We start from the raw sequence: 57,671 nt of genomic DNA, 5'->3' as shown, positions 1-57,671 counted from the left end.
GTTCGATCGACTTTTTGATCGGGACAGCAGGTTTTTTTACAGGCACAGGCTCTTCTGCCGGTATGAGTCCAGCCGTGCCGTTTAGAGCCCCGTGCACTTGGGCGATCAGGGCAGGAAGCTCCCCCGCCGGGACGGGGTTGTTGGAGACGTAGGCTGATACAACATCGGCAGTGAGCTCGATGAGGATGTCGGTCTTGTGGGGTTCTTCTGTCATAAACTTCTCCGGGCAGCTTGAAACACAGTTGGGCGAAGTGTCGCTTCATAGTGGCGGTTGCCGCTGAAAGCAAATGGATCGACGGGTGCGCTGCTCCTCCACCATTGAAGTCTCGGCGACGCATCCCGTCATCGTCCATCGCTAAAGGCAGCGTATTGAATTATGGGAGCGGTCGCGCCCGCCCCACCATAGCGATACAGCAAGACAATCAAAAAAGCCGGTCTTTGCTTGGCCCCAAATCTTTTCTCCTTTCGTGAACGCTGAGCTGCCAAGCTGCTACAGTTCACCTCGCGGGGCAACCGTGCACAACACAGGAGTCGCCCGAGCGATACATTCTTCACTTGCCGCTTATCAGCGCTGGTGATTGCACTTTGCAGCCTGCCTCCGGACCCGCAGCGCTCACGCTGTTGGTTTTGCGCCTGCAGGCGTCGGAAGTCGGATCGCCGCAGCTAATTTCCTCAGGCGGACGAATTCAACAAATCGATTGTTTGGATCGAAGGCATCCACACCATCGATGCCTCTAGAATAGGATCCAGCTACAATCACCGTGCTGTAATGGCAGGGACGGCCAGCACAAGCGCGACACGATCCGGCGGGTCCATCGCTGCGTTACGTATTCATGGCTACTGCATCGGGCGCTCGGTCGACCGCCTTAAGCCAGGTCGCCGCATTGCGAGACGGTGACCGGCGAGGGAGAGGGCGCTCTGGCAACGAAGCGAGGCGGGTGGCCTTGCGGGTGGCCGCGTGATGTCATCCGGCTCTCCTGCCGATCTCTGCCGGCCAGATCTGGAGCAACTGTTTTGCATAGATATGGCTCTCTTCAGGGGGCCATCTATGATGGGAGCCGAGCGCGTGTTCGAGCCGGGGAACAGGCTGCGCATGCACTGTGCCCACCTATTGCGATCGTGCTAACCTTGGTTGTTTGGACTTGCCGTTAAAGGCAAGCGACAGATTGAAGTTATGCTGCACCATCTGATTGCCTGGCTCGTTTTCGAGAGCTCGCCGATACAGGGCCTGTGCCGCGTCATGCCGCCCCTCAATGTCCAAAATCACGCCCTTCGCATTCAATGCACGTACGTTTCCTGGGGCTGCAACCAAGACGCTGTCGAGCACCTCAACCGCTTCGTGCGGGCGCTTCTGGCCCACCAAGGCATTTGTAAGTCGTATCGCCGCATCAACATTGTCCGGGTGCTGCTTCACCTCATCCCGCAAAGCCCGCTCTTGAACATCCTGACCAACTTCGCGCAAAATGCGTTCGCGCATAGCCGGATCGATTTGATCGGCGCTGAGCAACTCGGGGGAAGATGTCTCCTGCACGGAAAGAGCCGGCTTTTGCCAGCTGGCGCAACCGCCCAAAGGCAGAATGGCGAGTACGGCAAAAAGAAGTGAGTTCCGGCGCAGAAACATAGGCGATGGAGAAACTGTATTACTATTCATGTTATCTCTCAGTTATCGGGGAGGCGCGTGGCGTTCAGTTAGGAAAGGTGGGACTACTCTAACAATCCGCTGTTCGATCCGTGCGGGAGTGTGACGGATCCTGCGGGGCGAATTGTAAAGTCGGAGGCGAGGTCTTGATAAGACAGCACGGCGAGATCAACCCCGTTTCGCGTCAGAAAGCCGCGGACGAAACGTCGGACATCCATCGACGTCAACAGAATAGGGCGGGTTTGACCCGGTTCTGCGTTCGAAAGGACCTGACGTATCTGTGATAGCATCGCTTCGCTTTGCCGATCCTCCAGTGCGAGATAGGGGCCTGCATCCGAATCTCGAACCGCGCCACGCATCACATCCTCGCTCTCGCGCTCGACGACCAGGGCGGACACGATGCCCTCCGTGTTGGCATGGCGGTGGCAGATCTGTCGCTTCAAACCAGAACGGACATATTCCGTCAGCAGGGCAACGTTCTGCTCACGCTCGCTCCATTCGGCCAATGCCTCCAACACGAGACGGGTGTGGCGGATTGGGATACCTTCCTCCAGGAGGCGGCGCAGAACATCGGCAATCCGAGGAATCGGCGTCGTGCGTAGCACCTCTTTCACAAGCTCAGAATATTCCTGCTCCATTCGGCCCAGGAAATGTCGGGTCTCTTGGATGCCCACCAATCGCGGTGCGTAGCGGGTCAACGCTGCATGGACGCGCAAGGCGAGGAGTTCGCCGGGAGCCCTATGCTCCGTGCCGGCGCCCGTAAGGGCCTTTGCAGGGGTATGTTCAACCGGGAGTGTGTCCGTTTTCGGCTCACGTCTAAGGGGGACACCGCTCGAGTCGACGTGCGCTACATCGGCTCGGAGCGCCATCTGGTTTGGATCTAAGGCGTCCTGTTCGACTGGCACGCCCTCGACATCAATTCGGAATTGCGATTCAGGCAGCTGCTCGTCAACCAAGACAGGGATGCGAGGAACGATAATGCCCAGATCGGCTGTGACCAGGAGCGAAACGCGCCCAATATGTTTTTGCAATTCGGCTTGATCGACCGCCTGCATAAGATCTGGCGCTAGAAAAAATGCGATCGGGAATTCCTTCGCAGGCGCGGCTTGCTTAGGCTCCGCTGCAGTTCCACCTTTCGCATCGGCAGTGCCGGCGCCCAGCACATCAGCCTTGACAATGCTTACCGCAGCGAACACTGCGGCCAGCATCAGAAAGACGGGGAGGGGAAACCCAGGAACGAACCCCATTACAACCAGGACGCCGGCCGCCAGTCGCAAGGCTCGAGTGCTGGCCGTGAGCTGACTGACCATTTCTGTACCGAGGTTGATCCTCGCCGTCCCAGTCACACGGGTGACGATGGTCGCCGCAGTAATGGAGAGCAGAAGGGCCGGAATCTGCGATATCAATGCATCGCCTATCGTCAGCAGAGTGTAGTGATGCAGTACCTCGCCGAAGGACATGCCCTTGGAGAGCAGGCCGATCGAAATTCCACCCAGCATGTTGATGCAGATAACCACCAGCCCGGCGATGGAATCGCCCTTCACAAATTTCATCGCGCCGTCCATCGCGCCATAGAGTTGGCTTTCCTTCTCCAATTCGGCGCGCCGCCGGCGGGATTCGTTGGCATCGATGTGGCCGTTGCGTAGCTCTGCGTCGACCGCCATTTGCTTGCCCGGCAGAGCATCCAGCGTGAAACGCGCCGCCACTTCTGCCACCCGTTCGGCACCCTTCGCGAGGACCATGAATTGCACCATGGTGACGACCAGAAATATGACGAAACCCACCACGATATTGCCTGAAATGACGAAATCGCCAAAAGTATGAATAATGCTGCCGGCCTCCCCCTCGGCCAGGATCAGTCGCGTCGTTGCGACCGTGAGCGCGAGACGGAATACAGTGGAAATCAAAATAACGCCGGGCAAAGAGGAAAAATCAAGTGGAGTACTGACATACAGGGCAACCATCATCAGCAGTATGGCCAACCCCATATTGAATCCTATCAGGGCGTCGACCACCACGACCGGGATAGGCATGACCATCATCGCGACAGCCAGAAGCAGCGTCAACGCAACCATTAAATCCGGGCTGGCCGGCGCACGCTTGATGAAGTCACGCAGGACGTTGGCCATCGAGACACCTTTGCAATCGGTTGAGACTTACTCTGCTGTTACGCCATGAAACGTGGCTTTCGAACTCCGAAGGCGCCTCAGCCTTGGCCAGCGCGTGACCCTGCATGAGAGCCACAAGCAGGCGCGAAATGGCTGGGCAGCAAATGTTTCCAACGCAGCCAGCTTGTCAGCACCGAGCGCGACAGGATGTTTGGCTGGCCATAGAGTGCTGCTTGATGGGGCCTGCGAGCTTTCAATATTGGAGAGCAGCAATGCGGCCATTCCTGCTCAGCAGCACACGGCTGTCCTCAATACGTTCGACCACCCATCCATCAGCCAAAATGGCGCCGACAAAATACTTCTCGCTGTCGATGACAATATATGGTTGGACCCCATGCCACACAGCTTCGACCGCGATTGCGGATGGCGCCTTCTCCTCTTTGATGAGCACTCCGTTCACCAGTGTTAGAGTACCCTTGGTGCGACGATCGAACGATTGCTGAAGCTTCTGCCAGCTGATGACCGATTCAGACGTGACGGTGCCTTCGGCGGTCACAACACCCTTTGCCGACCCAATCTTGACGTCGAGAAGACCCGCTCGATCGACTTCCTCCTGCAGCTCTTGGGCCGCTGCCTCCGTAAGTTCATTGTCAGCGCGGTGACTGATCGTTCTGGACGCGACTTCAGCCCGAAGTGAATTGGGGCTCGATCCACTTGCATTGCCAAGATAGGAGATCGTGCCTGAAAGCGCGCCGATCCCGAGTGAGCTGATTATGACCATGGCGAGCACACCGATCGGTAGGCGCGGTATGCCGGTCGAACCAGGCGGCTCTGCATCCTGCACGGACAAAGCAATGGACATCTCGCCTACGAGCAGGACGACAGGAAGGGGCACAACAACGGACTGGCCTGCGGCGATATTCCGGTTGCCCTCGATACTGAGTCCGGGTGCAAGCGCCTCCAGTTCGATCGACTTGCCAAGAAGAGTTACACGAAGGTGATGCGGTGCCAGTCCCTGCTCGACAAAGACCAAATCGGCATCGAAGCCGCTGCCGATTAAACACTTTTGAAGATCCGTCTTGCCGGTCAGACCGCAATAGTGCCCCGAACGCACTTCGAAACGGAGGGAAACGGCGTCATCCACAGAGCATCTCTCAAACAGGATAGAAGCCGCATGGCAATTGCCATGCGGCTCATTTCGGGACTACGTCGCGTCAATAAGGAGACGCGCTAGGGGGCAGTCTAAAACCCGCTTCCGACATTACGAAACGCGTTCGTCGGCGGCCTTCTTGATGGTCTGGAGATTGGTCGTTAGAGTGCGCAACTGGACACTCCTTTTCGTCGCCTCCAAGCTAACATTGGTTAGTTCCTGCACTTGCGCCTGAAAAGCAGTAGCATCAGCTCCGCTTGTATTGCCGGGAGTGCCACTGTTAGTTTTATCGGTATTGCCGGCGCTACTGGTATTGGTATTGCCTGATTTTTTATTATTATCAACTGCAGCCATGATCATTCCTTTTTCTGTTGGAGTTGTGCCGTCAATAACGGCCTGTATGACCTCACGCCGGATTTCCCGCGTCAGGCATCTTCTGTGTCATCCAAAGCTTCATCGGCCTCAGCCATCGCATCGTTCGCGAATTGGAACGCGAACGATCGCAGGATACTTTGGAAGGCTTCACTTTGTGCTGCAGACTGTGAGTTGTCTTGAAGTTGATCATTTGAAACGGTCCGGTTATCCGCCCGATCGTTCCCGCCAGCTGCCTTGCCATCATTCCCACCAGCTGGCTTGCCATCATTGCCATCAGCCGGCTTGCCATCACCAGAATGCTCGGATTTCGAATCCCCATGGCCCTTTCGGATCAAGGAAGTCCCGAGGTTGCCAACTCCACTCCCAATTGCTGCTATCATCAGGTACTCCGGCATTTGCCATTGGCGGCGACGTGTTAAAGGTTAGCCTCGATCAAGCTAAGGGCGGGAGCTTTCGAGAACCTGACGGCTTTTGACAAAAACCGGCCAGCGCAAAAACGTATGCTCTGCAGGATGTTGCTCTCGCATCGAACAGTCGACCACGATCTCGGCTGTTCGGCCAATCCCGCCGTCCACGCATGCCGCGACCGAATGGCAGCCGCAGCAGCTCGTTTGCATCCTCGATGCTGTGGTGTCGAACAGGAGACACGGTCCACGTGCTGCATGACCGCAATGACCGTATTCTTGCTGGCTCCACGGGCGCACGCAACGAGCAGGAACTCGGTCTTTGCATCACCATTCTCTCGCCTGCACATCACGGCCCGGCGCGGTGAGCTCATTGGCTTCGAGAAGGTCGGCGACCGTACGGACATGGGATGGTCTGCCGGCTTTGGGAGGCCGGTGCGGATCCTCTTCTCACCATATCGAAAGCTTGAAGCGGTCGGATTTTCTTGCCCTGTTCGTGAGAACTCCCATCGTCAGCTAATCGTCAGCCAAGCGGTCTATCTAGGCCGGCCGTGCCTGACCTTCGGATCCAAAGGTCCCGTCTCGACACTTTTTGTAACTATAGATCGAAATGGTCCGCGTGATACGCAACGCACACGCTTCTCTGAAGCAAATGTGTGACTTTGTCGGTGGCGAACGAGAGGAGTGACGCATCAATAAAATCGTCAGGCACGTGTCTAGGAAGGGGAGCTAGCCGAGTTGGTCTGATTTCATTCGCTGTTCCTGGAAATCGGCGGACTGAAGCGCTGATAATCTCAGGACATCGATGGCAACGTTGCGAAAGTCCTGTGAGCTCGGGCCAATCTTGGCCTGCTACTGAGAAGCACTTTGGCGGGAACATTACGCCGTCGCGGGTCTGGCTGACCGTGACGTTAACCGAAAGATGCCGCTGGTCTCGTCAGCCGCCAGCACAATAGCAGCACATTCTCGCCTACTACGGAGACGCAATATGAAGGGCATTGGCCGACCACGGAAATCGCAGGCTGAAACTGGAGCCAGCCGCGCGGGGCGGGCGAGCAGTTCCCTTTCGCAATCAAGTCTTGCTGCGGGAGAAGGTGGACAGTCATTCGATTCCGTTGTGGAGCAGATGCGCTCTGGGGACGCCGATAGGAGGCCCTCCTCCCTTCCAGTTGCGCGCGGTCCAGGCGATGCCCGCGAAAGTCTGCCAGGCGCCTCGATTGGCGAAGATCAAATCCTGAACACACCGCGACGTGGAGCCGCTGCGCCACCACGCGGAACCGTAGCGCCACGTGGCGCAGCCGCAAGGCGGCGCGGTTCTCCCTCCATGTCTGAGGGCGAAGCCATGGCGCCGGTCGGTAGCCAACTATCAACCGCGCAGGTGGAAGGCACCAGCTCATCGTCAAATGAAGATATCAGTCCGACACAGCTCAGAATGAACAGTCTTGTTCAACAACTGACTGATTGCGAGGCTGCGGCCAGGAAAACCGACGTCCCCGAGGAGGCGGTGGAGCTGATCAGTCGGGTCGTCGATGCAGCCTCAGCAATTCTGGAGTACCGCGCTAGCCTGCCTGCGGCTGAGGCGCAGACAATTATGCCAGACGACAAGGTGCGTAGATGTTGCCAGATCGTGTGCGACGCCGCGAATGAAGTAGACAAACTTGGCCTGTCGACGATCACGAAATTGGACAAAAAGACCAAGAAAGCGGCAGGTATGGTCGATAAACTCTACTCCTACTCCCAGGCGGACCGGCAGGAGCTGTTGATTTTAAATGTGGAGAACCACCATACGGCGGCAATTAAGTGGTGGGAAAAAAAGGCATGGCGCTCCGAACGGCAGCGATCCGCCTGCGCTGCCACCGCTAGCCTATCCAGTGGAACGCCCGTGATGCGGGAAGCCGAGCGGTGCGCACTGCGGCTGCGTGCCGGCTCGGTACTGAGTGTCAGGATCTGGCTGGTCCGTGAGCGGATCGGTCTTGCGCGGGCCAAGATTGAACTGCGGGCGAGCAGGTTCGAGCCAGATTTGAAGGAACTCCTCGTCGGTCGAAATGGAGTGGTGCAGCTGATGGCAAGCGCCGCTCAAGAAGCTCTTCGCGCCCTCTCTTTGGCGAAGGGCATAATGGATGATGGCAAAACACTCAACGCTCATGATTGCGCGGTTGTAGAAAAAATCATGGAGCGGCTTTCGGATTTTGGATTGGCGTTGCACGAGGTGCATACCAAGCTAAGCCATACCTACCCAGATGCCGGCCTCCCATTGAAACTGTTCGAACGGATCGTGGACGATGCATGGATCACTGCGCACGATGCCATGCACTTGTTGAACCTGCAGTCTCCGCCGTCAGCCATCATGGCGCCACAGGCCCAGGCGGGCGCTGCGATGCCGGCCAGGGCAGGCGCTGCGATACCGGCTGGCACTGCTGGTACGGCTGCAGTGTCAGAAGGCACTACAGCGCGAAGGAAAGGGAAGTCAAAGCATAAGTCGGCAGCTCGCGCCGGGACTTCTGCCGCCGGGCAGCCATCAACACCAGTCGCTGCGAACGCCGGCACAGTGCCAGCAGCCAAGGTTCTCGCGCGCTCGGATCAAGTTGCGAGTACACAGGTGAGAGCGCAAGAGGTGGCTGCGAGTTCGTCGGGGGCAGGCTCGACAATCGGGGGCGCCGCGTTGTCAATGGAGGTATTGACGGAGCGGCTCAAACGATTGGACGAACTTTTGCAGTTCGATCTGGCCGGTCAGCAAAGCGTCGTCTCCCAAGTGCGCCAGATGAAGCCTGAGGAGGCCGGTAAGGTCGTGGACGATGTGGCCCAGTACCTGCGAGCCCAGGCCATTGAGATGCAAACCTGTCTCGCCGGGTTGCAGGGGCGTAATGTACGCCTGCTACTCACCTCCACCCAGCTACCCAAAGTGCACGAACGCACAGACCAGCTCAAAGGGTTGCTGAACATGGTGCTGGGACAGGCCAACGCATTGAATGAAGGAAAAGCCGGCATTACGACTGATTGCATGAAGACCTACGCATTTCCGGCGCAAAAATACCTGGAACATTTGTGCAATGCCGACGAATTGATGCCGCCGGAGGCACCGGTCGCGCTGCGTGGCGAGCCAGGAAAGCTGTTTGAGATGAAGCTGCAGCCCAAGATGCTGGTCAATGGTGCGATGCCGAGCCCGATGTGGGTGCACATCCACACGAGTCGCCCCGTCATGGCCAGAAACTTGGAAGGGCTGGCTGATTCCGAATTCACCGCTTGCCACGTTAAATCCAACGAACAGCGCGGCTACAATCGAGAGCGAGAGGAAGCCGATGCTAGGTCCGGTCGCGAGAAGGTCATAATTCATCGCGGCAAACTCACCCCCGCTTTCTGTAAGTCCTTGTTGACCTCAGGGCTTGGCCGCCAACCACGCCATTCGCGTGCCGAGCTCCCGTCGGCGCAGGCTGCATGACAGGGCACTCAGAATGCGGCCGGCCACGCTGTGAGTCAGCGAGCATTTCTCCTGGCCAAACCGCGAATGCCGCTGCGCGAGTTGCGGTCCGGCGATTGGAGTCGATCGGCTACCGTCAGGGCCGATTTGCGATGTCGCGTTACCGGCTGTTGACGTGGCGGCGTATCTTGCCTCCCATCCAACTTATCGCCGAGATCGCGCCGCCAAGATCGAGGCGGAAGGTCTTCCTGCGAGCGCGGAGCAGGCATAGCCGATCCGATCGGGATCGGCGCATCGCAACGACCCAACGGTGTGGTGGAGAAAATTGGATTCGGGAGAGCTCGGTTCCAAGAGGCGGAGTTCCGGCCCGAATACAAACCGCTCGCAAGCACCCACGATGCGCATCCGCAGTTTATTGTCTGGGAGATGGGCTGGATTGCTCGGCGGCGCTGGCGCTAAGGCGGGGCTGTCGCCGGACAATTAGCATTCACTGCCAACAGCCTTGCAACCGTCACCAGTTGCAAGGCTCGGCGGCGGGTCGACAAATCACATGAAATCGTCGTCGGACCCGCTATCGCTGCTGTCGCTATCCTCGGTTTTGTGGAGATAGAGTGGAGGTTTGCCTGCACGCTGCCACTCACCGGCACTGTTCTTCGTCCATTTGTCGGGATGCTGCGTAGGGTCAAGCACCAGGTCGCCATGATCCACTTCAACAAACCCCATCGTCTGCGCGCGCGCTTGTGCTTCCGGATTAGCCGCACGCCAATTCAGCAACGGTCGGTCGCCGTCTATCCGAAGTTGATGCTCCAGCAGAATATCGCCCGCATTTTCGACGAGCGGATGGGCGACTTGAAGATCCACTATGGAAGTGACCTCAGTTCGACCAGGAAATTGTTCCCGCCAACTTTCCGATTCGAACTCGTTCATGCTGAATCCGCCTTCCATTCTCAGCAGTCCGGCACTCCGGTCTCCCAATTGGTAACTGAAATATCGCGCGTGCTCCGTATCTCGACGGATGCCATATTGCTGAGCAACGTCCGCGGTGCGCCTGGCTCGTGACGATACGAACTCCGAATACTCTTGAGGATTGTCGGCGATGTGCGTGATTTCATCACCATGAAATTGCCTCACCTGTCTCCTGAAGGAAGTCCTGTTGATCTCCACCACAGGAGGTCGGGAATTGAGGGAGTATGCTTGGGGAGCCGCCGATGATGAGGCGCCGCTACCTTCCGATCCGGATAAGTGCATTCGGGCAAATGTGTCCGCGAACCCTTCGCTTCCTGCATCCGATTGCTCGCCGGCATTATGCGCGCGGTAACTATCGGATGAGCCACCAATTCGACCATACATGACGATTCGTACTCCTATGTTTCGCAACCGAGCTCAAGTTAGCACGGCTGTTCAACATAGGGCGCTTAGTTGACGACTAGCTGACGAGGGCATTCCAACGGCTGCACCAATCAAATCCGCACTGCCGGCCTCAAAACCTCGGACTGCGCCACGCACCGGCCAGCAGAGGCTGCAAGGTCATGCCCGGAGGACTTGCCGTAGTTGCTGGGTGGCAGATCCGAGGGGAGTGATTGCCCCAGGCCCGCGGTTGCGCGGTTGGCCTGACAGAGACACTGGGGCACGGATGGCCAGCCGACATTTGCCACTAGCATGGAGCCAGGTCAGTTTTGAACTGGGCAGTCGTGGACTTCCAATGACTAGGCCAAGCCTGCGGCAAAGAATGCTTTCGCGACAGGCTGGAAATATTGCATAGGAACCGCGTGGCCGAGTTTTGTAGTGCCTATCAGCTGACGCGCTAAGACATGGTCATGGACGATCGTCAGGCGTAGTGCCCGCGCCTCGCTCAACACATGTGAAACGCGCTCACCTTCGGCACGGCAAACTAAGAACGGCACCCCGGTTTCACCGCGAACGTAACGCAGACCGATCAGGACCGCCCTTCCTGTTAAGACCAGCGTGGCGCGATGCACGCCAAGCGCAGGCTCGTCGGCCGCCTCCTCGCGGATGCGACGCTGTTCACCTTTCAACTCTGGCGCTCCTTGCTGATCCTTCGACTCGCGCGTCACTTCGGTATTGGTCATGCGCATTTCGCGCAGATACAACGCGCGCTGGAGCAGAAGATCGATCAGTCCGCCGACCAGCAGTGCGCCGGCGCCAATTCCCATCAGCAATTTTGTCTCCATAAAGATGAGGCCAACACAGCCCATGCCGCAGATCGGCAGAGGGACCATTGTCTTCCACATCCCGAGAAGGACAATGGAAAAGGTTGCGCTGAGAACCAATACCTTGAACATGGTCTTGCAGACTTCGACCATGGAACGAGCAGACCCCAAGCGCTTCAGCCCTTCAAAGGGGTCAATTTTCTTAAAGCTGAGCTTCATCGGCTCCAGAGAGAAGACAAATCCACCATTGGCTAGCAGGCTGGCCAAAATCACCGCGGCGACAAGGGTTCCAAGCAGCGGGCCAACAGCCGCGACTGTGAGTTGGACGAGCACAACCAATGCCTGCGGCACCGCGGTATCGAAAGGTAGGCTCTGCAACTTGGTGGCTAATAGGAGCGCTTCCCGGCATTTGTCCTCGATCACGCTGCCTCTTAGCCAAAGGTAGCCGAGCCCAGCGCAAGTCCCGACCGCGCGGACGAAATCGGAGCTACGTGGCAGCTGTCCTTTTTTGCGCGCTTCACTTAACTTCTTCGGGCTGGCGGCGTGTGTCTTCTCTTCACTTGTGTCGCTCATGGCAGCAATTTGTCGAACCACTCCAGCACGCCGTTGGCACGTGTGACCTCCAGTTTCATGCTCTCCACCAGATAGGCAGCGTAGGTGACCATGAGAACTGGAAAGACAATGTTCTTGATTGCCGGAGACAGTTGGCTCGCCTTAAATTGCGGGGCAAAGCGACGCAGCAGCATCATCGATATATCAATCAGTATCAGGAAGAACACGACAGGCCCCGATACCAATAATGCCGTGCGCATTATGCTGTCGAGAAGCCCCAACAACTCCATTGCTCCTGGCCCACTCAGTGTCGGGTGAAACTGATACACCGGCCAGATCAAGTAGCTGCGGTACAGGACACTGATCAAAGTTTCCAGGCCTCCTGATCCGACGAATATGGCAATCGCAGTGATCCCCAGAAAAACGCCCATCGCGGAAGCCTGACTGTTCGTCGCGGGATCGGCCGAAGCGGTCGGGCTGCTGATGCCGCGTTGGTTGTCGATAAGCTCCCCGGCAGCCTGAAGGCCCCAAAGCGGAATGCCAAGAAAAGTGCCAAGGAGTACACCGACAAAAACTTCCTTGAATCCGAGCAGGGTTAGCTGGATCAGGCGCGTATCAGGATCCAGCGCCGGCAATCCGCCGCTGACGTGTGCCAGGCATGGTAGTGCGAAGCCAACAGCCAAACAGCCCCGGATCAGCCCACTGATCTGCGAGCGTGTGAATACGGGAAAGATCAGCATGATGCCCATCGCGCGGGCTGCCCCAAGACCTGCCGCAACGACGAGTTCGAGAGCCGTCTGGATCAGAATTTGAATATCGGCCGATGGCGCGTCCATGGGGCGGACTAGTAGCTAAGTGTCATTGCGGGAAACTCGGTGAAGATCTGATCGGCTAGCTCTATGAGCGGGGCGCTTAGCACAGGAGCAAACAGCCCAATCACCGCGACAACGACCAGAAGCTTCACGGTGAGCGGCAAGCTTTCATCCTGGATCTGCGTCGCCGCCTGGAGGATGCCGATGACGAGGCCGACAACCACTGATGCAATGAGCGGCGGTAGAATCCAGATCATGAAAACCACCAGTGATTGGCTCATAAGAGTAATGATGCTGGATTCAGTGATGATCAGCCTCCCGGTAACGTATAACTCAGCACAAGCCCATGCATCAATTTTGACCAACCATCAATGGCAACAAACAAGAAGATCTTGAACGGGACAGATATAACAGTTGGTGAGACCATCGACATACCCATTGCCATCAAGATAGTTGTCACTATCAGATCTATAACAATAAAAGGCAGATAAAGTAGAAATCCTATCTCAAATCCGCGCTTCAATTCTGATAGCAAGAAAGATGGTACAAGTATTGCAAAGTCATCAGGCGTGGCTGCAGCGTGCATTTCCTCTGGCCAGACCTTTTCTGTCGAAGATAGGAAAAATCGCCGCTGCTCTTCATTTGTGAATTTCTTGAGATGCTCGCGCAAGGGCTCACTTCCGGCTTTAGCGGCGCTTACCCAGTCGTCGAATGTCTGATAGTGGAGCTTGGGATCCGACATGCGGTCATAGGTCTGCTCAGCAACGGGCGCACTAACGAACATAGTGAGGATCATCGCCGCGGCGTACAGCACCACATTGGGTGGTATGGTCTGGGTCCCGAGCGCATTGCGGACGAGGAAAAGAACAATTGATACCTTTACAAAGGCCGTTGTCGTGGCAACTGCTAAAACCAGCAGACCGAGTCCGGCGGTAACCGCAAGAAGCGCCAGGATTGTCGGCTGAGCTTCACTCATTGCATGCAAACCCGCCACGGAGCCTGATGCCCAGCTCTTCTCCGATGCGGACAATGTCGCCACGCCCGATACGCTGACCATTGGCCACTATGTCGACCGGGCCGTCGATCGGCCATCCAAGTTCAAAAATATGCCCTTCGCCGGCACTTCTTAATTCCCCAAGAGAAATAGGCCAGCGGCCGCATTCAAAGACAAGCACGATCTCGACATCGTCGAGATCCTTAGTAAGCTCCAGTTGCGATCCGGGTTGTGTCATATGCGCACTCTCCAAAGGACACGGTCGCGGGCGGAAAGGCCCCCGCAAGATTAATTCATCGCCGTCAAGATCCGCCTCGGCGCACAACTGGCCGACAGCTAGGGTGATCTGGCCGCGGCCGAACGGCGCAATATCGGGCAACAATGCATCACCGACACATGCGCTTCGAAGAAGCGCCGCAGGAAGGCGAAGCGTGCCGACCTCTCCTGCAACAATGAGCGGGAGCTCTGGAGGCAGCCCGCCCAGCTGCCGCGGCAACTGGGCAAGCAGTTCGCCTAGCGCGCGAAACGCAGGCGGTACTAAGCCGTCAAGTGGCGTGAACAGGAATAGACGGCCCTTGCCCTTGACCGCGCCGAAAATGATGTCGAGTTCAAGATGAGGAGCCAGCATCGTGGCTTCGCATACCCGCACGAGTTGCACGTTCAGACGCGTCGTCTCCTCCAGTCGAGTGACAAGCGGCTCCAGAGCGAGTTCGAGAATTAGCGAAGCAGTTGGCTCGGAAGGGAAGGCCAAGCCGTTCTGCACTGTCGTGATGAACTCCTCTACGAGCGGGCGCGACAGTGACAAGATGACCGTTTCGGCTCCCACTCTCCAGACGCAGTCAAGCATCGGAATGGCAGCAGGTTCCTGCTGCCAGACAAGCCCTGCCGTTCGCACCGATAGCGGCACCTCGTTGATCCGGCTTTGAAACGGCGTGCGCGGCGCTGCTGTATCATTGAGCCACGAGACAACCGTGTGGGACAGTTTCAGAACTGGTTCGAACATGGCGGGTGTGACCGCAGCGCCTATCAAAGACTGCACGGTCGTGTCATTCGGACGACCTCTTGCGACCGTCGGATCCGGTTGCGCGGCATTTAGGCAAGCGACCCCCTCGCATATTTCAGCAGTATCTCATCGTCGGCCTCGATCTCGGCTGCGGCCTCCGAATGAGTCTCGACGGCGCGCCGCACGTCGTCCTCGATTTGTTGCCATTTGTCCCTTGCCGCCGAACATATGACCCATAGCTCCCTCGTCCTGGACGCCGCCATCTCAGCCTCCTCTTGAGCGATTTGGGTATCATCAAGCATCTGCCGTCTGGAATTGATCTCAGCGGCAAGTTGTTCAGTGTGAAGGCGGTGACGGTCGAGCGCTGCGCTAGACAAGTTGTCGAGTGACATCAGATGCTGATAGAGCGCTGCTTCTTTTCTTGAACAATGTTGCTGTATCATTGCAAGCTCCCTAGAGGCATTTTGTACGGCTGAGGCGGCCACATCGCGCTGGGCTTCCTTCTTGGACAGCTCGCCAAGGGCACGACGCTCTTGCATTTCCTTCAGAAGCCGTAACCTCGAAGACTGAATCCAGTTTACGCGGTCAGACGCGACATCCATGCGACCGTCTCCTCGAAATCTGACGCGTCATCTTCGCTCTGGCGCAGAAACTCCCTCAGTTCGTCGATTGACGCGACAGCCCGGTCAGTCAGGGGATCTCCACCTGGCTTGTATTCGCCAACATTGATCAAGAACTCGGTCTCGGCATAGCGCGACAGGAGCTCGCGGAAAATGGATGCTGCCTTGCGATGTGTCCCCGAAACGACTGCATCCATGACGCGGCTGCGACTCTGCAGCACATCAATAGCGGGGAAATGCGATCGCGCCGCAATAGCGCGTGAGAGGATGACATGGCCATCGAGAATACCACGCGATTCCTCGGCGATTGGATCACCCGTGCCATCACCCTCTACAAGCACCGTATAGAAGGCCGTGATTGAGCCCCGCTCACCCATGCCGGCGCGCTCGAGCAGGCCTGGCAGCATGCCAAAAACGGAAGGAGGAAAGCCCCGTCGCGTCGGCGGCTCACCCGCAGCAAGGCCTATTTCGCGCATAGCGCGGCAGAAGCGCGTCAGCGAATCCAGCATGAGAGCAACGCGTAGGCCTTGATCGCGGAAATATTCCGCGAGCGCAGTCGCCATTGGAGCGCATTGCGCACGCTCTACCGCCGAGCGGTCGGATGTTTCAACCACGACGACCGTACGGAGAAGGCCCTCTTCACCAAGATTCCTTTCGATGAATTCACGAACTTCCCGTCCACGTTCGCCTATGAGCGCCACTATGACGACGTCAGCGGCGGCACCCTTTACGATCTGTGACAACAGCGTCGACTTGCCACCACCTGGCTCGCCATAAATCCCGATCCGCTGGCCCTCGCCGCACGTCAGCAGACCATCGAGGACACGGACCCCAAGCGGGAATGGCCGCTCAATCATGCGCCTCGTCATCGGATTGGGGGCTCTGCCATGCAGGGGCCGAGTTTCGACGGTCTTGATTTCGCCTTTGCCGTCCAATGGGCGGCAACGACTGTCGATCACGCGACCGAGCAAATCGCCGCCGACGGGCACCTCACGCATTCGGCCAGTGGCCACGACCTCTGCGCGGCTGGATAGGCCCACCAAGTCCCCGATCGGTGTCAGCAATACACCATCACCCGACAGGCCGATCACCTCGGCCTCGAGCGACAGCCCGGTTCGCGGGTCCTCTAGGAGGCAAAGTTCCCCAATACGAGTGTCTGGCAAGACGGCATGAACCAGTGTGCCGATAGCCCGCGTGATCCGACCGCGCACCGCACGCGTGTCAATTCGCTTGGCCGCAGCCCTCAAAGACGAGATTGCTGGAACGAGAGCTCGAGTGTCGGCGTCAGCGTTATGTTCTGGGACGGGCTTTCTCATAGCTCGCCTTTCTCACAGAGCGTCCCGAAACCAAGGCGCAGCGCGCGCATCTGGGCGTCAAGTCCAAGGTCAACATTGCCGTACTCGCTCCACAGCACGCAGCGTTGCGGCGACAATGTCGGGTCGGGCTCGATCCGCACCCTTGGTCGACCATCCTGGCCGTCGCATCGAGCAAACTCTCGTGCAAGCATGTCGACTTGCATGGGAGAAACATGAAGGCAAACGTCGGCGCCGCTGTATTGACACTCTATGGCGTGACGAACAGCCCTCACCAATAGCTCGCCCGGATCGAAAGCGCCGATAAGATCGCTCAATATTTCCATCACGAGCTGCGGCAATTCCTGCTCCAGAGCCGCCTTTCGTCGCGCGATTTCGGAGATTGTCTCCGCAATCAACCCTGCCATCTCCTCGGTGCCTGCATTCGAGCCCTCCATGTGGCCGCGCGCCCACGCCCGCTGGTAAACCGCGCGTGCCCAGTTTCGAACGCGCTGCCGATGCCGTTCTGCCGCGGCAAGGGCTTGCGCGGCGCTGTGCCAGGTTTCGAGCTCGCTCGCGGGTATCAGTGGTCCGACTGGACGCATCTGCGGCGCTATTGGCCCCTCGGAAAGTTCGACTGTCATTTCACCGGGGTCTCTGTCTCAAAATGAGCTACTACAAGTGAAAGCAATTGGCCGGCGGCGGTCCAATGCTCATGTGCTGGAGTCTCCGCGGCAGTCCCCTCGGGCAATCGAAGAAGCACGCGGTTACGCTCGGTCGCTGAACTGTCCTGGAGCCAAGCTCCAAGACATGCGTGTCCATCGTATTCGATTTGCTGAGCGAGTTTTTCTGGGTCCGAGATCAGTCTTTTGTCAACAGCATGCAGCAGGTGTCGGATTCCGAATGCGTGTGCATCCACGCCGATGCGTTTAACAAGGATGGCAAGCTCAGGCTGAGAGACAAACGCGACCAGCGAACGGGCATGCCAGATACTACCAGCAAGAAGGGCCGCTCGATATGGATCATGCCCGCGTAGAAGGTCCGGCCTGCAGCCGATGTGGTTCAGATCCACGTCATCGTTGCCCAGCAATTCTGCCAGCCTTGGATGCAGTCTGGAACACTTCTGCAACTTCACTAACGTTTCGGCCGATAACGCTGGATCAAGACGCGCCGCAAGACGGGTTGGATGGGCCGAAGCCGCAAGCTCGCTCGCGCCCGGAAAGTGCGGACCATCAGGTCGGGCGGTCTGTATAGGCATTGGCAATGAGATGTCACCCACGTCCAATTGCAGGCATTCTTTTGCGAATGGCCTCGACAGCAGAAGCATCCCGGCGCCCCTCGACCTTGGAAACGCCGGTTGATTGCTTGCGCCGACGCGTAACAACGCCGATCAAGAGATAACAGGCCACGGCGAATACGGCTGCGGCAAAACCTGTTACGGTCGCCAGAAGTGGCGCAGGAAGAGGTAGTGATGCTTGTGGCAAAACAGCAGTCGGATCGGGCCGTTGCTCGTGTGCGGACCGTTCTACCGGCACCAAAACCACTTCCACCTTATCGTAGGACAGGCCTTCGATGCTGTCGGCTACAAGCATCTTTATCTTTGGCAGCAGAGCCGCGACATTTGTTTTTGCGTCGTGCCTGATAAACACCGAGGCCGAGGATGGCGTGGCACCGGCTCGCACAAGGTCGTTATGCGGCAGCACGACGTGAACACGTACAGAAAAAACGCCATCGATATCGCTGATCGTCCGCGACAACTCTTCGCTCAGGGCATACACGTAACGGGCACGCTCTTCGGTCGGCGAGGCAATCAGGCCTGATCCTTGGAATATCTCACCGAGGTTCTTGAAGGATTGGCGCGGCAGCCCCTTGGCGTTCAGAAGGTTGATTGAGAAGGCGAGCAGCTTTTCGTCAACCTGGATCGTGCTGGTTCCATCCTTGGCGACCACCCGGATCGCGGCGACCCCGTTGTCTTCAAGAAGTGCGAGCATTTCATTTGCCTCACGCTCTTGCAATTGCGTGTAGAGGTCGGCTTTGCAAGCAGTGAGGGCGACGAGAACTGGCAGCATGACAAGTCTAACCGACCGCCACCCTGACAGGCCACGCATGATTTCGCCCTCGGCCAAGCCAATCATGCGCGCGGTTCAGCCTTCCTTCAAAAGTTTATTCACGGATGATGTGACGCCGCTGACGCCTTTGGAGATAAGCGCCACCTGGGTGACGCCGTTGTAAACATCCCGAAGACCAGCCATCATCGTTTCGAAGTCTTGCCCTTGTTGGGGAATGCCCGAGATTCCGGTTCCCGCCTCACCTGGAACGGGAAGCTTCTGCGCCGGTCCCGGTAGAGCGCCCTTCGAAAGGGCTATGTCATGGTCGAGCGCGGGGAAGGAAACAGTGTTGTGTGGATATAGGGAGGAAATCGTCTGCAACACGCGATCGCCCATGCCGCTCGTCGGCGCAGCCGCGCGCTGAACATCCATCGCCGCAGCAACTGGCGCCGCACTCGCTGGCCCCGCGGCGGCATCGTTTTTCAGCGAGTCGGCTGCATGCCCTAAGGCGCGCTCAAACTGGGCCTGCTCGACAATCGACGGTGATCCGACCCTGGGGAGGCCAGCCGTTAGAGTGGCAGAGATCGACGTGACAGGCATCATCATGTAAGGACTCGGTTGCTCTCTCTGACCGGGCGAGCCCCGCCCATTCATCACCCGGTGTCGGCGCAACACTCCTAGGGGGGCAAGCTGACAACAAGCTGACTAACGGCGGCGTCATTTCGACAATCTAAAATCTCTTCGGCAATTTAGTCACTTGTGATGATTTCAGCGTTTGGTTTATCAGTGCGACATGCCGAGAACGCTTATCCAACCCGTCACCCTGCATGTTTTGAGACTTCTTTGTGCCGGGTTTTTTCTGTCCACCGGGATTCACCCGGCGCATGCAGTCCCGCTGTCCCTTCCGGCGACACCCTATAGATACACGGTTCTGGATCAGGAGCTCGCTGCAGCGTTGCAGGAATTCGGCAACAACCTGAATATCAGGGTCAACATCAGTCCTGCGGTGAAGGGGCGAATTCGCGGACGTATGCCTGATTTGCCACCGCGCGCGTTCCTCGACCGCTTGACGAACCTTTACGGTCTACAATGGTACTATGACGGCCTTGTGCTCTATGTGTCTGCTGCACAAGAATCGCAAACTCGAATGCTTTTGATGACGTCGATTCGCTTCGATGCGTTCAAGGGGGCTCTCGACAAGCTTGATATCTCCGACGAGCGCTATGTGGTCAAACCCGTGCCAGGCAATGGCCTCGTCTTCGTTTCCGGTCCACCGCGCTTCGTCGCACTCGTGGAGCAGACCTTTAACGGCTTGGTGGCGCAGGCGCAGGCGCAGACTCACATAGCGGCAACGCCAAAGGAATCAGTGCTGATCTTGTTTCGCGGCTCCTCCACTACGGTCGTTCGCGACGGACGACCGGATGCTTCTTATTCTTCTGACATCCCACAACAGGATAGCGTTGGCGGGAAGCCTGAGCTGGGCAAGAAATGAACATTGAGGATTTCCCGCAGCTCTGAAGAACATGACTGCGGCTACCCCTTTGTGAACTCTTCGCAAACTCGTCAGTTTCTCGAAAGCTAATCCGCTCATGATGAGTCCCGGCAGCTCTCGCGGTGACTCCGGCCATTGTGTTGGACCGAACCTTGGAGCCGGCCCGGAACACAGCAATTGAAGGCAGGGCAGGCGCATTCGTGACCTGCCGACGCTTGGAATTGTCGAATTTTGTGAAACGCAAGGGATCTTCTGTCGGGGTCTCTTGTGGGGATTTCAACGTCACGTCTGAGGATGCATAATGTCGGCCAGTAATCTTTCAACTTTCTACCGCTCAAATTCGCTACAGTCCGCAAGGGGTTGGCCGGGCCTGAAAGTTTCCCATTTTGCGACCCAGCATCAGCAAAGTGCATCGTGCTTCGAAGCGATGCTGTCCACTTGTGTGCTGGCAGACAAGCCCGGCTCTTTCGCGCAAGGGGATCTGCCAGCGTCGAATCTTGATTCGACAATGGATAAATTGCGGCAGGACCCTTTGGGCCATCTGGCACCGGATGTCTTGACATTGAATGGCTTGGAGCAACACCCACTGGATCTGCTGCCGCCAAATATGAGGGCGGCTCTCAAGGAGGACCAATCGCAACGCTCCAAGGCGACTGAAGCCCAACATCTGCTCGGCGTCACTCCGAAGATCGAGCCGGCTCCCAGGCCGAGCCCCGGAATCACGTGGAACGGTGGGTCGCTGACCACGGCTGAGTTGCAGATTGTTGCGGTACTCAACCGTCACAAGGACCAATGCCCGCTTACTTGGAAGTCGTTGACCGACAAAGCCAATGATCCCTCTACGCCACCGGATCTGAAAGCGGCGATCCAGGGACTGCAGCAGGATTCGGGACTTTTTTATGCGATTGGCTCGCAGGGCGACGGCCGCTGTGGAGGCAAGATCAACGCCAAGGACTTGGCCGGATTTTCAAACCACCACCCACAAGTTGCTGCATTTCAGGAAGCCCAAGCGCGAAGCTACGAGCAGAACTACATACCATCCGACGGCAGCGGAGGTTTGCAGCCTTCGGTCATGACCTTGAGCGATGCCTTGCGGGAGTTTTACCGGTACTCCGAAAATCTGTCCAAGGACCTGAGTCTGGATGAGTTCAAGAAAATGGTCGGCGGCGAATCGAAAAACGGCAAATTTCCGCCCCAGGTCATTGCGGCGGCGCAATATTTCCTCGATCACCCCGATGCTTGGAACCAGTTGTGCGGTGGCTCGAAAGGGAAGATGCACAAAGAGGATTTCCTGCAAGTCGCCTCATCGTCGATGAGCCTCACGCAAACTGAGCTGAATACGGTCGAGATGATCAAGGACCATCAGGACACGTTCTTTGGAAGCGGTGTTCTGACTCGCGACAAACTGGCGAAAATGAAAGACGACAAGAGCCTTGATCCGAAAGTGCGGGAAGCAGCCTCTCAGCTCCTTTCAGATCCTCTTCTGTTTGGCCTCCTGAACAATTCGATCACGGGCTATAAGACCCATCATAAATTCTTCGACTTTGGCGGCGGGCATACGGTTGATTCCGGCAATATCAGCAAAAAAGACTTTGCCCATTTTTGCACAAACATGTCGTCTGCGAACCGCAACGTTCAGCAGCCAATCACCCACGGCGCCCAAACCGCAGAAGAGCAGAATGCCGTCGCGGACATGAAGATGGGCCTGATGGACCAGCCTGACATTAAGTCAGCCAAAAAGAACGGCGGGGCCGTCATGCACGTCGTCGACTCCGTGCTCAAAATCGAGACGAAAGTGCTCGACTTGGCGGCAACGGCGGTGGGACTGCTCAGCTTCATTCCGGGCCTCGGACAAGTAGCCGATCTTGCCTCGATGGTTCTCGAGGCTGAGTCGCAAGCAGCCAATCTCCTGCGTACGGCCATTAACGGAGGCGATATGAAGCGAGCGCTGGAGGAAGCTGGCCTCAATATGGCCGCGCAGGCGATCGGCCTTATCGCAGGCCCCGAGGTCAAGCTGGCCATTCGAAATGGGCTCGTAAAGCACCTGATGGAAGAGGCCTTGGCGGCAGGCATTGATCTTTCGGTCTCGACGGCGCAGGACTACGCAGAAGGCTATGTGAATAACCTCAAAGCGCGCCTTGCAGGCGGCCCTGAGCAAAGCCTAGGCCTTCCGAGCATGCCATCATTCCAGAGTGTGGCAAGCAATGTGCCCTTCGTCGGCATTGCCTTATCCTAGCCGTCGCCTTGCGCGGAAGCTTTGGCTCGCGCGCTGACATAAGGGTCATTGTGGCACAAGCAGGGGTTCATCCGCATCAACGCAGCGGTGTTCCTGACGCCATCTGGATCGGACTGTGAGGGGGATGTCCGAAGTCTGTGAAGGCTTCGGTATATGACGACTTCAGAGTTACGCTGAGCCCAGCCATCTCGAGCCGGTGCGCCGGGTCGAGGTTTTCACGGGCGCCGGCCGGCAGCGGGAATGGTCTCCGGAAGGCACGGCGCGGATGGTGGCGGAGCGGCGCAGCCGAAGGAACGGCTGTCGCGCGCCCAGGGCGGCCTCCCGAACAGCAGACGATGATCTCCTGCCTTGGGCCTATATCCTTGTGCCCACGCTCAAGGCAGTCGGCTGAAAACAGCGCTGATTTAAAACAGCATTATCCTGCACTGCACCCTCGATCCTTGCGCTCACCGATCGCTCGTCGACACGCACGCGGTCAAGTCGTTATCGGCGCTATGCCGATGGGCTTCGAGAGCAAGGTGGACGCTGAGCGGTGCGTCAGCCTCAGGGCGCGGCTGGCCAGCTTTGGGTCTCACGCTCTATGACGGCAACACCCGGCTGATCAACTTGGCCTGTTCGCGGGCTCCCGGCAGCGGCGCGGAAGCCACGGTCCGCCTTCCTCGGCTTCAGGCCAAAGATACCGCAGCATGCTCCAGAGCTATGTCTGCCGCCTCCGCCCCATCGTCGCTGGTCATGTGGAAAGGACAAGCAGGCTACGCACCCCATAATCCCGTCGGGCAGGATTCGACAGTCGACGGCGAGACATTCGCCAAACCTCACCCTTGATTCTCAGCAACGTTAAAAAAAATTCACATAATGTTCGTGAGTGTAGTCTCCTGTCAGGTGGTACATTAGCCCCAATATCTGGCGTCTTAGTCGTAGAAAGGACTGTGATCCATCTTCCATTAGCATCCATACCAGCGGATTTACAGCAAATGACGAGAGAGGTCTCATGCGGATTGATGGGGATAGAAGGGCTAGCGGCTTGCTGCATCCCGTCCGGGTTGATGCCAACCAATGTTGACACTGGTAAATCGCCTAAGGACGGCAGCGCATCTTGATCGCCTTCGAATCCTGGGCCTTTGCGCGCATGCGGATCTAACCGTCGGCGAGCTGGCCGATATTACCAGTCTGCCTCGCGAGCAGGTTCGACGCCACGTTCGGCGGCTGGGCAGAGCCAACTTTCTTTGCTGCAACGAACAACGTCCGCAGTCTTCGTACCATATGCAAGCAGGAGGCAAGGATGGCGGGCTGGCTCAATTGGTGGTCGATCTCCTGCCCCACGATGATGGCCATCATAAAAGAGACCTACAACGCCTGGAAGCAATACAAGACGCGCGGTTGAAGGGACCGCCTGCTTGATCGTGAAATAGATCAGTCCAAATGGAGCGCGACTACCATGGATAACTCCGCCGGCGGCGCCATCGCGCAGCCCGACACTTACGGGCGGCCTCACTTAGCCGCCGTCGACTCCCGCGTTCACGAACTGCTTCTAAGACAGGAGCGTCAGGAGCGGACAACTCTCAAACTGATCGCCTCCGAGAACTTTGCCTCCTCGGCGGTGTTGGAAGCGACCGGGTCGATTTTCACCAACAAGTATGCCGAGGGATACCCCGGTGCGCGCTACTACGCCGGAAACGAGATCGTCGATGAGCTTGAGACCCTCGCGATCGAGCGCCTGAAAGCGCTATTTGGCAGTGAACACGCCAACGTCCAGCCTTATTCAGGCTCGCCAGCCAACCAGGCTGTCTATCGCGCGCTTTTGAGCCCCCGTGACAAAGTCATGGGCTTGCCTTTACCCGAAGGCGGCCATCTGACTCACGGTTGGTCCGTCAATTTTTCCGGCAGCGATTATCAGCGCGTCCCGTACAGGCTGCACGAAAAGACACAGCAAATTGACTATGACCACTTGCGCGAGACCGCCAAGCGGGAACGCCCGAAGCTAATTTGGGTCGGCGGAACTGCTTATCCGCGTATTTTTGACTACGCGGCAATGGCCGAAATTGCTTCGGAGGTGAACTCGTATCTGGTGGCTGACATCGCCCACATCTGCGGCCTGGTTGTCGCAGGAGTGCATCCGAACCCCGTGTCCCATTGCGATGTGGTCACCAGCACCTCTCACAAGTCGATCCGCGGTCCCCGGGGTGGCTTCATTTTATCAAGGAATGAAGACCGTTATCAGCCCCTCCATCATCCGAAGAGCAAACACAATCTGCGCCGTGTTCCCTCTTCTGCAAGGCGGACCGCATATGAATACTATCGCCGCGCTTGCCGTCGCTTTGCAGGAAGCAGCGAACTCGTCCTTTCGTGTCTACGGTCAGCAGATCGTCCACAACGCCAAGGCTCTGGCCCAGGCGCTTCTGGAGCGAGGTTATGAACTCGTCACTGGGGGCACTGACAATCACATGCTGATCCTTGATCTTCGGGACCGGCCGCTGTCAGGCAAAGCCTATGCGGAGCGCTTATCGCGTGCAGGCATCATTGCGAATTTCAATATGGTCCCGGGCGACCGGCGGCATCCGGCGCTGACAAGCGGCATCCGCTTAGGGACACCAGCGGTGACGTCCATGGGCATGCGCGAAACGGAGATGGTGCAGATCGCCGCTTTCATCGACTCGGTCTGCCGCCAGCCCGATGACCAGGAAGTTCATGCGAGCGTACGAAGAGACGTTGCCGACTTCTGCACTGCGTTCGATGTTCCCGGCATCCGCGACCGATAAGCCACCCCAATCCAGAAACTCCTCACTAACTCCAGCACTTGAAGCGAGGGCATTTTTATGACCAGGCAGTTCGTGTTCTCTTCCGAATCCGTCGGCGCGGGACACCCCGACAAGATGGCAGACAACATCTCCGATGCCATTCTCGATGCGGTCCTGCGCACCGATCCGAAGGCGCGCGTCGCCTGTGAAGTGTTGGTGAAGACGGGGATGGTCGTTGTGGCTGGCGAGATCACCAGCCATGCCCACATCGATTACAGCCAAGTCGCCCGCGATACGATACTCGATATTGGCTACGACGATGATGCGATTGGCTTTGATGGTCGACGTTGCGCCGTCGTTCTGGCCCTCACCGAGCAGTCGCCCGACATAAGCCAGGGCGTTGATGAAGGACGAGGGCAGGATCTCGGGCAAGGGGCAGGGGATCAGGGCATCATGTTTGGATTCGCATGCAACGAGACGGATACATTGATGCCCCTGCCGATCCAACTCGCTCACCATTTGACGAAAAGACAGGCCGAGGTCCGGAAAGCGGGACAGCTTGGCTGGCTGCGTCCGGACGTGAAATCTCAAGTGTCGGTACGCTACGAAGGGCTCCGCCCGGTGGCGCTGGATACCATAGTCCTGTCAACGCAGCATGACGAAGCGGTCTCACAAGCCACGGTCCGCGAAGGCGTCATTGAGGAGATCATAAAACCGGTCCTGCCGGCCCACCTGGATACTTCGGGGATCAGATTTCTGGTCAACCCAACAGGGCGGTTCGTGGTCGGTGGGCCTGCCGGCGACTGCGGCCTCACAGGACGGAAGATCATCGTCGATTCCTACGGTGGGACCGGGCGTCACGGCGGCGGTGCCTTTTCGGGCAAGGACCCATCCAAGGTTGACCGCTCGGCGGCCTATGCCGCCCGGTATGTCGCGAAGAACATCGTTGCCAGCGGCCTTGCAGAGGTCTGCGAGGTTCAGCTTGCCTACGCGATCGGCGTGGCCAGTCCGGTTTCTGTCATGGTCAATACCTTCGGAACCGCAAGGATCGAGGAAAAAAGGATCGAGCGCCTTGTTCTCGAGGTTTTCAATCTCCGACCGAAAGGCATCATCAAGATGCTTGATCTCTTACGGCCGATATACCGCAAGACGGCGACATACGGACACTTCGGGCGTGAAGAGCCTGAGTTCACTTGGGAGAAGACGGACAAAGCTGACGATTTGCTGCGTGAAGCCGGACCGGCAGCTGCGTGAGGGCGGCTGGATCAAGCGCATGCGGCAACCCATTTCAACTCGCGAGACCACGCCCGGCCGGCGTGGCAAGAAGCCGGCTCGGGTTTTGGCGGAGATTTTGATGCCGGATTATGACGTGCTTTGCATCGGCAATGCCATTGTCGACATCATCGCCCAGTGCGACGAGGAATTCCTCGAGACCAACGGCATCATCAAGGGCGCGATGAACCTCATCGACACACAACGCGCCGAACTGCTCTACAGCCGCATGGGTCCGGCGATCGAAGCGTCCGGCGGCAGCGCCGGCAACACGGCGGCCGGCGTCGCCAGCTTTGGCGGCCGCGCGGCCTTCTTCGGCAAGGTCTCCAACGATGCGCTGGGCGAAATCTACGCCCACGACATCCATGCGCAGGGCGTCGCCTTCGGCACCACGCCGCTCAAGGGTGAGCCGCCGACGGCGCGCTCGATGATCTTCGTCACGCCCGACGGCGAGCGCTCGATGAACACCTATCTCGGCGCCTGCGTCGAGCTTGGCCCTGAGGATGTCGAAGCCGACAAGGCGTCCGGCGCCAAGGTCACCTATTTCGAAGGCTATCTGTGGGACCCGCCGCGCGCCAAGGAGGCAATCCGCCAGACGGCGAAGCTGGCGCACGCGGCAGGCCGAGAAGTGTCGATGACGCTATCGGATTCGTTCTGCGTCGACCGCTACCGCGACGAATTCCTCGACCTGATGCGCTCGGGCACGGTCGACATCGTCTTTGCCAACAGCCACGAGATCAAGTCGCTCTACCAGACATCGTCGTTCGACGAGGCGCTGGCCCAGATCCGCAAGGATTGCCGGATCGCCGCCGTCACCCGCTCGGAAAAAGGCTCGGTGATCGTGCGCGGCGACGAGACCGTGGTGATCAAGGCGACCGCCATCAAGGAACTGGTCGACACGACGGGCGCCGGCGATCTCTATGCCGCCGGCTTCCTGCATGGCTACACGCAAGGCCGCGACCTGCAGACTTGCGGCGACCTTGGCTCACTGGCAGCCGGATTGGTGATCCAGCAGATCGGCCCCAGGCCCCGTCAGAATTTGCGCCGCGAGGCCGAGCAGGCGGGGCTGACCATTCCGGACGTTCAAACGAGTTAGTGGCCTACCTTCCCGTTGTGCAGGCTATCTCGCCAGAAGCGCAATCACGGAATAGGGAAATCCTGATGTCGAACATGATGAAGGCGCTTGTGAAGGCCAAGGCCGAACCGGGCATCTGGATGGAAGAGGTGCCGGTGCCGGAAATCGGCCCCAACGACGTGCTGATCAAGATCAAGAAGACGGCGATCTGCGGCACCGACGTGCACATCTACAATTGGGACCAGTGGGCGCAGAAGACGGTGCCGGTGCCGATGGTGACGGGCCATGAATTCGTCGGCACCGTTGCCGATTTCGGCGCAGCGGTCACCGAATACAAGGTCGGCCAGCGTGTATTGGGCGAAGGCCACATCGTCTGCGGCCATTGCCGCAACTGTCGCGCCGGGCGAGGGCATCTGTGCCGCAACACACTCGGCGTCGGCGTCAACCGTCCAGGCGCCTTCGGCGAGTATCTGGCGATCCCGCAGCACAATGTCGTGCCGATCCCCGACGATGTGCCCGATGAGATTGCCGCGATCTTCGATCCCTTGGGCAATGCCGTCCACACCGCATTGTCCTTCGATCTGGTCGGCGAGGACGTGCTGGTGACTGGCGCCGGGCCGATCGGCATCATGGGCGCGCTCGTCGCCCAATGCGTCGGCGCGCGCAAAGTGGTCATCACTGACATCAACCCGGTGCGGCTGGCGCTAGCCAAGAAACTCGGCGTCCAGCATGTCGTCGACGCCTCGAAGGAGAAGCTGCGCGACGTCATGCCGGTGCTCGGCATGACCGAGGGGTTCGACGTCGGGCTCGAAATGTCAGGCGCCGCCCCCGCTTTCCGCGACATGATCGACACCATGAACAATGGCGGCAAGATCGCCATTCTGGGCATCGCGCCGACCGGCTTCGAGATCGACTGGAACAAGGTCATCTTCAAGATGCTGCATCTCAAAGGCATCTACGGCCGCGAGATGTTCGAAACCTGGTACAAGATGATCGCGCTTGTGCAGGGTCCGCTGGATGTCTCCGGCCTGATCACCCACCGCATCGGCATCGACGATTTTCAGATCGGTTTCGATGCGATGAAGAGCGGCAGTTCCGGCAAGGTGGTGATGGACTGGTAGGGATTGCCTTGGCCGCTATTCAGGAAAAGCTGACGACAGCACCTCTGGTCCGCCGGACATTTTCCAACTAGGGGAACATGGCTGGGTGGAGAGCTATGGCTCCGCTACGTGCGCTCGCTAATCATACACGGCGACGTATCGCGGCCCACCCGGTGACGGTCGATGGGGCAATTCGCTTCAGTCGATGACGGAAACCCGGTGAACCGATGCTGAGGCCCCGACGCGATCGTCTATTTCCTATGATCTGCGATTGAGGTCGAGGTGTTGCCGCTTTCAGCGGGTAAAATGCGATAGACGACTTCCGGTACCCTTCCGGTCAGCGAAAAGGAAGGCAACGAGCCGCATTGCCTCAAGCAAAATGTTACCAATAGTGTCCTGTTCCAAAGGGGATGGACAGGTCGTGCCATTCCGGTTCGGGGGAAGGATGGCGCGGCTCAGCATGGCGACACGGTGAAGCGGCGATCGTGGAGCTTTATTGCGGCGTTGACAAGCGGCGCATTCTGGATGAGTTCGAGGCGGTAACCGGCTATTATTCGCAAGCGCGCGATCCGTCTTATGAACCGTCGTGAGCAGAGGCCGTCTGCGGGCAAGAGCCGCAGCCGCTGTTACGGCAGCGATGTCCGCGACGCGCTCATCGTGTTGTGGGAGGATTCGGAGCGGCTGGGTCCGCATCGACGCTCGCGGCGGCCAGCGCCGCCGGGCAGGAATGAGTTCGCAGTTCGCCGCTCGGTGCCAGCCCGCACCTTCGGCGATTGGAAAGATCCGCCGCCCGGCTTTGTTGAGCGCATTCGGGCACGTCTTCGTCAGGGAGCTTCGTGCAGACGATGGTGCTGACCGGATTGCCGCCGGCTGGACCGATTGCATTCCGCTCCGCACGCGCGACAGCGGCAATGTGATCATGGCGATCAAGCAGGCCCGCTCCCGGTTTCGCTGACCCTGTGCTGCTGTTTGCCGGCATCCGCCCGCACAGGAAGAGCTTGTAAAAGCGGTCGGTGCGGAAATCGAGGAGCCGTTGGTCGTCGATCTTCAGCCTGAACGCGGTCGTTTGCTGGTGCCGCAAATCGGCTGTTGCATGTACATCCCTGTCAGACGTCAGTTTTCCTCGCCTATTTTGGTGTCGAGCGCGAAGTGCTCCAACCAGATTGCAAGGCTTTTTGGAAATGAGAGCGGCTTTGCGCAGGGCGCTCCGTTGTTGAGCATTCAAGCTACCAAGCCAATGACGCGCAGGTTCCACCAGGCTCGCCAGCCTTGAAGGACAGCGAAAAAAGCAGAGCACGACAGACACAACAGTGCATCAGGACGCCGCAGTCGTTGAAGATGGTGCGCTGCATCCATACCGTGGATGCATTCGATCCAAATAATCGATTTGTTCAATCAGTTTCTCGAAAGCTAACCCTACCCTCTGTGGGAATCGGGCTCTGAGCCGCGACGCTGCCTTGCGAGCGCAGGGGCTGCACGTAGGAGAGATGATGCAACGAGAAATCGCACGCGGGTTGCTGGCCTCGTGGGTTCGCCGACCGGCGTATTTGAGCCCGTCAGTTGGTCCTCACCCGCGCCTATTGCCACCGAGCGACTTGCATGTCCCTCCGACTCGGACCAGTTCCGAGAGCTGCGACGAGTTGCGCGCCGTGTGCTCCGATCAGATGGCCGCCGGTGACGCGTTCGATGGGCCGTCCCTCTTCGAGAGGAGATGAAATGCGAACGCTGCTCGTGGATCATCATGCGGATCTTGCGCGCGCCATGCGACTTGCGCTCGGGGATGGCGGCTTCGTCGTTGATGTCGTTGGTACTCTGGAACTGGCTTCGAGTGCATTTTCTTGCGCCAGCTATGAAATTCTCCTGCTGGAATTGGCTCTGCCAGATGGCGATGGCTTGGGTTGGCTGAGGCAGTTGAGGACCCACGGGCATTCAGTTCCTGCCGTCATTATGAGCAGCCTTAACGATCTCGATAAGCGAATTGCGATCTTCAACGGTGGTGCGGACGACTTTCTGCTCAAACCCATCTCTACCGATGAGCTTATTGCCAGAATGAGAGCCATTCTGCGCCGGGCGACACAGATGACCGACCTGAGGCTCGTATTTGGCAATCTCGACTTTGATCCGGTCGCCCGCCAGGTTTTCGTTGATGGGCACCCAATGATGATCGCACGTCGCGAACTCTGTATTCTAGAGCACCTGCTTAACCGGGCAGGCCGCATCGTGCCCCGTGCGCAATTGGAAGATCACCTCTATTCATTCAACGACGACGTGTCTGCCAACGCGCTTGAAGTCGGAATTTATCGTTTACGGGGACATCTGACCAGATCAGGTGCAACGCCACGGATCAAGACCATCCGAGGCATTGGTTACATCCTAGAATTGACTGACGCCTCGTCCGCATAGTTTGTCGAATCGAAAGAAGATCTATTTTGCTGATCCTTCAACATCCTTGCCATGCGCTCAATTGGCGGGCGATCGCCAACAAGGTTACAAGACCTGCAGTTCCCCGTTACCTGGGCCATCTCCTCTGCGCGCTTATTGTGACTTTCCCACTTGGTGTCGCGGCGCAAAACAAGCAGGACAAAGGCCCGCCGCATGCGGCTTCGAATAGCATCAACGCCACGCTGACCCTTTCCTCTTCGCTCGGGGAGACCGTTCATCTGCCCGCGCCAGCCACGACCATCTTTGTTGCTGACCCCACGATCGCGGATTTTCAGGCGCCATCGAGCAAAACAATCTTCGTCTTTGGCAAGAAATCGGGGCGGACCAGCCTATTCGCCTTGGATGGCAATGGCGAGCCTCTCGCCGAATTGCGTATCGTTGTCACGCAACCGATCGGGGATTTACGCGCCATGTTGCGGGAGCAGGTCGGCGACTATCCCATCCGCGTCAACTATACGCCGCGCGGCGCAATCCTTAGCGGGACGGCGCCCGACGCAGAGGTCGCCGACACCGCAAAAAGAGTCACTGAGCAATATCTGGGCGACGGAGCGCAAGTCGTCAACAACATCAAGGTCGCTGGATCCCTGCAAGTTAACCTCAGCGTGCGCGTAGCCGAAGTCTCACGCAGCGCCATGAAGTCACTCGGCGTCAACTTGTCCGCCTTCGGTCAAATCGGCAATTTCAAAGTGGGCGTTCTAAGCGGAAGCGCTGCAAGCGCTGGGTCTGGTTCAACCCAGGGTGGCGGTACAGCAGAAATCGGATTCGACAACGGTGCCGTCAACGTCAGCGCGGTTCTCGACGCGCTCGCCAAGGAGCATATAGCTTCCGTCCTGGCTGAGCCGAACCTCACCGCTATGTCGGGTGAAAAGGCCAGCTTTCTCGCGGGCGGCGAATTTCCCATTCCTGTCCTGCAGGAAAACAGGCAGGTATCGGTTGAATTCCGTCACTTCGGCGTCAGTCTGGAATTTGTGCCGACAGTTCTCAGCAACAATCAAATCAACATTCACGTAACGCCCGAAGTCAGTGAACTGTCGACGCAAGGTGCCGTGCAAATCAACGGAATTTCCGTGCCGGCAGTTTCCACGCGCCGAGCCGATACGGTCGTCGAACTCGCCAGCGGCCAGAGCTTCGCAATCGGCGGTCTAATCAGGCGGAACGTCAACAATGATGTCAGGGCCTTTCCCTGGCTCGGAGAACTGCCGATCCTGGGACCGCTTTTTCGCTCGACCTCGTTTCAAAAAGAGGAGTCAGAACTGGTCATTCTAGTTACGCCTTACATTGTAAGACCAGGCTCCAACCCAAACCAGATGAGCGCACCGACCGAGCGGGCGGCACCGGCTTTGAACGGAGGGGGCGCTCCGACGAATTCCGTGACAAGTCCCCCGCGAGACCGCGCTGCTATCCGTGCGGGCGCGCCAAGCGCCCAGGGCGGTCTCGGCTTCATCATCGAATAGTGTCATCCAAAGATGTTGCGTTTTATAATCCTCTTTGTCGCTCTGGCACCAAGCGTAAGTGGCTGCACAAGCACTACGCCAGTTGATGTCGAACCATCGGCACCAATGCTTGTCCGAGAGGAGACCACCGTCCTGACGTTGCAAAGCCTGCGCGCTTCCGAACGGCAGCGTTTGCGTGTTTTCCTAGACAAGGCCAGTCGCGGCCGGTTCGATGCCATCCACCTCCTCATCAGCGGTTCGCCCCAGCTCAGCGCAGGGGTAGCCCATCAGGCCAGGCAGTTGGCAATCGAAGAAGACAACATTCAATTGCGCGATCAACACGACGCCGGCTCAGTGCGAATTGAGGCGATTGTCTATCACGCCCGTCCGCCGGTCTGTCCCTCATATGGTGCCTTACCCAATGAAGAATCCTTCAAACAGCCGCTTGGTTGTTCGACAGGACATAACCTGGCCGTGATGGTCAACGATCCGCGCGATCTGCTCGACAATCAGGCCGTCAAGGCCGGCGATGGCGATCGTGCTTCTGTACCAGTTGCAACTTACAGAACATTCGGGACGGATAAAGGTGGCTGATACCGCCCTTATCTCGGCAGCACTCCTACCGGAGATTGAAAGCTTCCAATCGCGTCCTGATCTAAAATAAAAGGAACCGCTGGATGCAATATAGGCGCTATATCGAGGGCCTTAGGGCCGTTGCTGTACTTCCGGTCGTACTCTTTCATTTCGGAATTTCGGCGATCCCGGGTGGCTTTAGCGGGGTCGATATCTTCTTCGTCATCTCCGGCTACCTAACCAGCGGAAGCCTCCTGGATGACCTTGAACGCGGCCAATTTTCCATCGTCAACTTCTACTGGCGCCGTGCCCGGCGCATTCTGCCGGCGCTCGTCTTTGTGATGCTTCTCACCTGCATTGCAGCATTGTTCATTCTTCTGCCACCGGATCTGCGCGGATTCAGTCTTAGCATCATAGCTACCTCGACCTTCTGGTCGAACGTTTTCTTCTGGAAAACGTCAAGTTACTTCTCTATCGATGCCGCGCTTCTACCACTGTTGCACACTTGGCCGCTTTCCGTAGCGGAGCAGTACTACATCTTCGCACCAATCCTGATGTTCCTAATCTATCGCTACATCGGGAAGCGCTGGCTGACGACACTTCTTCCGATAATTCTCTGCAGCTTCGTAGTGGCGGTGATGGCGACATCGCTGGCACCCACCGCCGGATTCTATCTGCTGCCGACCCGAATCTGGGAACTCATGTTGGGCGCCCTGCTCATGCTCAAATGCCCCTCGCCGCTGGGCAACCGATTCCTGATGGAGTCGGTGGGGGTGGCCGGATTTGGCCTTCTCGCCATCGGGTTCTTCGCGATTTCGGCGAGTGATCCGTTCCCAGGCTACAACGCCTTGTATCCATGCATCGGAACGGCCCTTCTGATCTATGTTGGCCAAAATACCCCCTCGACGGTCGCCACCCGCATGCTCGAAGTCCGGCCGCTGGTCTGGATTGGGCTCATCTCGTATTCGTTGTATCTTGTTCACTGGCCTCTCAATGCGTTCGCGCACTATCTTTCGTTCCAAAAACTCGATCCGTTGATGACCGGTGCGATGTTGGTGGCAAGCCTCGCATTGGCTGCATTCTCCTGGAAGTTTGTAGAGCAGCCGTTTCGACAGAAGAGGGCCTTCACCTCCCCGGGGCCTATCTTCGCCTTTTCAGCGCTCGCGATCGTTGTCCTTTGTGCCGGCGGAGCGGCGGGGGCGCTCGGCAATGGCTTTCCGCAACGGTTTCCGGACTATGTCCAGCGGCGCATTTCCGTCGGGGACTGGAGGAATGGCATCTGTTTCAACGAGGGCACCAGCCGGATCGAAAGCTGGAATATGGAGGATTGCACGCGCACCAGCGGTTTTCCAACAACGGTTTTTTTGTGGGGCGACTCCTTCGCCGCGCACTATGTTTCCGGCTTGGGTGCTAACATAAATCGATTGCAGGCGAACATCGTTGAATATACGTACGCCAGCTGCGCGCCGATACTCTATTACTACCCTTACGATCGTCTTGATTGTGTCCGGTTCAATCGCAAGGCCTTGGACGTCATCTTGGAAGCGGACATCAAGACGGTTATCCTCAGCGGTAGATGGAGTGACTATGAGGTCAGAGGTTTCGACGGTCTTCAGCAAACAATCGCTACGCTTCGTGCCCTGGGCGTGCGCGTGTTTGTCATCGGCCAGTCTCCGCAGTTCCCAACTGACGTCCGGAAAATTGCGTTCTTCGCCAAGCGCCAAAATCTGGACGATACGTCCTGGCCGATCGCGATGGACCCCGACATCAACGAACGTGTGCGCTCATTTACCAAAGGCGCCACATTCATCGATCCGCTGAAATTCCTGTGCAGCGCAGGACGCTGCGCCTATTCCGATAGAGGAGAGTTTTTATATTTCGACTATGGTCATTTCTCTTCAGCCGGCGCCACACTGGCAATCTCGAAATACTGGCCGGCTTTTGGCAAGGACAATGCTCTTCCTAAGACGAAGTAGCGGCTCAGCGGCTGACAAGCACCAGTACGGGTCCCAGTGATAGCTCCTGCTTCCGCAGCAGCCGCGACGATGGAGCTGTTCAGGTTTAAGGCCCCCCGATAGTGACCTAGGATGGGTGCTGCCACGCGGCTCGGACTCAGCGTGCATTATCACGTAAATGTTGAGAGAATGAATGGCGCCGCGAAGGGCAATTCCAGCCGTCCAAAGCGACAGGCGTGTCGCGGCCTCGACATTGCAGTGGCGCTTACCTAACACGGCCTCACACTGCCCTCTAAGCGGCCCCGAATTTGAACTGACGGCCCCTGGCCGGTTCATCGGGCAGGTCAAGGGCTAGGTGTAGTACACAGGGCTCATAACTTTCAGTTTCTAGTTGGTACGATGGGCCGTGGACGGTCGATGCAGACTTCAAGATGGCGAACGAAGCTCTCCATGCGTGCGTTGTCGAGGCAAGTGCCTTTGCCATGCTCGCGACTGGAGAGATTTCAAAATGAGCCTTGTAAGCGGAGAATGCCGCCGACGCTGTTCGGCTTGCTCGTGCCCTTGACGGCGGTAGGCTCGGCAGGGCCGAGGCCAGAGTTGCCGTAGTGGTCGTAATCGACCTCGGCTGTGACCGTGAAGCCGGGAACGACCATGTAGGCGACGTTTGCAGCCACACCAGCATCCTTGAGCTGATCACCCGAGACCTGAAGGTTGAACGAAGTTTTCTCGTCAAACTCGTAGGTGGCGCCCGCCCAGAAAGCCCACTGGCCGTTCCAGATTTTGTACGAGCCGCGCCCATGATTGGCAATTGCGCCGTTTGAGTCCTCGTTGAGACTGGCATTGGAACCGTAGCCGAAGAGTCCAAACAGCGACAGCTGGTTTGTGACAGCGACGTCGACGCGGATCTTGCCGGCAAAAGCTTCGTAATTGCTGTCATAAGCCGCGACGCCGGTGATCGAGCCCCAGCCTTGCGTGTATTTCAAGCCGGCGACAACGTGCGGAATATAGCTGTCGATAGTACCGGCTGAGCCCGATCCTTGTTCGAGCGAAATCACAGTCGAAATGCCGTTGCCGGCGTCGAAGTGGTACTGAGCCACGTTGGTGTCGAAGCCGGCCGACGGAACGAGCATACTATCGAGAACGTCGCCAGCGTAGCTTACAAACGTATCGAAGGCCGACCCCTCCTTGCCAACTCGCAGGCCTCCCAGCTCGACCCAGGCAGAAGCCAGTGCGAGGCCGCTGTTGAAATCATAGTTCTGAGGACTGTCATGCGAGTTAGCGCTGTTGCCAAAATTCACGTGGGTTTCGGTATAGGTCGTCAACGCGCCGAGCTCGGTCTGCTGGCCGGTCCAAGTTTTGAACGTGAAGCGTGTGCTGTTTCGCCAAGTGCCTTGGTCCTCGCCAGTTCTCACGTCCGAGGTTCTTGCGCTGTCATACGATCGGACGTCACCCAGGCCGATATCGTAACGGACATAGCCGCCGATGCGCAGGCAGGTCTCGGTGTTGGGAATATAGGAATATCCCGAGCCGAGGACGTCGCAGATCTTGATGTACTCGGCCGGTTCCCGCTCGGCGCCAGCTGCTCGACCGACGGAAACGGTCATCAGAGCAGTTAAGCCGAGAAGAGGACTCTTGATGTACATGTCTAGATCTCCATGAAGGAATAAAAAGGATAGAGGCGAAAGAGCAAGCTTTTCCTCTAAATTTTGTGCGTGTTGTCTCCAATATGTGGACGCCAAAGCGCTTGACACGAGAGGTGAGCCAGCGTAAAAGCCACATGTACTTATAATAGTGTTTTCTGTTAAGAGATTCATTATCGTTTACATGTGAAACACTCCGGTCGGACCGCTGCAGCTCTCCGAAATAGAGCAGCAAGCGACATGCCAACCTGAAGCGTAAATGCGGCCGACACCAAAATCGGGCCGACGCGCCTTCGTCTCGCTGGAATCACTTTTTTTGAGGGTCACTGCGAAAAGCAATGTGCGACACGGTTCGCCATGTTCGATATGTGACAGTCTCGTTTAACAGCGACGGCTTCCCGTCTGACCGCAACGGAGGCCGCGCCATGCGCTACCGAGAAGGATCACTGCGCGTACGCTCCGCAAGGGCTGCGCCAGGAACAGAGGGCGTGCGCGTCCGAGGCGTCGCATGGTGGCCGCAGCACCTTTTCGCCGCTGTAAGTTCGCCGTGCAGGTACATTGCGCGGCCGGAAGCGAGAGGGAGCGCACCCTGAAACGGCTGCCTACGGCTCGCCTCGAGTAATTGGCGATGAACAGCATTCTCGAGAACTTAGTCTCGACGGAAAGAGCAACGAAAGGAAGCCGCTTGGACGAGCACGATCCGAAGGAAGAACCGATCGAGACCATTTTCCGCAACGGCACAATCACTGCCGTGGGTATCCTGCTTGCCTTTTCGCTCGGCTTCCTCACTCATTGGGCCGCGAACCCCTTGCCATGGCAACTCTACGATCTGTTCGCCGTAGTGCCGATCCTGCTCGGCATCGCACTGCAGATGAGAGCGCTGTCCATGCTGCTCGACATGAGTTCCTTGCGGCGCCCCATCTACGAACGCGCCAATCGCATTTTCATGGTCGGCCTCATCCAGACCGCGTGTGGCGTCGGCATGGCCATCTTGGTCGATCTTTTCGGGATATCGGTAGGGGGCACGCTGCCCGGCGCTTGACGACAAGCCACACCGCCGCTCTTCGCTCGAAGCGACGTCAAGCCGGGGAACCTTGTGCACCCCCTAGCGGCGTCCTCCTTTCATCAAATGAGCCGACGTCAGCTTTAGAGCGTCTCGGTGGCTAAAGCCGGTATGGTTTTTCGGCCGGCAGGGAAGGCCGCTGGCTGGACCTGGATGGCGTCTGAACGAGGCTTGACAGGTCCGTTGCGTCGGACATGAATTTCGCATTGCAAAGTTCTTCCGCAGACGCCTCAAGCACACTGCACTGGCGTCACGTACTACTCAGACGTTGAATGCGGCACCGCACCATCACCTCAGGCGCAACCATGGCACGCGCGCTCCCCGGCGTGGTTGACCCCATCCTGTCCAAACGAGACTGCGACATAAGCGGGACGCACTGACTTAGGTCAGAGACCAGGACGAGCGCGCAACGAAAGAATGATGGATCAGCGACGTGGGATGACAGCTCCTTGCACACCTCAATCCTGACAAAGTACCGGGACCCCCGGCCGCCTTGGTATACCATCTATCCGACTGTGCCAGACTTCTCTGCGGCAGTTGGTGCTGACGATTATGAGGAATGGCTGGGGGGCCTCCCGGCCGACGAATCGGTGTCGCTCTATTTCCACATTCCGTTTTGCCGATCCATGTGCTGGTATTGCGGCTTCCCTACCGCGGTCATCCGTCGCAACGGCCCGATCCTTAATTATTTAGCGGTGCTGCGTCAGGAGATCAGTTTGGTGTCGGAGCAAGTGCGGCAAGGGCTGCCGGTGAGCGATGTGCATTTCGGCGCGGAACGCCTCACCTTATCGGGCCAGCCGAGCACTTGGCGCTGATGGAATTTCTACGCCGCCACTTCGCTTTCAGCAAAACTGCTGCGATCACCGTGGAGATCGATCCCCGAACGTTCACACCGGAAATGGCCGAAGCCTTGGCAGCTAACGGTGTCAACCGCGCGAGCATCGGCGTGCAGAGCTTTGATCCCGATGTGCAAAGGCGATCAATCGGATCCAGAGTAAGGTGCAGACGGCCGCTGCAGTCCAAAATCTCCGCCGGCATGGCGTTGGCCATATCAACTTCGACCTCATCTTCGGTCTACCGAAACAGACTGTGCAGTCCTGCATCCAGACCGCGATGGCTGCGGTCGCCATGCGCCCCAACCGGCTTGCGGTGTTCGGATACGCGCATATTCCTTCCGTGATAAAGAACCAGCGCCTATCGAGCAGGCAGGTCTACCGGACGGCGATCTTCGCGCCGAACAGGCTGCAGCTGTCGCCGAGACACTGGTTGGCGCTGGCTACCGGGAGATCGGGCTCGATCATTTCGCTCCGCCGGACGACGAACTCGCGCTAGCGCAGAAGACCGGGCGCGCCTACGGCGTAATTCGCTGGGATACTCGGCCGATACTTGCAAAACGTGATCGGCTTAGGCGCGTCGGCTATTGGCCGAGTCCGCGAGGGGTATGTTCAGAACGAAGTAACACGGGATTCTTACGCCCGGCACATCGCAAGTGGACGTCTGGCGACATCAAAGGGTCACCGTCTGACCGACGATGACCGGGTGCGCGCAGCGATCATCGAGCGACTGATGTGCGATTTGGAGGCCGACGTGCCGACCATCTGTGCCGCCCACGAAATCGAACCAGCTCGTTTTCTCGATTCAGTTGAGAGTTTGGTGACGCTGGCTGAGGAGGGGATCCTGGACGTCGAAAACGGCTTCATCCGCGTGCGGCCGGAGCACCGCTTTGTTGTTCGCGCCGTTGCTGCTGCATTCGATGCTTTTCTCGCGAATCGATGAGTTGAGGCCACGACGCCGAAAGGCATCAAACCTTGTTTGGCGCTCGTCGGCATGGGCTCTCGCAGAAGACTCCGCAAGCGTATGCAGGGGACTTCCACTTGACGCCGCGTTCACCATCATCTCGCCTGGGTGCGCGCGAAAGCGCACAACCCGGAGCACGCTGCTCTCGGTGTGAGGCTGTGCTCTGCAAAGCACCGGTGATCCACCCTGTCCCTGGACAGCAGCTTGATGGCGTCATCTTGGAGGACGAGAAAAGATTGTCGAGGTACGGGTACGAATTGCCTCGGTCGTCCGTTCAATCGAAAGCACTGTCTGCGGAGGCACCTCTCCTTCATGCAGTGACAGGAGATGCTGGGCGACTTCCTTATCTGCTGCGGTGAGTCGATGATTTAGGCGGAGAAAGTCCATCCAGGTGGGGGTGCGGAATGTCTCCGTCCAAAGTGACGGTGTTTGCAGATTTCGCTGGAGCGTCCAGTTTCGTGCACCGGCACGGCTCTGGACGTGTCGCCGCGTGCGCATGGAGCCCAGAAAGGCCTCGATATTTTCCTCCGATATCAAATACTCGACCTTGGCCACGATAGGGCCACTTCTGGGTTTCAGATCGAGAGCCACGTCCGGCGGATGAAAAACTGAACTTTCTTGATCGGTTTCTTCCCAGGGACGGACCGGCAACACGATCCCCGCTGCTGCAACCAGCAACAGAGCGCCTGCGGCGCCCTCCAATGCTAAGGTCAAGGAATAGTTTTGCGCGACAGAACCCCAGATCCAGCTGCCAGCAGCCATACCGCCTGCGCTCAAGGCGTAGTAAATGGAGAGCGTGCGGCCTACAACCCACCTTGGGCTTGCCAACTGCACCGACACGTCAATGCCCGTCCAGGTGATAAGCCAACCCGCTCCGCCGAGCGCCAGCGAAATGGCCGCCACAGGAATCGACGATGTAAGGGCAAGGGAGAGGCAACAGACTGCACAAGCCACAGAGGCGAAGGCCACCAGCCTGTTTTGAGACGTGACCTTCCTCAAGAAGCCGTTGCCCATGCCCGCGATGAAAGCACCCATGCCGAAGCCGGCCAATAAGATACCGTAGACAATTGGCCCACTCTTCAACTGATCCCGGACGACGAGGGGGAGCAACGCCAGAATGGAGATGCTTGCCAATCCGAAAAGAGCGGCTCGGGCGGTCGCTGCCCTGATCTCCAAAGACATCGCAGTAAAGCGCACTCCGTCATGAATTGCCGTCGTCATTCTCTCACGAGGGAGAGGCGAAGAGCGGACCTCCCATTTGGTGCGCCATATCGCGCTTATGGGCGCCAGATCACTCACCGCAGCCAAGGCGAAAGCGGCCAGCGGCCCAAAGACGGCCAGGATCACGCCCCCCAAGGCCGGACCAACGCTGCGCACAATGTTGTATCCGACGGACATAAGCGTCACTGCGGCCGGAATGTCGCGTTTGTGAAGGATATCGCCGACCGAAGCGTGCCAAGCCGGATCATTCAAGGCAAAGCCGCAGCCGGCCAGGAAACCTAACCCGAGAATCAGCCAAGGACTGACAAATCCCAGACCCACAGAAATCATCAGCGTCGTCGACGCCGATGCTATCAGGCAGTGTCCCGCAAACATCACCCACCGGCGGCTGAAGTTGTCGGCAATGGCTCCGGCGAAAACTGAGAGGAAGAACACCGGCAATGTGGATGCGGCCTGGACGAGTGCCACCATGAGGTCGGACGCTGAAATCGTTGCCATAAGCCAACTGATGGCGACCGTTTGCACTAGCCAACCGAGGCTGGAAATCTGGGTGGCCGCCCAAATTGAGCGAAACACCTTGTTTCGAAATGGGGCGAGCGTCTTTGAAACGGGCGGTTGAGGATTTTCGCTCTGCATGAGGTATTGCTGGCCTTCGATGAGCGCTGCGATTTGAGCAAGCGGGTCGATACTTAGACATCGCGGAGCACCGCACGGAACCCAGCTCTATGGAGCTTGCCGGCGACTATTTACGTATTGAGCCATTCTCATAGTCTCATTCATGAGCAGTCCTGTGCGCAAGCATTGCTTTGCTAAATTCCCACCACAAGCGCGCCGCCGCTGAGACCCGCACCCGCTGCCGCCAAGAGGACTTTCTCGCCAGGCCGAAACGGCTGCGCCCGATGGGCCAGCGACAATGAGAGCGGGATCGTCGCGGCGGAAGAGTTGCCATATTCGGCGATCGTCTTGACGATCGAGTGATCAGCGATGCCGAGGTTCCTGCCGACCGCGTCGAAAATGCGCGCATTGGCCTGATGCGGCACGAAACGATCGAGGTCTTGCGGCCTCAGTCGGGCAGCAGTGAGCGCATCTCTCGAGCAGGCGGTCATCATCTCCACGGCCTTGCTGAATACTTCACGGCCGTCAGTGATCGTCATCCGTGTCTGCGCGAGGTCGAGGTCGGCATGGAACGGAGTGTTGCTTCCCCCGGCGGGAATCTGGATTAGCCCGTAGCGCGAGCCGTCGGAATCCACCGAAGCGCCGAGAATGCCTCGATCCGGGTCATCGCAAGGACTGATCACCATGGCGCCGGCGGCATCGGCAAACAGCACGGCGCTGGCGCGCTCGGCCAAATTGATGCGGTGGCTGAGGATGTTGGCGGCGATGACAAGGCTCGCTTTGCCGTGCAGGCGGGTGAACCCGTCGGCGAACATCAGCGCATAGATGAAGCCGGCGCAGGCGCCGGTCAGGTCGATCGCTCCGGCGCGGCCTAGCCCCAGCCGATGTGCGACCAGCGGCGCGCTTGGCGGCAGAAGGTGATCGGGCGTCGACGTGGCGAGCAAGAGTAGACCGACGTCGCCGCGGTCGATACCGGCATTGGTCAGCGCCATGTCGCCGGCAGAGGCGGCAAGGCCCGACAGCGTGTCTTCGTCTGTTGCCCAGAAGCGCGAGCGAATTCCGGTGCGCCGCTCGATCCAGCCGGGCTCAAGCCCGAGCCGGTCTTCGATTTCCGGGTTCTCGACCTTGCGCGCCGGCGCATGATGGCCGAAGCCGAGAACGCGCGACGATAGGTTCATGGCCGCGAGCCGAAGCGTTCGCCGGCCTCCTCTATCGCGTCATAGAGCCCGCCCAATTCGTCGCTGGTGATGCAATAGGGCGGTAGAAGATAGAGGACATTGCCGAGCGGGCGCACAAGTAGCCCCCGCTCAAGGAAAAAAGCGCGCAGTTTTGGCCCGATCTCGGCCAGATAACCGGCTGAGCCGGTGCGTAGGTCGAGTGCCGCGATGGTGCCGGTTGTCCGGCAGTCGGTGAAATATGGATTGACCCGGAAGCGTTGCAGCCCGGCGGCCTGCCTCGCGCTCAAGACCGCGATCCGCTCGGCCACCGGCTCGTCACGCCAGATCTCGACATTGGCAAGTGCTGCCGCGCAGGCGATCGGATTGGCGGTGTAGGAGCTCGAATGGAAAAACGTCTTCTTGCGATCCTCCGAAAAGTGAGCGTGGAAGATGGCATCGGTGGCGATCGTGGCGGCCAGCGGGATGGTACCACCGGTCAGACCTTTCGAGGTGCACAAGATGTCGGGCGAGACGGACGCCTGTTCGCAGGCAAACATGGTTCCGGTGCGCCCCCAGCCGGTCATCACTTCATCGGCGATCAGCAGCGTGCCGGAGGCTTCGGCGATCCTCTTCAATTCGGCAAGAACCCAGGCCGGATACATCAGCATGCCGCCGGCGCCAAGCACCAGCGGCTCGACGATCAGCGCGGCTGCGCGCCGGTCGCGGCTAACGGCCTCGAACCGATCCAGCGTTTCCTGCTCGCGCCCGGCGGCCGGGAAGGGGATGGCGTCGACCTCGAACAGCAAAGGATCATAGGCGGCGTTGAAGACGCCGCGGGCGCCGACGCTCATCGCCCCGATCGTGTCGCCATGATAGCTGTGCTCCATGACGGCGATGCGCGAACGCGGCGCGCCGATGTTGCGGAAATAGCCGAGCGCCATCTTCAGCGCGACTTCGACTGAGGTGGAGCCACTGTCGGAATAGAACACCCGGTCGAGGCCGGCGGGTGCGATGCCGATAAGCGCCTCGGCCAGCCGTTCGGCCGGCTCGTGGGTGAAGCCCGCGAAGATGATCTGGTCGAGGCTCGACGCGGTCGTCTCGATGGCCTTCATGATGCGGGGGTGGCGATGGCCATGGGTGACGACCCACCAGGAAGAAATCGCATCGAGGATGCGGAAGCCGTCGGCCTTGTGGAGATAGGCGCCTTCAGTCAGCACGATTTCAGGGACCGAGGGCTCTAGCGCGTGCTGCGTGAACGGATGCCAGACTCGAGACTCCGCCATCAGTCGCCTCCGGCAATCATGGCCAGGTCGAAGCCGGAAATCATTGCATCTCTCAACGTTTCACCCGTCAGCGGACCGAGGTGCGGCAGCCTGCCCAGCTGCGGCACGCCGCCGAATTCCACGATTGTCCTTTGTGTATCGGCCACCTCTTCGCCAATGAAGGCAATGCCGATGAGCGGGATGGAGCGGGCTCTCAGGGCCTCGATCGACAACAGCGTATGATTGATGGTGCCAAGCGCGGTGCGGGCGCACAGTATGACCGGCAGCCGCCATTGTTCGAATATGTCAATGAACCTTGTCTGTCGATTGAGCGGCACCATCAGCCCGCCGGCGCCTTCGATGACGAGCGGTGTCGGCAGGACCGGAAATGAAAGATCGTCGGCCTCGATCGCGACGCCGTCGATTTCGGCTGATCGATGCGGCGACAGCGGCATCGTCAGTCGATAGACTTCGGGCAGCACGCGTCCGTCGGGCAAGCCGGAAAGCCGGGCGACGACCTCGCTGTCGGTCTCCTCGTTGAGGCCCGATTGCACCGGCTTCCAGTAGAAGCCGTCGAGCAGCCCGGCAAGTCCGGCCGAAAACACTGTCTTGCCAATTCCAGTGTCTGTTCCGGTGACGACGATGCGTTTGGTCATGCTGTGGCCAACACTCCGACGAGAGCCTCGACCATGGCGGAAATGTCGGCTTCGTCGACGTTGAGAGTCAGCGAAATGCGCAGGCGCGACGTACCCTCAGGCACTGTCGGCGGGCGAATGCCGCGTATGTCGAAGCCGCGTGCCTGCAGTCCTGCCGCCACCGCCATGGTGCGGCTGTTATCGCCGATCACAAGCGGCTGGATCTGCGAACCGCTGGGCATCACGCCGCAGCGTTCGGCCAATTGCCGGCTCGCGAAAGCGACACGCTCGTGCAACTGAGCACGACGCATAGGCTCGTCAGACAGAATAGTCAGCGCCTCACGTGCCGCGACTGCCATCAGCGGCGATGGTGCGGTCGCATAGATGAATGGCCGGCACCGGTTGATAAGATAGTCGCACAGTGTTCGCGGTCCGGTAACGAGCGCGCCGGATGCGCCAAGCGCCTTGCCGCATGTGTGGAGCGTGACGATGTTGTCGCGGCCTTCATACGCGGCGGCCAGTCCCCGGCCGTCCGGTCCCCAGACGCCGGTGGCATGCGCTTCATCGACGACGATGAATGCCTGGTACCGATCAGCCAGCGCGACCAGGCTCTCCATCGGCGCACGGTCGCCATCCATGCTGTAAAGGCTTTCGAAGGCGATCCACACCCGCCCCATGCCGCCTTCGGCGCGCCAGCGGGTGATTGCGTCCTCGACAGCGTCGACGTCGTTGTGCGCGGCCAGCTTGAACTCAGCGCGCCCGGCCTGGGCACCCTCATGCATGCTGGCATGAGCGAGCTCGTCGAGGACCAGCAGGTCGCCTTTCTGCGGCAGGGCCGTCAGCAGAGCGAAGTTGGCGATATAGCCGCTGCCGAAGAACAGTGCACGCTCGGCTCCGAAAAATGCCGCTGCGTCCGCCTCCAGTTGCTCATGTTCCGGTGCATTGCCGCGCAACAGCCGCGATCCGGTGGCGCCCACTGGCGTGCCCCGCGCAATCGCCGTCGAAACCGCATCGCCCAGTCTTTTGGAGGCGGCAAGTCCGATATAGTCGTTCGACGAGAAGTCGAGCCCGGCGCGCGGTGCGAGCGTCCGCAACCGGTCCTTGCGCCCCAGTCCCCGCAAGGTTGCGTCATAGCGGGCAAGAATTGCCTCCTTCATTGCGTGGCGAGTTCCATAGGCTCAATGCCGAGGCGCCGGAACAGAAGGGTATCCTTGTCCTCGCCGGGATTTCCCGCCGTCAGCAGCGTGTCGCCGACAAAGATCGAATTGGCCCCGGCAAAGAAGCACAGCGCCTGCGTTTCGTCGCTCATCGCCGTCCTGCCGGCGGACAGCCTTACATAGGATTTCGGCATCATCACCCGCGCGAGCGCAACGATGCGGACGAAATCGATCGGATCGATGGCGTCGGCCGCGGCAAGCGGCGTGCCTTCGATGGGAATAAGCATGTTGATCGGCACGCTTTCCGGCGGCTCGGGCAGGTTCGCGAGCGTGACCAGCATGTCGATGCGATCGGTCTTTTCTTCTCCCATCCCGACAATGCCGCCGCAGCAGACTTTCATCCCAACCGCGCGCACGTGCCCAAGCGTTTCCAGCCGGTCGGCAAAAGTCCTGGTTGAAATAACCTCGCCATAGTAGCGCTCAGAGGTATCGATGTTGTGGTTATAGTAGTCGAGACCGGCCTGCTTCAGGCGAGCAGCTTGCTCAAGATCGAGCATGCCGAGCGTCATGCAGGTCTCCATGCCGAGGGCCTTGACGCCCTCAATCATGGCGACCACAACCTCCATGTCGCGCTCCTTGGGACTTCGCCACGCCGCGCCCATGCAATAGCGCGTTGCGCCGCCATCACGCGCCATGGCCGCTTCGTCGATGACATGCTTGACGTCCACCAGCTTCGACGCCTTCACACCGGTTTCGTAATGCGCAGACTGGCTGCAATAGCCGCAATCTTCGGGGCACCCGCCGGTCTTGATGCTAAGGAGCCGCGACAGCTGCACTCGGTTTCGATCGAAGTTCTGGCGGTGGATCGTCTGAGCTAGGAACAGCAGATCGTTGAATGGCATGCCGTAGATGGCCTCGGCCTCTTTGCGGTTCCATCGCGGAGGCGTTCCATCGACCGATTGCATGGTCTGGTTCACGTCGAACTCCGAGTTCATTCCAATCGTCATCGTCAAACCTTTGTTTGCTAGTCCGGTACGCCTTCTTGGCTTTGGGGCGCACTCGCTAAAGGCGAGCTGCGGCACGTCTTTCCAGCACCTCCTACGCCTGCCGAGCTGATGTTGCTCCTCACGCCGTAATCCTCAGTTCAAGTGCTTGCAGATGTTCTGGTGGTCCGGCATGTCCAGGCCGATGTCGAGGATCGGGGCGCTGTGCGTCAGCCAACCCATGGAGATGAGATCGACACCGGTCGCCGCAATCGCCGCCGCCGTTTTCGGCATCACCCGACCGGACGCCTCGGTGATCGTACGGCCATCCACTATAGAAACCGCGCGGGCAAGATCCTCGACCGACATATTGTCGAGCAGCACCGCGTCAACACCAATCGCGAGCGCTGCATCGAGCTGCTTCAGCGTGTCGACCTCGACCTCGACCTTCACCATATGCCCTGCTGCGGCGCGCGCCCGCTCTATTGCTGTGCGGATATCGCCGGCGATCGCGATGTGGTTGTCCTTTATGAGCACGCCGTCATCGAGGCCGAACCGGTGATTGGCACCGCCGCCGACGCGCACGGCGTATTTCTCCAATGCCCGCAGCCCGGGCGTCGTCTTTCGCGTCGATACAATCCTCGCCTTGTGACCGCGCACGGCCTCAACCATGGCCGCTGTGGCAGTGGCAATGCCGCTCAGCCGGCATAAGAAATTGAGGGCCGTGCGTTCGGCCGTGAGCAGGCCTCGTGCGGGTCCGGACAATCTTGCAATGGTTTCCCCGGCCCCAACCTCGCTGCCATCAGGGCGCCAGATCTGGATGTTGATCGCCGGTTCCACGAGAAGGAAGGCATACGAGACCAGATCGAGCCCGGCAACGACGCCCGCCTGCCTCGCTTTGAGCACCAACGTGGCAGTGCAATCATACGGGATAACCGCATCGGTGGTCAGGTCGCCGGATCTGCCCAGGTCTTCGAGGAGCGCAACGCGCACAATCGGTTCGATCAGGGTCGCGGGGAGGGGGGAGAATGAAGTCATATCAAGTGCTCCGTATGGTAGCCCGGCAATCGAGTGCGGCCGCGGCCCGCATTGCGCTGTGCAGTGTCAGCCGTGATGGGCGCACGTTGGCATCGTGGAGCGGGAAATCGGACCGACAGTGCGCGCCTCGACTCTCTTCCCGCCTCAGGGCCGCCGCGGCGATCATCAGTGAGACCAAAGCCGGACCAGAGGCAGCGACACTATTGGCTGCGATCGGCAGCAGGGTCGCCACCGCTTCGCGCATTGCCTCGCCGTCGCGGATGATACCCAGGGCGGCGGAGACAATCGGGCGGACCACGGAAGCGTCTGGTCGTGGAGGGACGAATGTGGAGCATCTGCGCGGTCGCCGGGTATACGACGTGCCGGCAACGCTTTCGGCAACCCAGCTCGCGGTGACCGCCGCTTCGGTGAGCGAGTTGCTGGCCAGGCGGTTGGCGCCGTGCAGGCCGGTACAGGCCACCTCACCGCAGGCCCACAATCCCTCGATGGAGCTGCGGCCGGCGCTGTCTACGGCGACGCCGCCCATGTGATAATGTGCCGCCGGGCGCACCGGGATCAGGTCGGTCGCGGGGTCGATTCCTGCGCTCCGGCACAATTCGGCGATGCCTGGAAAACGCTTGCCAAATCTCGGGCCGAGACTTTGCCGTGCGTCCAGGAATACGCGGCGTCCAACGGCAAGCTGGTGCCAAATGGCGCGCGCTACGACGTCGCGAGGCGCAAGTTCACCGCCAGGTGTGTCGGCGAGGAAGCGCTCTCCTCGCTCATCGATGAGCACCGCGCCTTCGCCACGCACGGCTTCGCTCACCAGCGGCATCGGCCGGCGCGGACCGTCGAGCGCAGTTGGATGGAACTGTATGAATTCCAAGTCGGCGAGTTCCGCCCCCGCCCATGCGGCGAGCGCCAGCCCGTGACCCCATGAGCCAGCGGGGTTTGTCGTGTCGCAAAACAGCCCGCCGACGCCGCCGGTCGCCAGCACCGCGCGACGCGTGGGCAGAGCGAGCGCGCCGGCTCGTCCTGCTGCGACCACGGCGATGACCGACCCGTCCTGCACGACCAGCCGGCGGACCTCCACATTTTCGATAATGGTGATCGAGGCTGTACGCCGAACCGCGGCGACGAGCGCGCGCACCAACTCGCGACCGGTGGCGTCGCCGGCTGCATGCACAATTCGCCGTCGCGAGTGTGCCGCCTCGAGCCCAAGTCGCAACGCGCGGTCAGGGTGCTGGTCGAAGTCGACGCCGAACCTTTGGATCGTCCTAATCGCTTCGGGTGCAGCTCGTACCACTCGCCGCACCGTGGCCTCATCGCAGAGTCCGTCGCCGGCAGCTATCGTGTCGCAAAGGTGAAAATCTGGGCCGTCGTCGCCCCCGAGACTTGCCGCAAGACCGCCCTGGGCAAGTTCACTGCAGGCTCCGGTTCCAAGCGGCGCGTTGGTCAAAAGCACGACCGGTTCCGGCGCCAGATGAAGCGCCGTCATCAGGCCGGCAATGCCGCCGCCGATGACGACCGGCGCCCCGGCGATGTCGCGAACCTCCAGACTCATAGGGAAAGCATGCGCTCGACCGCGCGGCGGGCGGGGCCGGCAATTTCGGGATCAATCCGGACCTCATGCCGGTTCTGCTCGAGTGCGGCGCGAATGTTGGCCAGGTTGATGCGCTTCATGTGCGGGCACAGATTGCATGGGCGAACGAACTCGACGTCGGGATGCGCGACCGCGACGTTGTCGCTCATCGAACATTCGGTCAGAAGGACGACACGCGTCGGTTTCTCACGCTCGACATAATCCGACATCGCCGCGGTCGAGCCGGAGAACTCCGCCTCCGCGACAACGTCTGGTGGGCATTCTGGATGGGCCAGCACGATGACGCCTGGATGGGCATCGCGCAGTTCCCGGATGTCTGCTGCGGTGAAGCGCTCATGCACCTCGCAATGGCCTTTCCAGGCGATGATCTCGACGTCTGTATCGGCTGCCACGTTCCTCGCCAGATATTCGTCCGGGAGCATCAGCACACGCGCCACGCCAAGCGATTCCACCACCGCCTTGGCGTTGCCGGACGTGCAGCAGATGTCGGACTCCGCTTTTACGGCGGCGGAAGTGTTGACGTAAGTAACAACGGGGACCCCCGGATACCGCAGCCGCATTAGCCGCACGTCGTTTGCCGTGATCGATTCGGCCAGCGAGCAGCCGGCGCGGAGATCCGGGATGAGCACGGTCTTGTTCGGATTGAGCAGTTTTGCCGTCTCGGCCATGAAATGAACGCCGGCAACCACGATGATGTCGGCGTCGACCGTCACCGCCTTGTGGGCCAACGCCAGGCTGTCGCCGACGATGTCTGCCACGCAATGAAAAATTTCGGGCGTCTGGTAATTGTGCGCCAGCACCACCGCATTGCGCTCACGCTTCAGCGCTAAGATGGCTTCAATATCGCCGGCGAACGCGAGCCATTCAACGGGTGGGATCACCCGCCGGACACGCTCATACAGGGACGCAGCCATAGGTAACGCCCCAGTCATTGGCGCCTCGATTATATTCGGTTTGACAATAAGGGAATATATCTACCTTGACTATAAGTATGTCAAGCCCGCGCCAGCGGTAATTTTGTCCCGGCGATAGCCCTGTCGTCGAGGACGGCATGCCGGAAGCGATAAAGCTTCGCCGGTCGGCCGCCCGTGTCGAGGGAGGTCTCCCCGGTCTCCTCAACAAGTTCCTGCTGCTCGACCAATCTCCGGAAGTTCGGCTTGTTGATCAGCCTGCCAGCCAAAGCTTCCACGGTTCGCTGCAGTTGCAGCAGCGTGAAGGAAGGCCGCATAAGCTCGAACACGACCGGCCGGTATTTGATCTTCGAACGCAGCCGCGCGATCCCGGTTGCCAGAATACGACGGTGGTCAGCGACCATTGGTTTGCCAGCCGCGGCCGCAATCGCGTCCCTGCCGCCACCGGCCTCCTCAATCAGACCAGCTTCATAGAGCAACTCGTAGCGTTGGAGCGTGAGTTCCTCGTTCCAATGGCGGTCGTCGAAGCCGAAGGCTATCGCAGCGCGCTGCCGGCGCTCGCGTTGAGTGGTCGGCTCGCTGGCGCCGCCGGCCCACTCAATCAGGCGGGGCCGCAATCTATCGAGCAGCACAGGCGGCGTGCCGAAGCGGTGGTCCTCCCAGGGAAAATATTCGTACCAACTTTGCCAGCCGCACGCGGCCGAGTTCGTTGCCTGTTCCTTCCTGGTCAATGCGAGATAGCTGATTGAGATGACGCGCTGGTGGCGCTCAGTGCCGATGCGATCGCGATCGGCGAAGGTGTAGAGTTGCTCGATGTATCCAAGTGCATGGCCGGTCTGCTGCTCCACCCACCCCCTCAAACCCGACTGCAGTGATCGATGCTCAAGGGCAAAAGGTCCAGAAGGGAGGGTGTCCGCATGACCGACTGTGAGGACACAGGGCTCACTGTCGTTTACGGCGACCACGACGGCAGTCAGGTCCACTTTGGCTTCGTCAGCTTTGACGGCGGCTTTGCCTTTCTTGGTTCTTCTTGTCTGAGGATCCATGTTTGCGAAAGCGGGTTGGCCCAACGGAGCGCCTTAATCGATTGAATGTAACCTTGGAAGCCAGCACGTCAACACCAGAGTACTCAAGCGCTGTTTTTAGCTCTTCGCAGTCGCACAAAAATATGCCAAACGCGACACCCGCTGTTGGTAACGTAAGGGAAGGGGCCTCGGTTGAGCGCGGCTGGTGAGATAAAAGGGATGACTCCTCCAGATATTCGATCGCGAAAAGGCCAGACGCCACTTGTATGCTTGACGGCCTACACCACGCCGGTCGCGAGGCTGCTCGATCGCCACTGCGACATCGTTCTTGTCGGCGACAGCGTCGGCATGGTGCTGCACGGCCTGTCGTCGACGCTGGGGGTCACGCTCGACATGATGATCATGCACGGACAGGCCGTTCGCCGCGGCCTTGAACACGCGCTGATGGTCGTCGACCTGCCCTTCGGTTCCTACGAGGAAAGCCCAGAGCACGCTTTCGGCAACGCTGCGCGCGTGATGGGTGAGACCGGTTGTTCAGCGGTAAAGATCGAGGGCGGCGAGACCATCTCGGAAACCATCCGCTTCCTTACCGCGCGCGGCGTACCTGTCATGGCCCATGTGGGCCTGACGCCGCAGGCGGTAAACACGTTTGGAGGCTATCGTGTGCAGGGCCGGGGAGCCGATGCAGAGCGGATCAGGCGCGACGCCAGGGCGGTAACCGAAGCGGGCGCCTTCTCCTTGGTGCTGGAAAAGATACCGGAGCAGCTTGCACGGCAGATAACCGCCGATATCGACATACCCACAATCGGCATCGGTGCCTCGCCAGCTTGCGACGGCCAGATTCTGGTGAGCCACGATATGCTCGGGCTCTTCACCTCATTTCGGCCGAAGTTCGTCAAACGCTATGCCGAGCTCGGTGAGCAGGCTGAGGCGGCAATCGCCGCTTACGCCACCGATGTGCGGAACCGGCACTTTCCGGCGGTCGAACATCTCTATGTCAACGCCTTGAAGGCCGGTGACTTCACATGAGCGTGCCGATCGCTCGAACCGTGAGCGAGCTGCGCGGCGTCGTTGCGCAATGGCGTCGCTCGGGTGCCACGATCGGTATTGTGCCGACCATGGGAGCCTTGCACGACGGGCATCTGAGCCTCGTGCGGAAGGCGCTCGAAAGGGCCGAGCGGGTGATCGTGACGCTGTTCGTAAACCCCAAGCAGTTCAACAGCCCCGCCGACCTGATTGCCTACCCTCGGACGGAAAGCGACGATGCTGCCAAGCTCGCTCTGCTGGGCACGCATCTGCTCTATGTGCCGGACACAGAGGAAATGTACCAGGTGGGCTTCGCCACGGCCGTTTCAGTGTCCGGCATCAGCGAATGCCTTTGCGGCGCATTCCGGCCCGGCCATTTCAATGGCGTGGCGACGGTCGTGGCCAAGCTCTTCCTGCAGGCCGGCGCTGACTTCGCCTTTTTTGGCGAAAAGGATTTTCAGCAACTTCAGCTTGTCAGGCGCTTGGTCCGGGATCTCGACATTCCGATCACTATTGTGCCCTGTCCGACAGTCCGCGAAGCCGATGGTCTTGCGCTATCGTCGCGTAACGTGCGGCTCTCCCCAGCCCAACGCGCCATTGCCCCAAAACTAGCATCGGTCCTGCTCGATACGGCCGAGCGGCTTGCACGCGGCTCCCCCATCCTGCCTACGCTTGATGAAGCGCGTGCAGCAATTCTGGCTGCCGGCTATCGCGAGCTCGAATACCTGGAGCTGCGCGGAGAAACAGACCTGCAATCGTTAGCAAGCCTTGACCGACCGGCACGCTTGCTTGCTGCGGCTTGGCTTGGCGACACGCGGCTCATCGATAACGTCGCAATATCACCCATCGGTAGTTGGTCAGGTGGGCGGAGCTCTCTCCAATCGGAAGCAGCACAGCAATTGCGGTGATGACGGCGGCGCGTCGTATGCCCTGCAGGGACAGGCCATCATTTAGAACCACGTCTCCGTCGGCTTCCAGCAACCTCCGCGAGGTACGCTAAGCGCAGATGCATCGCGTATTTGAAACCTTGGTCGAGCAACTCTCTGCAAGCGTCGATGCCGTCGATCTCCATGAGGCAATGGCGTCCGCCGCAGCCGGGTTCGACTTTCCGCTCTTCGCTTATTTCACCTACCCATCCGCTTCCGGCGACAGGCCGCGATTGATCTCGAATTATCCATCATCATGGACATCACATTACCTGCAACAGCGCTACCACAGCGTGGATCCCGTGATCCTGCGGGGACTGCGGGGCTGGGATACCTTCGACTGGGGTGTGGACCGCGATCACCGTTATTTGCCGACCTCTCAGCAGGAAGTCCTGGAAAAAGCAGCTGAGTTCGGCATTCGCGGCGGACTGACCATGTCGATGCATGATCATCGCGGCCGGTTCGCCGCACTGACCTTCGCCTCCAACGAGGCGCATCCGCCATTTCTGAGGTCGCTGACGCGCTACGAAAAAGCAATGCAACTGGTTGCGATCAACGTTCATATCCATGCCCGGCGCAGGCTCGCCGAAGATTGCGTGGTAGATGGCATAACGCTCACCCGGCGGGAGTTCGAGTGCCTGAAATGGGCGGCGTGCGGCAAGTCGGCCTGGGATATCAGCCAGATTCTCGGTGTCTCGAAACGCACCGTGACCTTCCATCAGGAAAACGCCAAGGCGAAGCTTGGCGTGCGAACCATCAACCAGGCCGTAGTGCGGATGGCTGCTCGGGCGAGATCCTGATCCTCTCCAAGTCTAGCTGTAAAGGTCTACAGGCTGCATTCATGACGGCTTTGCCCTTCGATTGCGTGGACACATCCCGCACGGAGACGACAATGATGCAGCTGATAACACCCGACTGCTACGCCGAGTTTGCGAGCGAACTCAAGGAAATGCACGGACTTAGGTATCGGGTTTTCAAGAAGCGGCTCGATTGGGAAGTGCAGACCGAAGGCGAAATGGAAACGGACCCGTTTGACAGCCTGAACCCCGTCTACCTGCTTCTCAAGGGGTCCGATTGGCGAACTTGCGGCTGCGTCCGCCTTTTGCCGACCACCGGACCGACAATGTTGCGCGATACGTTTCCGACGCTGCTGGATGAGATGGTGGTCCCTGCGAGTGCCGATATCTGGGAGAGTAGTCGTTTCGCGCTCGATCTCCCTGCGACAGCGCCGAAGGCAGCTGGCGGCCTGGCCCAAGCAACCTACGAGCTCTTCGCGGGGATCATCGAATTCGGCTTGGCCAACAATCTCTCCGGGATCGTAACGGTGACAGATACGCGCATCGAAAGGATCCTTCGTCTCGCCACCTGGCCGTTGTCACGTATCGGACAGCCCAAGCAGGTCGGCAACACCGAGGCAGTCGCCGGCTTCCTCGATATTTCCTACGCCAGTCTCTTGCGCATCCGCTGGAGGGGACGCCTCAACGGGCCGGTGTTGTGGCAACCAGTTCTCATCCAATCGGCATAGCGCCTGCGGATGCTCAGCCGTGACTTGAGTTAAGTCTGCTCACGGCCGCCACCGCCGCCGTGAGGGTGAGCGGACCCGCCCCCACGAGCTTTCGACTGTTCCGGTCGATTGGCTCGCGCGGCCGGACTTTGGATTTCCGTAGGCGCAACCCGCAGTCCAGCGTGAGCACGCCAAAATGGCGCCCCTCCGCTTCGTCCAAAGAAGCCAACGTGGCTTCTGAGGTCGTCTTAGAATATTGGACCGGCCGCCGTGAGCGATCGCAACCTCAAACCTTTGCCGGTATGCCGGTTTGGCCGGACCGTCGGCCAGTCGGAGCAGTCCCCTGATAAGGACCCGAGCTGACGCGCGGTCCAACAGCGCCCGAGCCTATGCTTTGTGCATTACCGTTCGGTTGGCCATGTCGTCCAAGACCGCATGAAGAAGGCTTCCAACCTCCTGCGCAGCGAGCTCTGGCGCAATTCCTACATCGGACAATTGAATGAGCATTTTCTTGGCAGCACAGCGCCAGAACGCACTCGCCGCCTCGCCGTTCTTGGTCTCGAGGGCCTGGGCGATACTTTCGACCAATATACGTCGCCGATGCAGCGGAAATACGCAAATGTTTGATTCATGCATCAATCACCTCACAGATTCAGTTCCACAAAGAAAAACACCGGCGTCTTCAAAAGAGCCCCGCTAGCGCGGTGACGGTTCGCGGCGACATGACGAGTTCCACTTCCCCATCGACAAGCTATTGGGAGATGAGCCGCCGGACCGCATATCCGGGACCGCACATAAGGTGAACCACCATTGCTCATCCGGCTGCATTTTCCTGGGCCGTTCGACGAGGCGTTCCAGCCGAATTGACGTCCAATGACTTGATCTCTGAAAGGGCAGGGCGGTACGAATCACCCGATTGTTCCGCTGCTTACATTCCTGCGAGCTTGTGTATGAACGATTAAAGCGTGCCCGAGCCGTTCTTGGTGGCCGCCGCAGAAGGGAATCATGTCATCCGCTGCCTATCGTAGGCGGCGCGACTTCTAGCATGACTGCACTGCCCCGACAGGGCTTTGCAATCGCGCGTTTCGAAGCCTATGCTTTGGCATCGGCCGGCATTTACTTCGGTGCAGCCGACAGTAAGACGTACGCGCTCTTGCCCCGTTGGAAGAGAGCCTTGCCCGATCCCTCTTTCGCGACCAGGTGCTGAAGCCCTCACCCCGCAGGACTTCGCGCTTTTGCGACCATCGCTGCATCACGTCGAACCGGGCATCAAGGACCAGTTGGAGGTCGCGCATCAGCCGATCAAGAACGTATATTTTCCCGAGAGGGGCATCGCGTCGGTGGTCGCCACCATGACCGGCGGGCGGCAAGGTGAAGTCGGCATTGTCGGCTATGACGGGATGAAAGGAATTGCCGTCATTCTCGGAAAGGAAAGCACTACCTGGCGCCTGCCGGTTGAAAACCTTCGCCCTGCGATTAGCCCGTCGCTTCGCACCTCAGTGCTGGATTATGCCCACGCGTTCCTCGTCCAATCATGCCGGACGGCACTGGTCAATGGCCACTCCAAGATCGAAGAACGGCTGGCCCGCTGGCAGCTGATGGTCCACGACCGTGCGGAAGGAGATAAGATCCTCCCGACGCATGAATTTCTGGCGACCATGCTCGCGCCCACCGCCCGGGGTCACCACGGCCCTGCAAATGCTTGAGTATCGAGGACTGGTGCACGCCAAGCGCGGCGAGATCACGATCATCGACCGTGCCGGATTGATAAAGCTCACACATGGCGCTTATGACAAGGAGGAGCAGCGTTATTTCGGCCTGGCCGCTGCCTGAAGCATGTCGGTTGAAACGGGTTCAGCCGACGTCTCCTTGCCCCTCACCAGGTCGCCCAAAAGCATCAGCGGTTTTGAACGAATCGCAGCTATTGTCCGCAATCGGACATAGGCTTGAAGGCGGTCGAATTCGTGCCATAAGTCGGGTTGGTCAGGGTTCAGGGAGGAATTCGTCATGACCAATTCGTTTCACACCGTCACCGTCGAAAAAGCCGCAGAAGCCTATGTCCTTTCCAGGGGAAGGGTCCGCTTTCTCTCCATGGCGCAGGCGATCCGCGCCATCCGAACACTAATGCCGGCATGCAAGGCCACCGACCGCGAGTTGGAGGAACTGTTGGCGGCCGCTTCCTTCGTTCATGGCGTGCCCGTCGCCTTCGACACAAAAACAGCCGATGGTGTAGAACCACGGCTGCATTCCTAAGAGGGCATGCCGCGCCATGCAGACTGTCAGAGGGCATTCGTCAGATGGTAGTCCGCTAACTTAACTGCAGAGTCTAAAGGACGTGTTCCAGCATTGCGAACTCACCGATCGCTTTGTTGCCAAAGCTGCCAGCAAGCGATCGCCTCATCCAGCCGTTTGCACCATCTCATCACAGACATCATCGCGATGCTACCTGTCCAGCATATGTCCAGCATTTCGCAAGGCGGCCAGAAGGAGCCTCGCATAGCCTGTGACATCGATCTGGGCCTGCATCGAAAGGGGCATGCTGGTCCAGTTCTCCAACGGTGCAATGAAAGGTGAGAAGGTGCCATTGACTAGGCAACAACAGCTAACAAGGCCCTCTCGGTCCAATGCCACCACACCGATCTTGTCGCCTGGATATCCAATGGCTGCGACTCGCTGGACCTCCAGGTCACCGTCCACCCGCACGTCAAAAAGAAGGCTACCACGGCTCCTCGTGGCTATCTCAGCCGCCTTCTCATCAAAGCTTGAAGAGAGCAAGCGGACGCTTTCCACCGCCATCTGGAAAATCACCAAATCCAGTTCATTCACGGCCATATGGGCATTTCCGCGCAACGGGTGGTGATTGCAATGACACATACTGCTTGTTCACAGATGTCGGTCACGAACGATCATTCGTCGGGTTCCGGTTCCGACCAACGGTGTCGCCACCTGATCGTGCTGCGGTTCGAACCTTCCGAACGCGAGCCGAGCGCGCTATGAGGTTGGAGTCTAGGTCTCGGACCCTGCCTCGCGGCCTTCTCATCTTTGGCAGACCCGTTGCAACGCCGCCGCGATGGCGCAAACGCCAGATGACGCTGATCCATGTCGACGACGGTCGAAAACCGCTGATAAACAACGACAAGAGCTGAAGCGCTGGAGAGAGCAAAGGCGGTCGCCCGCGCGCTCTTCAACTAGCGCTGTAGCGGGCGACCGCCTTTGCGGCGTGGTGC

At 59.0% G+C, this 57,671-nt stretch carries 49 protein-coding genes and 3 pseudogenes (1 of these 52 running past the window's edge); 20 read left to right on the top strand and 32 right to left on the bottom strand.

Annotated features, from left to right (window positions below; all coding sequences use genetic code 11):
• The 6 genes from EN786_RS32570 to EN786_RS32545 form a co-directional block, all read right to left on the bottom strand.
• A protein-coding gene (locus tag EN786_RS32570; protein ID WP_024505385.1) for a MucR family transcriptional regulator crosses the window boundary here: on the bottom strand, positions 1–214 show its 5' end (the start). The gene continues 257 nt to the left of window position 1, outside the view; the window shows 214 of its 471 coding nt (coding positions 1–214); it begins with the start codon at positions 212–214; its stop codon lies beyond the left edge, outside the window.
• Positions 215–1,108: 894 nt separating this feature from the next.
• Entirely contained in the window at positions 1,109–1,651 is a 543-nt protein-coding gene (locus EN786_RS32565; protein ID WP_081714429.1) for a tetratricopeptide repeat protein, read from the bottom strand.
• 53 nt (positions 1,652–1,704) lie between these two features.
• Positions 1,705–3,768 carry a type III secretion system export apparatus subunit SctV gene (sctV, locus tag EN786_RS32560; protein ID WP_135909601.1) on the bottom strand — a complete coding sequence of 688 codons (2,064 nt, stop codon included), beginning with the start codon at positions 3,766–3,768 and terminating at the stop codon, positions 1,705–1,707.
• Positions 3,769–4,000: 232 nt separating this feature from the next.
• Positions 4,001–4,891, bottom strand: a complete 891-nt coding sequence (locus EN786_RS32555; RefSeq protein ID WP_024505382.1) for a hypothetical protein — start codon at positions 4,889–4,891, stop codon at positions 4,001–4,003.
• Positions 4,892–5,008: 117 nt separating this feature from the next.
• Entirely contained in the window at positions 5,009–5,251 is a 243-nt protein-coding gene (locus EN786_RS38955; RefSeq protein ID WP_224570034.1) for a nodulation protein NopA, read from the bottom strand.
• 71 nt (positions 5,252–5,322) lie between these two features.
• Positions 5,323–5,652 (bottom strand): hypothetical protein, encoded by a 330-nt coding sequence (locus EN786_RS32545; protein WP_081714433.1) that lies wholly within the window; start codon positions 5,650–5,652, stop codon positions 5,323–5,325.
• Between the two features lie 1,348 nt (positions 5,653–7,000).
• Here EN786_RS32545 and EN786_RS32540 point away from each other — a divergent pair.
• On the top strand, positions 7,001–9,115 hold the full coding sequence (locus EN786_RS32540; protein WP_245454733.1) for a hypothetical protein: 2,115 nt from the start codon (positions 7,001–7,003) through the stop codon (positions 9,113–9,115).
• Positions 9,116–9,640: 525 nt separating this feature from the next.
• Here EN786_RS32540 and EN786_RS32535 read toward each other — a convergent pair.
• The 12 genes from EN786_RS32535 to EN786_RS32480 form a co-directional block, all read right to left on the bottom strand.
• Positions 9,641–10,444 carry a hypothetical protein gene (locus EN786_RS32535; protein WP_024505378.1) on the bottom strand — a complete coding sequence of 268 codons (804 nt, stop codon included), beginning with the start codon at positions 10,442–10,444 and terminating at the stop codon, positions 9,641–9,643.
• Between the two features lie 356 nt (positions 10,445–10,800).
• The gene (locus EN786_RS32530; protein WP_024505377.1) at positions 10,801–11,838 is read right to left on the bottom strand and encodes an EscU/YscU/HrcU family type III secretion system export apparatus switch protein; all 1,038 of its coding nucleotides are present in this window, start codon (positions 11,836–11,838) and stop codon (positions 10,801–10,803) included.
• Complete coding sequence (gene sctT, locus EN786_RS32525; protein WP_024505376.1) at positions 11,835–12,653, bottom strand: type III secretion system export apparatus subunit SctT; 819 nt, start codon at positions 12,651–12,653, stop codon at positions 11,835–11,837. Before sctT ends, EN786_RS32530 begins: the two co-directional genes overlap by 4 nt.
• A gap of 8 nt (positions 12,654–12,661) precedes the next feature.
• Positions 12,662–12,937: an EscS/YscS/HrcS family type III secretion system export apparatus protein gene (locus EN786_RS32520; protein WP_024505375.1), complete on the bottom strand. Its 276-nt coding sequence runs from the start codon at positions 12,935–12,937 to the stop codon at positions 12,662–12,664.
• A gap of 2 nt (positions 12,938–12,939) precedes the next feature.
• Positions 12,940–13,605 carry a type III secretion system export apparatus subunit SctR gene (sctR, locus tag EN786_RS32515; protein WP_029354851.1) on the bottom strand — a complete coding sequence of 222 codons (666 nt, stop codon included), beginning with the start codon at positions 13,603–13,605 and terminating at the stop codon, positions 12,940–12,942.
• Positions 13,598–14,626 carry a type III secretion system cytoplasmic ring protein SctQ gene (gene sctQ, locus EN786_RS32510; RefSeq protein WP_095769044.1) on the bottom strand — a complete coding sequence of 343 codons (1,029 nt, stop codon included), beginning with the start codon at positions 14,624–14,626 and terminating at the stop codon, positions 13,598–13,600. The genes sctR and sctQ overlap by 8 nt, the downstream gene beginning before the upstream one ends.
• An 89-nt stretch (positions 14,627–14,715) precedes the next feature.
• Positions 14,716–15,228 (bottom strand): hypothetical protein, encoded by a 513-nt coding sequence (locus EN786_RS32505; RefSeq protein ID WP_032899688.1) that lies wholly within the window; start codon positions 15,226–15,228, stop codon positions 14,716–14,718.
• Entirely contained in the window at positions 15,204–16,562 is a 1,359-nt protein-coding gene (gene sctN / locus EN786_RS32500; protein WP_024505372.1) for a type III secretion system ATPase SctN, read from the bottom strand. The genes EN786_RS32505 and sctN overlap by 25 nt, the downstream gene beginning before the upstream one ends.
• Positions 16,559–17,182 (bottom strand): type III secretion system stator protein SctL, encoded by a 624-nt coding sequence (sctL, locus tag EN786_RS32495; RefSeq protein ID WP_024505371.1) that lies wholly within the window; start codon positions 17,180–17,182, stop codon positions 16,559–16,561. Before sctL ends, sctN begins: the two co-directional genes overlap by 4 nt.
• The gene (locus EN786_RS32490; RefSeq protein WP_306462680.1) at positions 17,179–17,817 is read right to left on the bottom strand and encodes a nodulation protein NolU; all 639 of its coding nucleotides are present in this window, start codon (positions 17,815–17,817) and stop codon (positions 17,179–17,181) included. The genes sctL and EN786_RS32490 overlap by 4 nt, the downstream gene beginning before the upstream one ends.
• Entirely contained in the window at positions 17,810–18,673 is an 864-nt protein-coding gene (gene sctJ / locus EN786_RS32485; RefSeq protein ID WP_024505369.1) for a type III secretion inner membrane ring lipoprotein SctJ, read from the bottom strand. The genes EN786_RS32490 and sctJ overlap by 8 nt, the downstream gene beginning before the upstream one ends.
• Positions 18,674–18,682: 9 nt before the next feature.
• A complete protein-coding gene (locus EN786_RS32480; protein ID WP_024505368.1) occupies positions 18,683–19,192 on the bottom strand; it encodes a nodulation protein NolB in 510 nt (169 codons plus the stop codon).
• Between the two features lie 187 nt (positions 19,193–19,379).
• Between EN786_RS32480 and EN786_RS32475 the strand changes: the two genes are divergently transcribed.
• Entirely contained in the window at positions 19,380–20,078 is a 699-nt protein-coding gene (locus EN786_RS32475) for a secretin N-terminal domain-containing protein (RefSeq protein WP_024505367.1), read from the top strand.
• Between the two features lie 301 nt (positions 20,079–20,379).
• Positions 20,380–22,314, top strand: a complete 1,935-nt coding sequence (locus EN786_RS32470; RefSeq protein WP_024505366.1) for an HrpF/NolX family T3SS translocon protein — start codon at positions 20,380–20,382, stop codon at positions 22,312–22,314.
• A gap of 1,137 nt (positions 22,315–23,451) precedes the next feature.
• Here EN786_RS32470 and EN786_RS37980 read toward each other — a convergent pair.
• Complete coding sequence (locus EN786_RS37980) at positions 23,452–23,652, bottom strand: hypothetical protein (RefSeq protein WP_024505365.1); 201 nt, start codon at positions 23,650–23,652, stop codon at positions 23,452–23,454.
• A gap of 100 nt (positions 23,653–23,752) precedes the next feature.
• Here EN786_RS37980 and glyA point away from each other — a divergent pair.
• From glyA to EN786_RS32415, 9 genes and pseudogenes are all read left to right on the top strand, one after another.
• Positions 23,753–25,073: pseudogene (glyA, locus tag EN786_RS32455) on the top strand (serine hydroxymethyltransferase).
• Positions 25,074–25,130: 57 nt separating this feature from the next.
• Positions 25,131–26,306: a methionine adenosyltransferase gene (gene metK, locus EN786_RS32450; protein ID WP_063169265.1), complete on the top strand. Its 1,176-nt coding sequence runs from the start codon at positions 25,131–25,133 to the stop codon at positions 26,304–26,306.
• Between the two features lie 100 nt (positions 26,307–26,406).
• Complete coding sequence (locus EN786_RS32445) at positions 26,407–27,420, top strand: adenosine kinase (protein ID WP_126063919.1); 1,014 nt, start codon at positions 26,407–26,409, stop codon at positions 27,418–27,420.
• A 65-nt stretch (positions 27,421–27,485) separates the two neighbouring features.
• Positions 27,486–28,520 (top strand): L-threonine 3-dehydrogenase, encoded by a 1,035-nt coding sequence (gene tdh, locus EN786_RS32440; RefSeq protein WP_126063920.1) that lies wholly within the window; start codon positions 27,486–27,488, stop codon positions 28,518–28,520.
• A 714-nt stretch (positions 28,521–29,234) separates the two neighbouring features.
• Positions 29,235–29,403: pseudogene (locus tag EN786_RS38950) on the top strand (transposase); the annotation flags it as partial.
• 812 nt (positions 29,404–30,215) lie between these two features.
• The gene (locus EN786_RS32430) at positions 30,216–30,902 is read left to right on the top strand and encodes a response regulator transcription factor (RefSeq protein ID WP_024505585.1); all 687 of its coding nucleotides are present in this window, start codon (positions 30,216–30,218) and stop codon (positions 30,900–30,902) included.
• 71 nt (positions 30,903–30,973) lie between these two features.
• A complete protein-coding gene (locus tag EN786_RS32425) occupies positions 30,974–32,395 on the top strand; it encodes a type II and III secretion system protein family protein (RefSeq protein WP_050580548.1) in 1,422 nt (473 codons plus the stop codon).
• Positions 32,396–32,407: 12 nt separating this feature from the next.
• Entirely contained in the window at positions 32,408–32,968 is a 561-nt protein-coding gene (locus EN786_RS32420) for a CpaD family pilus assembly lipoprotein (RefSeq protein ID WP_063169261.1), read from the top strand.
• A gap of 83 nt (positions 32,969–33,051) precedes the next feature.
• Positions 33,052–34,923, top strand: coding sequence for an acyltransferase family protein (locus EN786_RS32415; protein ID WP_126080682.1), 1,872 nt, complete (start codon positions 33,052–33,054; stop codon positions 34,921–34,923).
• Between the two features lie 482 nt (positions 34,924–35,405).
• On the opposite strand, the gene EN786_RS32410 is transcribed toward EN786_RS32415, so the two are convergent.
• Positions 35,406–36,545 (bottom strand): porin, encoded by a 1,140-nt coding sequence (locus tag EN786_RS32410; RefSeq protein WP_126063922.1) that lies wholly within the window; start codon positions 36,543–36,545, stop codon positions 35,406–35,408.
• 682 nt (positions 36,546–37,227) lie between these two features.
• Here EN786_RS32410 and EN786_RS32405 point away from each other — a divergent pair.
• The gene (locus EN786_RS32405) at positions 37,228–37,584 is read left to right on the top strand and encodes a hypothetical protein (protein WP_024505577.1); all 357 of its coding nucleotides are present in this window, start codon (positions 37,228–37,230) and stop codon (positions 37,582–37,584) included.
• A 470-nt stretch (positions 37,585–38,054) separates the two neighbouring features.
• A pseudogene (gene hemN, locus EN786_RS32400) lies at positions 38,055–39,381 on the top strand (oxygen-independent coproporphyrinogen III oxidase).
• A 234-nt stretch (positions 39,382–39,615) separates the two neighbouring features.
• Here the strand turns inward: hemN and EN786_RS32395 are convergent.
• From EN786_RS32395 to EN786_RS32350, 10 genes are all read right to left on the bottom strand, one after another.
• Complete coding sequence (locus EN786_RS32395; RefSeq protein ID WP_126063923.1) at positions 39,616–41,259, bottom strand: MFS transporter; 1,644 nt, start codon at positions 41,257–41,259, stop codon at positions 39,616–39,618.
• A 173-nt stretch (positions 41,260–41,432) separates the two neighbouring features.
• A complete protein-coding gene (locus EN786_RS32390; protein ID WP_126063924.1) occupies positions 41,433–42,416 on the bottom strand; it encodes a beta-ketoacyl-ACP synthase III in 984 nt (327 codons plus the stop codon).
• Positions 42,413–43,678 (bottom strand): adenosylmethionine--8-amino-7-oxononanoate transaminase, encoded by a 1,266-nt coding sequence (locus tag EN786_RS32385; protein WP_126080683.1) that lies wholly within the window; start codon positions 43,676–43,678, stop codon positions 42,413–42,415. Before EN786_RS32385 ends, EN786_RS32390 begins: the two co-directional genes overlap by 4 nt.
• A complete protein-coding gene (gene bioD, locus EN786_RS32380; protein WP_063169254.1) occupies positions 43,678–44,313 on the bottom strand; it encodes a dethiobiotin synthase in 636 nt (211 codons plus the stop codon). Before bioD ends, EN786_RS32385 begins: the two co-directional genes overlap by 1 nt.
• Complete coding sequence (locus EN786_RS32375; protein WP_024505572.1) at positions 44,310–45,449, bottom strand: 8-amino-7-oxononanoate synthase; 1,140 nt, start codon at positions 45,447–45,449, stop codon at positions 44,310–44,312. Before EN786_RS32375 ends, bioD begins: the two co-directional genes overlap by 4 nt.
• Entirely contained in the window at positions 45,446–46,414 is a 969-nt protein-coding gene (gene bioB / locus EN786_RS32370; RefSeq protein WP_245454882.1) for a biotin synthase BioB, read from the bottom strand. Before bioB ends, EN786_RS32375 begins: the two co-directional genes overlap by 4 nt.
• Before the next feature lie 174 nt (positions 46,415–46,588).
• On the bottom strand, positions 46,589–47,470 hold the full coding sequence (gene nadC, locus EN786_RS32365) for a carboxylating nicotinate-nucleotide diphosphorylase (RefSeq protein WP_024505570.1): 882 nt from the start codon (positions 47,468–47,470) through the stop codon (positions 46,589–46,591).
• Position 47,471: 1 nt separating this feature from the next.
• On the bottom strand, positions 47,472–49,013 hold the full coding sequence (locus EN786_RS32360) for an L-aspartate oxidase (protein WP_024505569.1): 1,542 nt from the start codon (positions 49,011–49,013) through the stop codon (positions 47,472–47,474).
• Positions 49,010–49,984 (bottom strand): quinolinate synthase NadA, encoded by a 975-nt coding sequence (gene nadA / locus EN786_RS32355; RefSeq protein ID WP_126063925.1) that lies wholly within the window; start codon positions 49,982–49,984, stop codon positions 49,010–49,012. Before nadA ends, EN786_RS32360 begins: the two co-directional genes overlap by 4 nt.
• Positions 49,985–50,046: 62 nt before the next feature.
• A complete protein-coding gene (locus EN786_RS32350) occupies positions 50,047–51,009 on the bottom strand; it encodes a hypothetical protein (RefSeq protein ID WP_126063926.1) in 963 nt (320 codons plus the stop codon).
• A 171-nt stretch (positions 51,010–51,180) separates the two neighbouring features.
• Between EN786_RS32350 and panB the strand changes: the two genes are divergently transcribed.
• The 4 genes from panB to EN786_RS32330 all read left to right on the top strand — a co-directional run bounded on the left by panB (position 51,181) and on the right by EN786_RS32330 (position 54,465).
• Positions 51,181–52,017, top strand: a complete 837-nt coding sequence (gene panB, locus EN786_RS32345) for a 3-methyl-2-oxobutanoate hydroxymethyltransferase (RefSeq protein WP_126063927.1) — start codon at positions 51,181–51,183, stop codon at positions 52,015–52,017.
• The gene (gene panC, locus EN786_RS32340) at positions 52,014–52,922 is read left to right on the top strand and encodes a pantoate--beta-alanine ligase (protein WP_024505565.1); all 909 of its coding nucleotides are present in this window, start codon (positions 52,014–52,016) and stop codon (positions 52,920–52,922) included. Before panB ends, panC begins: the two co-directional genes overlap by 4 nt.
• A 98-nt stretch (positions 52,923–53,020) precedes the next feature.
• Positions 53,021–53,740 (top strand): LuxR family transcriptional regulator, encoded by a 720-nt coding sequence (locus EN786_RS32335; RefSeq protein ID WP_126057768.1) that lies wholly within the window; start codon positions 53,021–53,023, stop codon positions 53,738–53,740.
• Between the two features lie 92 nt (positions 53,741–53,832).
• The gene (locus EN786_RS32330) at positions 53,833–54,465 is read left to right on the top strand and encodes an acyl-homoserine-lactone synthase (RefSeq protein ID WP_126057769.1); all 633 of its coding nucleotides are present in this window, start codon (positions 53,833–53,835) and stop codon (positions 54,463–54,465) included.
• A 366-nt stretch (positions 54,466–54,831) separates the two neighbouring features.
• Here EN786_RS32330 and EN786_RS38945 read toward each other — a convergent pair whose 3' ends face one another.
• A complete protein-coding gene (locus tag EN786_RS38945) occupies positions 54,832–55,080 on the bottom strand; it encodes a DUF6074 family protein (RefSeq protein ID WP_063169245.1) in 249 nt (82 codons plus the stop codon).
• 599 nt (positions 55,081–55,679) lie between these two features.
• Between EN786_RS38945 and EN786_RS32320 the strand changes: the two genes are divergently transcribed.
• Positions 55,680–56,150, top strand: a complete 471-nt coding sequence (locus tag EN786_RS32320; protein ID WP_245454734.1) for a hypothetical protein — start codon at positions 55,680–55,682, stop codon at positions 56,148–56,150.
• Positions 56,151–56,451: 301 nt separating this feature from the next.
• Positions 56,452–56,697, top strand: a complete 246-nt coding sequence (locus EN786_RS32315; protein WP_063169243.1) for a hypothetical protein — start codon at positions 56,452–56,454, stop codon at positions 56,695–56,697.
• Positions 56,698–56,886: 189 nt separating this feature from the next.
• On the opposite strand, the gene EN786_RS32310 is transcribed toward EN786_RS32315, so the two are convergent.
• Positions 56,887–57,276 (bottom strand): hypothetical protein, encoded by a 390-nt coding sequence (locus EN786_RS32310; RefSeq protein WP_024505560.1) that lies wholly within the window; start codon positions 57,274–57,276, stop codon positions 56,887–56,889.
• Positions 57,277–57,671 lie beyond the last annotated feature (395 nt).

The organism is Mesorhizobium sp. M4B.F.Ca.ET.143.01.1.1, from assembly GCF_004792275.1.
GTDB lineage: Bacteria > Pseudomonadota > Alphaproteobacteria > Rhizobiales > Rhizobiaceae > Mesorhizobium > Mesorhizobium abyssinicae.
Note: the sequence above shows the minus strand (reverse complement) of the source record. Positions and strands in the feature narration are given on the sequence as shown.

Coding starts and splice junctions, on each gene's coding strand:
- EN786_RS32565 (WP_081714429.1), bottom strand. CDS start 1,651: ATGAATAGTAATACAGTTTCTCCATCGCCTATGTTTCTGCGCCGGAAC.
- sctV (WP_135909601.1), bottom strand. CDS start 3,768: ATGGCCAACGTCCTGCGTGACTTCATCAAGCGTGCGCCGGCCAGCCCG.
- EN786_RS38955 (WP_224570034.1), bottom strand. CDS start 5,251: ATGGCTGCAGTTGATAATAATAAAAAATCAGGCAATACCAATACCAGT.
- EN786_RS32545 (WP_081714433.1), bottom strand. CDS start 5,652: ATGATAGCAGCAATTGGGAGTGGAGTTGGCAACCTCGGGACTTCCTTG.
- EN786_RS32540 (WP_245454733.1), top strand. CDS start 7,001: ATGTCTGAGGGCGAAGCCATGGCGCCGGTCGGTAGCCAACTATCAACC.
- EN786_RS32535 (WP_024505378.1), bottom strand. CDS start 10,444: ATGTATGGTCGAATTGGTGGCTCATCCGATAGTTACCGCGCGCATAAT.
- EN786_RS32530 (WP_024505377.1), bottom strand. CDS start 11,838: ATGAGCGACACAAGTGAAGAGAAGACACACGCCGCCAGCCCGAAGAAG.
- sctT (WP_024505376.1), bottom strand. CDS start 12,653: ATGGACGCGCCATCGGCCGATATTCAAATTCTGATCCAGACGGCTCTC.
- sctR (WP_029354851.1), bottom strand. CDS start 13,605: ATGAGTGAAGCTCAGCCGACAATCCTGGCGCTTCTTGCGGTTACCGCC.
- sctQ (WP_095769044.1), bottom strand. CDS start 14,626: ATGTTCGAACCAGTTCTGAAACTGTCCCACACGGTTGTCTCGTGGCTC.
- EN786_RS32505 (WP_032899688.1), bottom strand. CDS start 15,228: ATGGATGTCGCGTCTGACCGCGTAAACTGGATTCAGTCTTCGAGGTTA.
- sctN (WP_024505372.1), bottom strand. CDS start 16,562: ATGAGAAAGCCCGTCCCAGAACATAACGCTGACGCCGACACTCGAGCT.
- sctL (WP_024505371.1), bottom strand. CDS start 17,182: ATGACAGTCGAACTTTCCGAGGGGCCAATAGCGCCGCAGATGCGTCCA.
- sctJ (WP_024505369.1), bottom strand. CDS start 18,673: ATGATTGGCTTGGCCGAGGGCGAAATCATGCGTGGCCTGTCAGGGTGG.
- EN786_RS32480 (WP_024505368.1), bottom strand. CDS start 19,192: ATGATGATGCCTGTCACGTCGATCTCTGCCACTCTAACGGCTGGCCTC.
- EN786_RS32475 (WP_024505367.1), top strand. CDS start 19,380: ATGCCGAGAACGCTTATCCAACCCGTCACCCTGCATGTTTTGAGACTT.
- EN786_RS32470 (WP_024505366.1), top strand. CDS start 20,380: ATGTCGGCCAGTAATCTTTCAACTTTCTACCGCTCAAATTCGCTACAG.
- EN786_RS37980 (WP_024505365.1), bottom strand. CDS start 23,652: ATGATGGCCATCATCGTGGGGCAGGAGATCGACCACCAATTGAGCCAG.
- metK (WP_063169265.1), top strand. CDS start 25,131: ATGACCAGGCAGTTCGTGTTCTCTTCCGAATCCGTCGGCGCGGGACAC.
- EN786_RS32445 (WP_126063919.1), top strand. CDS start 26,407: ATGCCGGATTATGACGTGCTTTGCATCGGCAATGCCATTGTCGACATC.
- tdh (WP_126063920.1), top strand. CDS start 27,486: ATGTCGAACATGATGAAGGCGCTTGTGAAGGCCAAGGCCGAACCGGGC.
- EN786_RS32430 (WP_024505585.1), top strand. CDS start 30,216: ATGCGAACGCTGCTCGTGGATCATCATGCGGATCTTGCGCGCGCCATG.
- EN786_RS32420 (WP_063169261.1), top strand. CDS start 32,408: ATGTTGCGTTTTATAATCCTCTTTGTCGCTCTGGCACCAAGCGTAAGT.
- EN786_RS32415 (WP_126080682.1), top strand. CDS start 33,052: ATGCAATATAGGCGCTATATCGAGGGCCTTAGGGCCGTTGCTGTACTT.
- EN786_RS32410 (WP_126063922.1), bottom strand. CDS start 36,545: ATGTACATCAAGAGTCCTCTTCTCGGCTTAACTGCTCTGATGACCGTT.
- EN786_RS32395 (WP_126063923.1), bottom strand. CDS start 41,259: ATGCAGAGCGAAAATCCTCAACCGCCCGTTTCAAAGACGCTCGCCCCA.
- EN786_RS32390 (WP_126063924.1), bottom strand. CDS start 42,416: ATGAACCTATCGTCGCGCGTTCTCGGCTTCGGCCATCATGCGCCGGCG.
- EN786_RS32385 (WP_126080683.1), bottom strand. CDS start 43,678: ATGGCGGAGTCTCGAGTCTGGCATCCGTTCACGCAGCACGCGCTAGAG.
- bioD (WP_063169254.1), bottom strand. CDS start 44,313: ATGACCAAACGCATCGTCGTCACCGGAACAGACACTGGAATTGGCAAG.
- EN786_RS32375 (WP_024505572.1), bottom strand. CDS start 45,449: ATGAAGGAGGCAATTCTTGCCCGCTATGACGCAACCTTGCGGGGACTG.
- bioB (WP_245454882.1), bottom strand. CDS start 46,414: ATGCAATCGGTCGATGGAACGCCTCCGCGATGGAACCGCAAAGAGGCC.
- nadC (WP_024505570.1), bottom strand. CDS start 47,470: ATGACTTCATTCTCCCCCCTCCCCGCGACCCTGATCGAACCGATTGTG.
- EN786_RS32360 (WP_024505569.1), bottom strand. CDS start 49,013: ATGAGTCTGGAGGTTCGCGACATCGCCGGGGCGCCGGTCGTCATCGGC.
- nadA (WP_126063925.1), bottom strand. CDS start 49,984: ATGACTGGGGCGTTACCTATGGCTGCGTCCCTGTATGAGCGTGTCCGG.
- EN786_RS32350 (WP_126063926.1), bottom strand. CDS start 51,009: ATGGATCCTCAGACAAGAAGAACCAAGAAAGGCAAAGCCGCCGTCAAA.
- panC (WP_024505565.1), top strand. CDS start 52,014: ATGAGCGTGCCGATCGCTCGAACCGTGAGCGAGCTGCGCGGCGTCGTT.
- EN786_RS32335 (WP_126057768.1), top strand. CDS start 53,021: ATGCATCGCGTATTTGAAACCTTGGTCGAGCAACTCTCTGCAAGCGTC.
- EN786_RS32330 (WP_126057769.1), top strand. CDS start 53,833: ATGATGCAGCTGATAACACCCGACTGCTACGCCGAGTTTGCGAGCGAA.
- EN786_RS38945 (WP_063169245.1), bottom strand. CDS start 55,080: ATGCATGAATCAAACATTTGCGTATTTCCGCTGCATCGGCGACGTATA.
- EN786_RS32315 (WP_063169243.1), top strand. CDS start 56,452: ATGACCAATTCGTTTCACACCGTCACCGTCGAAAAAGCCGCAGAAGCC.
- EN786_RS32310 (WP_024505560.1), bottom strand. CDS start 57,276: ATGGCCGTGAATGAACTGGATTTGGTGATTTTCCAGATGGCGGTGGAA.